Below are 57,256 nucleotides of genomic sequence, written 5' to 3' on the forward strand. Positions count from 1 at the left end.
CAGCGACACACCCGATACCAAGTCCAGCACCGTCTGCCCCGACCCCCGAAACCCCACCACCCCAGGGGACTCACCCGGCTGGGGCGCTGTCAGGTCTTCGGGCCGACGAACTCGTCGAGTCGCGCGGTTGCCGCTTTGCGGTAGACGGCGATCTCATACGTGCTGTTCTGCGTCCACGGAATTCCCAGGCGATCCAGCGCCGCGCAGTACAGGCCGCGGATGTCGTAGGCGCGGTTGGAGAAGTGGTAGCGCACACTGCGCACGCCGCGGTCGTTGGCCACCACCCGGCAACCGTCGCTGTCGATCAGACCACGGATGAACTCCTCGGTCGCCTGGTTGACGAGTTCCTGCTGCCAGGGTTCGAGGCGGATCGGCCGGTGGTGCTTCTTGCCGGGGCCGTGCTGGGGGAAGAGGCAGGGCCAGTGCTTTGAGCAGAGGTAGACCTCAACGCAGTGATCCGAACGCTTGAGCACCCCGGCGTGCTGTCCCGGCATCACCGCATCGATTACCGCGCGACAGCGCGCGATGATCATGGGGTATTTGGCGTCGAGGGTGACCCTAAGTACCCAGCACCGGGGCTGCCGGGAAATGCAGCCATCGCCGAGGTACATCGCCGAGCAGGTAGCAGTACGCCGTTGGAGGCAAGCCAGAAAAGTCATGGGACCGGCAGTCTTCGCCCGGTTGCCGGACCCGTGGATCGCGACGCCAGCCTCGCACCGTGGTCCGGGGAATGCCAGTCCGCCGGGAAATCGCGCAACCGTTCATGCCGTAGCGACAAGGCGTTGCACCGAGTCGAATTCTGGTGGGTCGCATGATCCCGCCTTTCCGCACGTTGTATTCCAACGTAGTTCGGTACACCGACAGAATTTTCCGCCGATGCGACCGGTAGGATTTCAACGCCGGCGGGCGTGGTGGAACTGGCATACACGATGGTTTTAGGTGCCATTGCTCGAAAGAGCGTGAGGGTTCGAGTCCCTCCGCCCGCACAAATGTGATGAGTCACGTCATCGGTGACACCTTTTGACTCGCGTCATCGGACTGCAGCGCGGTCCCACGCTGGCGGGCTTCTCGGTCGGCCAAGTTCGGGCGCCGTGGTCGCGCCCCGGGGCTGTTGGTCGTCGATTTCCGCCATGTGGTGTTTGCCCGCCTCTCCGCGACAATCGCTGCGGCGAGCCGGAATTGACCGGAGTTGTCGCGGAAAGGCGGGCAAACATCCTGCCGTCCCGTCGCGGGATCGTCCAGTGGCGGACGGTTCGTAACAGGCGAACCGACGTCAGCGGAAGGGCATGCCCGGTCCCCTACAGTCCCAAGCCGTCGAAGATGCTCGACAGCGAGTTCCAGAAATCGGTGAGGTCATTAGACAGGGTCCCGGTGGGGTCGACGACGCCGAGCAGGTCGGGCCAGATCTGCATCGGATTCCATCCGCCCAACTCGCTTGGCACCGGGGGAATGTCGACGCCGCTATCCGGGCCGCCGGTGCCGGCCCAGGGGCCCAGGTAAGCCGGGTCGGTCATCAGCCCCGCGTTGACCAGGAGCTTTGCCAAGTTCGGGTTGATGCTGTTGAGCTCATCGACGATCTGAGCTTCGGTGTCCGGGTTCAACGTGAACAATCCAGTCTGCAGACCTGCCACGGTGGCATTGATCTGTTCTGCTGTCGGTGCGTTCGCCAGCCCTGAGCTGTTGAGGGCCAGCCACTCGCTGATCAGCGGATTGGGCGGCCCGATGTTCTGGATCGACTGAACCACATCCGCGATGGTGACGCCGAAGGGCGGGGCGAACGGTGATTGGTCGCAGAGCGCCGGGCACAGCGGACTGCCCGGCGTGAACGGGTCGAAGTCCACGACCATTCCGGCGGCCAGGGCCTTCAGGGCCTGCCCCACCTCCTCCGGGCCGACAAGCTCAAAGCCGTTGAGGTTGACCGGTGCCTCCAGGCTCTGGAACCACTGCTCGAACGGCCCGAGCAGGTTGAGTTGGACATTGACCCCCGCCCACGGCATCAGGTTCTCGCCGTCGGGTCCGGTTGCGGTGCCGGGGAAACCGAAGCCGACCTGAGCCTGGCTGCCCGGCACCGCGTCGAGTGGGGCACCGGGAACCGAACCACCCGGGCCGATCCCCGCAGACGGGTCGGCGATTCCGGCCGCTGTCGGGTTGGTGGTATCGGCCGGGGTGGCAGGAAACTGGTATCCGGTGAGCAACTGCTCCAGTGGCACCTTCAACCAGTGACTGAAGAGCCCTAGTTGGTTGTCGGCGTTGGGAAAGTTCGTGAACACCTTCTCGAAGTCGATCAGCCTGTCGAGCCCGGTAAGACCGGTGATCGGCGCCGTCGGCACCATCGGCGCGCACTGGACTGCGTCGCACGATGCGCTGACCGGCAGTTCGGCCGCGGCCAGCATGGCGAACTGCTGACCCAGGCCCGCGGTCCCGTTGGCCAGCAAGGTCGGATCGATTTCGGGCTGGTCCACGCCGGAGACCTGTGGAGCGAATGGAAACAGGTAGTCGAAGACGGCCATGAAATGCCCTGGGTCGCCGGGGTCTTCGCCCCACAGGTTCGTCGCACTCGGCGTCCACCAGGTTCCGGTCGCGAACAGGGAGTCCGCCAACACGTTGGTCGCGGCGACTTCGTTGGCCGGAATGTTGACGAGGTCTTGGAACAAGTTGAAGGGCACGTTGAGGATGGAATCGCCGGCTATCAGGCGAACGGCTCGGTCGACAACCGACCTTCCCGCCGACCACGGCTTGACCGTTGCGACCTGAGCGACGACCACGGCGCTCACCGCAACCAATATCAAGCCAGCTTGCAGATACCGACGACGGTGTAGCGCAGTTGCCATGTCTTTCCCCCGACTGCCACACCACGCGGGCGTGGTGCACTCTGCGGGCCGGCGTGTCAGTCGCCCCGCTCTCCCCGTACGCCGTCTCAGCCGGGCGTGGCCCCACCGTCGAGGATCCACCGACTGAAAAGCGCGAAATGGACGTTAGACAGGTTTGCTGATAGGACCATGCCACCCACCCAAAAACTTGATATTTGCGGGCCCGTCAAGTCGCGGTACTGGGATCGACCAGGGGGTTTCGTGCGCGAGACGGCGGCAACGGCAGGCGGCGTTCAAGCTTTGCCGGCCACCGAACGGGCGGCTACCCCAAGGCGGACGCCGGTGGCCCTCGGCCGACTACGCCGACTTCGCCCGCCGGCAGGGCCAGCGGTGCCAGAATGGACGTATTGGTCCGCCTCGGATTGGTGCAGCGTGATGAACAAGCAACTCATCGCAACGGCGCTCAGCGCGGTGCTGGCCGGCTTCGTGGTAGCGCCCGCCCCGGCGGCAGTCGCCGACGATCCCAGCAACGAGGACCAGGCGTTCTTCACCGACCTGGAGCAAGAGGGGCTTCACCCCAACTACGACAAACAGGTCTGCGGCACCATCAAGTGCGCCTCGCTGCGGGATCTGCTGGTGCAGGAGGGCCACGCGGTCTGCTCGGCGCTGGGCAGCTCGCCGCGGTTGGTGCCGATCTCGGTGATCGCCAACCTGGAAGTGTCGCCCGATGAGGCGCGCGCCATTATCAACGCGGCTCGACAGGCCTATTGCCCGCAGTTGCCCGACCCGTACACGCCGGCCGTCTGAGCTCGCCGAGCGACTCAGAGAGCCGTGCCTTGCGCGCATTGACCGCCACTCCCATGGCGGCCACCGCCCAGACGACGTACTGGACAGTCCAGGCCAGCCGGAAGGCCGAGAACGAATAACCGCCGGCCATCGCGATCACCAGCCCCATCGCCTGCATGATCAGCAACGTGGCGATGAAACCGCCGGTGTTGACCATGCCCTGCGCGGTGCCCAGCGCGGCCGGCGGGTTGTAGGTGCGGGCGAAGTCGAACGCCAGGATCGACACCGGCTGGCCCGCCGAGATCACCACGATCAGCACCACCAGGAGCCAGTGCGGGGCGGGGGAGGGCAGGGCCAGCAGCACCGCCCAGGTCGCGGCGGTCAGCGCTATCATCGCCAGGACCAGCCCCGCCCGGTGCTGGGGCCGGCGCGCCGAAAGGGTTCCGGTCAGCAGTCCGATCACGACGAAGGTCGCCACCGACACCGTCAACAACGCACCAGCCACGCCACGTGAAAGCCCCTGTGCGGTGGTCAGGTACGGCACGCCCCACATCAGCGCGAAGACGTTCGCCGAGAACGGTGTTCCCATGTGGGTGAAGAAACCCAACTTGGTGCCCGGCCGTGACCACACCGTTTTGACGTCGCCGAATGCCGCACGAAACGTCCGCGGCTGCACGTCAACCGCCGTGCCCGCCGGGGCGTCTCGGCACACAGCGAGCGTCAGCACCGCGGCCAGCACGCCCAGAGCGGCTGCCGACAGGTAGGCCGCGGTCCAGCCGCTGTGCAGCAGAATCGCCAGGAACGGCACCGCCGAGAGCAGCTGCCCGAGCTGGCCGCAGATCCCGGTCAGTTGGGTCAGTAGCGGAACACGTTCCGGCGCAAACCAATTGGGCAGCAACCGGATGACCGAGATGAACACGAACGCGTCGCCTAGGCCGACTGCGCCATACGCGCCGACCGCGATGGGGAGCGAATGGGTCAGCGAAAGCGTCGCCTGGGCGGCGGCGAGCACCGTGACGCCGCTGGCGATCATCGCTTTGGGGCCGAAGCGGTCCAGCAGCACCCCGGCCGGAATCTGCATGGCGGCGTAGACGATGAGCTGCAGGATCACGAATGACGACAGCGTGCCCGGACCGGCGCTGAACCGTTCGGCGGCGTCCAGGCCCGACACCCCGAAGGTAGTGCGGTCCAATACCGCGACGACGTAGGACAACAGCCCGGTGCCCCACACGATCCAGGGACGCAATGAGCGAGCCGAGTTCCGCGCCTGTGTCACCCGCCCATCCTGCACTGTGACGGTCAAGCTTCCGTGAGCGGCGGCGGGTCTGCCGTATCCTTTGGCGCGTGTTAATTTCCCGGCGCGACGTGCTCAAACTCGCCGCGAGCGCCCCGGCTGCGGTCGGTTTCGGCGCCGCGGCGGCGGCACTGCTCGCCGGGAGCGCTGAGGCGGCTCCGCTGGGCATCCTGCTGGACTACGCGGCCGGGGTCCTGCCCGCCGAGCAGATCCGGGCAGCCGGCGCGGTGGGAGCCATCCGCTACGTCTCCGATCGCCGCCCCGGCGCCGACTGGATGCTTGGCAAGCCGATGCAGCCGGACGAGGCGCGTGATCTGCAGCAAAACGGCCTCAAGATCGTCTCCTGCTACCAGTTCGGCAAACAGGCCACCGCCGACTGGCTGGGCGGTCAGGCGGCCGGCGTCGAGCACGCGCAGCGGGGCTTGCAACTGCACACCGCGGCGGGCGGCCCCGATAGCGCCCCGATCTACGCCTCGATCGACGACAACCCGTCATACGAGCAGTACCAGGCGCAGGTGGCCCCGTACCTGCGTGGCTGGGAGTCGGTGATCGGGCATCAACGCACCGGTGTGTACGCCAACGCCAAGACCATCGAGTGGGCGGTGCAAGACGGCTTGGGTTCCTGCTTCTGGCAGCACAACTGGGGTTCGCCGGGCGGGGTCGCCCACCCGGCGGCCAACCTGCACCAGGTCGAGATCGACAAGCGCAAGGTCGGCAATGTCGGCGTGGATATCAACGAGATCCTCACGCCCGCGTTCGGGCAGTGGGCCTGACCCGCACGCCGGGTCCGGACGCGGAAAGTGGCCTCGTCGCGGCCCCCGGGGGGCGCGTGGCGGGGATCACGGCGCACGGTTGACACTGCGACATTGACTGTCTACGGCGACAATCGTTCGCCAGATGCGAACATAACGATTAGATAACAATGCAGCCTTGATCAGCGCTGTTGTGGCTACTCGACCGTAACCCCGCGCACGCAGGACGTTTGGTCCCCGAGGATCGAGGCGCCGTCCGAACGCGTGATATCCGCAGGTGGGTTACCCGGGCGTAGAACTCATCAGTAACCAATTACCTGCAGAAACGGCACAGGTTCTTATGACACTCTTACTGCTGTAGCGCGGCCGCGACGACGCGAGAGCCCGCTGCCCGACCAAGGGCCCAGCCGGTCAAGCCGGCCGGCGATGACCAAAAGACGCGATGTGCCAGAGCAGGGGAGATATATACCGTGACGATCCACGAACATGACCGGGTGTCCGCCGACGGCGCCGGCTCGGGCCCGTTCGCCAACGCCTCGTCCGCCCTGGTGGATCGTCTGACGGCCGGTGAGCCGTACGCGGTCGCCTTCGGCGGTCAAGGCAGCGCCTGGCTGGAGTCGCTCGAAGAGTTGGTCTCCTCGGCCGGGATCGAGACCGAGCTGGCCACCCTGGCCGGTGAGGCCGACCTGCTGCTGGAGCCGGTCGCCAAGGAACTCGTCGTAGTCCGGCCCATCGGCTTCGAACCGCTGCAGTGGGTGCGGGCGCTGGCGGCCGAGGACCCGATCCCGTCGGCCAAGCAGCTGACGTCGGCCGCAGTGTCGGTGCCGGGCGTCTTGTTGACCCAGATCGCCGCGGTGCGGGCGCTGGAACGTCAGGGCCTGAACCTGTCGGCCACCCCGCCGGTCGCCGTCGCGGGGCACTCGCAGGGCGTCCTGGCCGTCGAGTCGCTGAAGGCGGGGGGCACCACCGACGTGCAGCTGCTCGCGATCGCCCAGCTGGTCGGCGCCGCCGGAACTCTGGTGGCCCGCCGCCGCGGCATCTCGATCCTGGGTGACCGCCCGCCCATGGTGTCGGTCTCAGGCGCCGACCCCGAGCGCATCCAGCAACTGCTCGAGGAGTTCGCCACCGACGTGCGCACCGTGCTGCCGCCGGTGCTGTCCATCCGCAACGGCCGGCGCGCGGTCGTCATCACCGGCACCCCCGAGCAGCTGTCGCGCTTCGAGCTGTACTGCGAGCAGATCGCCGACAAGGAGGCCGCCGAGCGCAAGAACAAGCTGCGTGGCGGCGCGGTCTTCTCGCCGGTCTTCGAGCCGGTGCAGGTGGAGGTCGGATTCCACTCGCCGCGGCTGTCCGACGGCATCGAGATCGTCGGCGAGTGGGCGGCCAAGGTCGGCCTCGATGTGGAGCTGGCCCGCGCTATGGCCGACTCGATCCTGGTGCGCCAGGTCGACTGGGTCGACGAGATCACCGCCCTGCACGACGCGGGAGCCCGCTGGATTCTGGACCTGGGGCCCGGCGACATCCTGACCCGCCTGACCGCACCGGTGATCCGCGGTCTGGGCATCGGGATCGTCCCGGTGGCCACCCGCGGTGGACAGCGCAACATGTTCACCATCGGCGCCGTGCCCGAGGTGGCCCGGCCCTGGACTAGCTACGCCCCCTCAGTGGTGCAGCTGCCCGACGGCAGGATCAAACTCGACACCAAGTTCACCCGCCTGACCGGCCGGTCGCCGATCCTGTTGGCCGGCATGACGCCGACCACCGTCGACGCCAAGATCGTCGCCGCGGCGGCCAACGCCGGGCACTGGTCCGAGCTGGCCGGCGGCGGGCAGGTCACCGAGGAGATCTTCAACAACCGCGTCGCCGAGCTGACCACACTGCTGGAGCCGGGCCGCACCGTGCAGTTCAACTCGTTGTTCCTGGACCCTTACCTGTGGAAGCTGCAGGTCGGCGGGAAGCGGCTGGTGCAGAAGGCCCGTGCGTCCGGCGCCCCGTTCGACGGGCTGGTGATCAGCGCCGGCATCCCGGAGCTCGAGGAAGCCGTCGAGCTGATCTCCGAACTCAACGAGGCGGGTATCAGCCACGTGGTGTTCAAGCCGGGCACCGTCGAGCAGATCCGCTCGGTGATCCGCATTGCCGCCGAAGTGCCCACCACTCCGGTGATCGCGCACGTCGAGGGCGGCCGCGCCGGTGGTCACCACTCCTGGGAAGACCTGGACGACCTGCTGCTGGCGACCTACTCGGAGCTGCGTTCGCAGCCCAACATCACGCTGTGTGTCGGCGGTGGCATCGGCACCCCCGAGCGGGCCGCCGAATACCTGTCCGGGCAGTGGTCGCAGCAGCACGGCTTCCCGCTGATGCCCGTGGACGGCATCCTCGTGGGGACCGCGGCGATGGCCACCAAGGAGGCCACCACCTCCCCGGCGGTCAAGCAGATGCTGGTCGACACCAAGGGCACCGACCACTGGATCGGTGCAGGAAAAGCTCACGGCGGCATGGCATCGTCGCGCAGCCAGCTCGGCGCTGACATCCACGAGATCGACAACACCGCGTCGCGCTGCGGCCGGTTGCTCGACGAGGTCGCCGGCGACGGCGAAGCGGTCGCGGCCCGCCGCGACGAGATCATCGCCGCACTGGCCGACACCGCCAAGCCGTACTTCGGTGATGTCACCGAGATGACCTACGCGCAGTGGCTGCGCCGGTACGTCGAGCTGGCGATCGGTGACGGTGATTCGACCGCCGACACCGCCTCGCCGGACAGCCCCTGGCTGGCCGACACCTGGCGGGAGCGGTTCGGCGCGATGCTGCAACGCGCCGAAGCCCGGCTCAACGAGGTCGAGTCCGGGCCGATCGAGACGCTGTTCGCCGATTCCGAAGCGGGACAAGAACTCCTGGAGCGTCCCGACGAGGCGATCGCCGCGCTGCTGGCCCGCTACCCCGACGCCGAGACGGTCCGGCTGCACCCGGCCGACGCGCCGTTCTTCACCCAGTTGTGCAAGACACCGGGCAAGCCGGTCAACTTCGTGCCGGTGATCGACAAGGACGTGCGCCGCTGGTGGCGCAGTGACTCGCTGTGGCAGGCGCACGACGCCCGCTACACCGCCGAACAGGTCTGCATCATTCCGGGCATCACCGCCGTGGCCGGGATCACCCGGGTCGACGAGCCGGTCGGCGAGCTGCTGGACCGCTTCGAGCAGGCGGCAGTCGACCAGCTGCTGGCCTCCGGTGCCAAGCCCACCCCGGTGACGGCGCGCCGGCAGGGCCGCGCCGATGTGACCGGCCCGCTGGCCGTGCTCCTCGACGCCCCCGACGTGCTGTGGGCCGGCCGCACCGCCACCAACCCGGTGCACCGGATCGGTGCCGCCGACGAGTGGCAGGTGCAGGAGAACCGGGCGGCCACCCACCCGACGACGGGCGCGCGCCTGGAGGTAGTCCAAAACGGGGAGGCGCCGAACGTCATATTGAGCGTGCCGCTGTCCGGTGTCTGGATCGACATTCGCTTCACCGTGCCGGCCTCGGTCGTCGATGGCGCTGCCCCCTTGGTGTCCACCGAGGATGCCGCCGCTGCCATGCGCGCGGTGCTGGCCATCGCCGCCGGCGTCGACGGGCCGGGGGCGCTGCCGCCGGTGGTCGACGGCTCGGCCACCGTGACGGTGGCATGGAACCCCGAGCAGGTCGCCGACCACACCGGGGTGACCGCCACGTTCGGCGCGCCGCTGGCGCCCGGACTGTCCACCGTGCCGGACGCCCTGGTTGGTCGGTGCTGGCCCGCGGTGTTCGCCGCCATCGGCTCGGCCACCACCGATGCCGGTTTCCCGGTCATCGAGGGCCTGCTGAGTCTGGTGCATCTGGATCACGCCGCCCGTCTGCTCGCCGCATTGCCGGCCGAGCCGGCCGAGTTGACCGTCACCGCAACGGCTTCGGCAGCCACCGACACCGAGGTTGGGCGGGTGGTCCCGGTTTCGGTCACGGTCTGCGCGGCCGACGGAACAGCGTTGGCCACGTTGGAGGAGCGGTTCGCGATCCGTGGGCGCACCGGTGCTGCGGAACTGACCGACCCGGTTCGGGCGGGCGGCGCGGTCTCCGACAACGCCACCGACACGCCGCGCCGCCGCCGTCGTGACGTCACCGTGACCGCGCCGGTCGACATGCGGCCGTTCGCGGTGGTGTCCGGCGACCACAACCCCATCCACACCGACCGGGCCGCTGCGCTGCTGGCCGGCCTGGAATCGCCTATCGTGCACGGCATGTGGCTCTCGGCCGCGGCCCAGCACGTGGTGACCGCTACCGACGGCCAAGCCCGCCCGCCGGCGCGGCTGATCGGCTGGACGGCCCGTTTCCTGGGCATGGTCAAGCCCGGCGACGAGGTCGACTTCCGGGTCGACCGGGTCGGAATCGACCTGGGCGCCGAGGTTTTGGAAGTCAGCGCACGTATCGGCTCGGACCTGGTGATGTCGGCGACCGCGCGACTGACCGCGCCCAAGACCGTCTACGCGTTCCCCGGCCAGGGCATCCAGCACAAGGGCATGGGCATGGAGGTCCGGGCCCGCTCCAAGGCCGCCCGCAAGGTCTGGGACTCTGCGGACAAGTTCACCCGCGACACCCTGGGCTTCTCGGTGCTGCACGTGGTGCGCGACAACCCGACTTCGCTGATCGCCTCCGGCGTGCACTACCAGCACCCCGAGGGCGTGCTGTACCTCACGCAGTTCACCCAGGTGGCGATGGCCACGGTGGCCGCGGCGCAGGTCGCCGAGATGCGTGAGCAGGGCGCGTTTGTCGAAGGTGCGATCGCCTGCGGTCACTCCGTGGGTGAGTACACCGCCCTGGCCTGCGTCAGCGGTGTCTACGAACTCGAAGCCCTGCTGGAGGTGGTGTTCCACCGCGGCTCGAAGATGCACGACATCGTGCCGCGCGACGCCATGGGGCGTTCCAACTACCGGCTCGCCGCGATCCGGCCGTCGCAGATCGACCTCGACGACGCCGACGTCAAGGCTTTCGTCGCCGAGATCGCCGAGCGCACCGGGGAATTCCTGCAGATCGTGAACTTCAACCTGCGCGGCTCGCAGTATGCGATCGCCGGCACGGTGGCCGGTCTGGAGGCCCTGGAGGAAGAGGTGGAGCGGCGCCGCGAGATCACCGGCGGCAAGCGGTCGTTCATCCTGGTGCCCGGCATCGACGTGCCGTTCCACTCCGAGGTGCTGCGCATCGGCGTGGATGACTTCCGGCGTTCGCTGGAGCGGGTCATGCCGCGCGACAAGGACCCAGAGCTGATCGTCGGCCGCTACATCCCCAACCTGGTGCCCAAGCCGTTCAGCCTGGATCGTGAGTTCATCCAGGAGATCCGCGACCTGGTGCCGGCCGAGCCGCTGGATGAGATCCTCGCCGACTACGACACCTGGCGTAACGAGAAGCCGCGCGAACTGTGCCGCAAGATCGTCATCGAGCTGCTGGCCTGGCAATTCGCCAGCCCGGTGCGCTGGATCGAGACGCAGGACCTGCTGTTCATCGAGGAGGCCGCCGGCGGCCTGGGCGTGGAGCGGTTCGTCGAGATTGGGGTGAAGTCGGCTCCGACGGTCGCCGGGCTGGCCACCAACACGCTCAAGTTGCCCGAATACGCCCACAGCACAGTGGAAGTGCTCAACGCCGAGCGCGACGCTGCGGTGCTGTTCGCCACCGACGAGGACCCGGAGCCGGAACCGGAAGAGGATGTGCCGGCTGAGGTTTCGGCAGACGCCGCGCCGACGGAGGCGGCCGCCCCGGCACCTGCTGCACCGGCCGCTCCGTCAGGGGGCCCGCGTCCCGACGACATCGCGTTCGACGCCGCCGACGCCACGTGCGCGCTGATCGCGTTGAGCGCCAAGATGCGCATCGACCAGATCGAGGCGCTGGACTCCATCGAGTCCATCACCGACGGCGCGTCCTCGCGGCGCAACCAGTTGCTGGTGGACCTGGGTTCGGAGCTGAACCTGGGCGCCATCGACGGGGCCGCCGAGGCCGATCTGTCGGCGCTGAAGTCGCAGGTGACCAAGCTGGCACGCACCTACAAGCCGTACGGGCCGGTGCTGACCGACGCGATCAACGACCAGCTGCGCACGGTCCTTGGGCCGTCCGGCAAGCGGCCCGCTGCCATCGCCGAACGGGTGAAGAAGACCTGGGAACTCGGCGACGGCTGGGCCAAGCACGTCACCGTCGAGGTCGCGCTGGGCACCCGGGAAGGCACCAGTGTCCGGGGCGGCGCGCTGGGCGGGCTGCACGAGGGCGCGCTGGCCGACGCCGCCGCCGTCGACAAGGTCATCGACGCGGCCGTGGGTGCGGTCGCCGCGCGCCGTGGGGTCGCAGTGAGCCTGCCGTCGGCCGGTGGGGGTGGCGGTGCGACGGTGGACGCCGCCGCGCTGGGTGAGTTCACCGAGCAGATCACCGGTCGCGACGGTGTGCTCGCCTCGGCGGCCCGGTTGGTGCTGGGCCAGCTCGGCCTCGACGAGGTGGTGAGCGCGCCGGAGAGCGCCACCGACGCTGATCTGATCGACCTGGTGACCGCAGAACTGGGGTCGGACTGGCCACGGCTGGTGGCGCCCGCGTTCGATGCGCGCAAGGCGGTGCTGTTCGACGACCGCTGGGCCAGCGCCCGTGAGGACCTGGTCAAGCTGTGGCTGACCGACGAGGGCGACATCGACGCCGACTGGCCGCAGCTCTCCGAGCGCTTCGAGGGCGCCGGGCACGTCGTCGCCACCCAGGCCACCTGGTGGCAGGGCCGGGCGCTGGCGGAGGGCCGCCAGATTCACGCGTCGCTGTTCGCCCGGATCGCCGCCGGCGCGGAGAACCCGGGCCGGGGCCGCTACTGCGACGAGGTCGCGGTGGTGACCGGCGCGTCGAAGGGTTCGATCGCCGCTTCGGTGGTCGGCCAGCTGCTCGACGGCGGTGCGACCGTCATCGCGACCACCTCCAAGCTCGACGACGACCGGCTGGCCTTCTACCGCAGCCTCTACCGCGACCACGCCCGGTTCGGCGCGGCGCTGTGGGTGGTGCCGGCCAACATGGCCTCCTACGCCGACATCGACGCGCTCGTCGAATGGGTGGGTAGTGAGCAGTCGGAAAACCTTGGGCCGCAGTCGATTCACCTGAAGGACGCGCAGACACCGACGTTGCTGTTCCCGTTCGCGGCGCCGCGGGTCACCGGTGACCTGTCGGAGGCCGGGGCGCGGGCCGAGATGGAGATGAAGGTGCTGCTGTGGGCGGTGCAGCGCCTCATCGGTGGCCTGTCGAAGATCGGCGCCGAACGCGACATCGCCTCCCGGCTGCACGTGGTGCTGCCCGGCTCGCCCAACCGCGGCATGTTCGGCGGTGACGGTGCCTACGGCGAGGCCAAAGCCGCACTGGACGCGCTGGTGTCGCGCTGGAAGGCCGAGTCGTCCTGGGCGTCTCGGGTCAGCCTCGCGCACGCCCTGATCGGCTGGACGCGCGGTACCGGCTTGATGGGCCACAACGACGTCATCGTCGACGCCGTCGAGGAGGCCGGCGTCACCACCTACTCCACCGAGCAGATGGCGGCCATGCTGCTGGCGCTGTGCGACGTCGAGTCCAAGGTGGCCGCGGCCAACGCGCCGATCGAAGCCGACCTGACCGGTGGGCTGGCCGAGGCGAACCTGGACATGGCCGAACTGGCCGCCCGGGCCCGCGAGGAGATGACGTCCGACGCGGCAGCCGACGAGGATGCCGACGCCGCCGCCAATACCATTGCGGCGCTGCCGAGCCCGCCACGCGGCTACTCCCCGGCACCCCCGCCGGTCTGGGACGACCTCGACGTCGACCCGGCTGACCTGGTGGTCATCGTCGGTGGCGCCGAACTGGGACCGCTGGGCTCGTCGCGCACCCGCTTCGAGATGGAGGTCTCCGGCGAGCTGTCGGCCGCCGGGGTGCTGGAGTTGGCCTGGACGACCGGGCTGGTCAAGTGGGAAGACGACCCGACGCCGGGCTGGTATGACACCGCAACCGGCGAGCTCGTCGACGAGTCCGAACTGGTCGAGCGCTACCACGACACCGTGGTGGAGCGGGTGGGCATCCGACAGTTTGTTGACGATGGCGCGATCGACCCCGACCACGCCTCACCGCTGCTGGTCAGTGTGTTCCTGGACAAGGACTTCTCGTTCGTGGTCTCCAGTGAGGCCGACGCACGGGCGTTCGTCGAGTTCGACCCCGAGCACACCGTGGTGCGCCCGGTGCCGGACTCCTCAGACTGGCAGGTGATCCGCAAGGCGGGCACCGAGATTCGGGTGCCGCGCAAGAGCAAGCTGTCGCGCACCGTGGGCGCTCAGATCCCGACCGGGTTCGACCCGACGGTGTGGGGGATCAGCCAGGACATGGCCACCTCGATCGATCGGGTGGCGCTGTGGAACATCGTCGCGACCGTGGACGCGTTCTTGTCGGCGGGCTTCACCCCGACCGAGCTGATGCGCTGGGTGCACCCGTCGCTGGTGGCCAGCACCCAGGGCACCGGTATGGGCGGCATGACCTCGATGCAGACCATGTACCACGGCAACCTGCTGGGACGGGCCAAGCCCAACGACATCCTGCAGGAGGTTCTGCCGAACGTCGTTGCCGCGCACGTGGTTCAGAGCTACGTCGGGTCCTACGGCGCGATGATCCACCCGGTGGCCGCCTGTGCTACCGCGGCGGTCTCGGTCGAGGAGGGTGTCGACAAGATCCGGTTGGGCAAGGCCGAGCTGGTGGTTACCGGCGGCTACGACGACCTGACCCTGGAGGCCATCATCGGCTTCGGTGACATGGCGGCCACCGCCGACACCGAGATGATGCGCAACAAGGGCATCAGCGACTCGAAGTTCTCCCGCGCCAACGACCGGCGCCGGCTGGGCTTCGTCGAGGCCCAGGGCGGTGGCACCATCCTGCTGGCCCGTGGCGACCTGGCGGCCAAGATGGGTCTGCCGGTGCTCGCGGTGGTGGCCTATGCGCAGAGCTTCGCCGACGGCGTGCACACCTCCATCCCGGCTCCGGGCCTGGGTGCGCTGGGCGCAGGCCGCGGCGGCAAGGACTCCATGCTGGCCCGCTCGCTGGCCAAGCTGGGCGTGGGTGCCGACGACATCGCGGTGGTCTCCAAGCACGACACCTCGACGCTGGCCAATGACCCCAACGAGACCGAGCTGCACGAGCGGCTGGCCGACTCGCTGGGTCGCTCCGATGGCGCGCCGCTGTTCGTGATCAGCCAGAAGAGCCTCACCGGGCACGCCAAGGGCGGCGCGGCGGTCTTCCAGCTGATGGGCCTGTGCCAGGTGCTGCGCGACGGGGTCATCCCGCCCAACCGCAGCCTGGACTGTGTCGACGACGAACTGGCGACCGCCGGGCACTTCGTGTGGGTGCGTGAGCCGTTGCACCTGGGCGAGAAGTTCCCGCTCAAGGCCGGGCTGGTCACCAGCCTCGGGTTCGGCCACGTGTCCGGTCTGGTCGCTCTGGTGCACCCGCAGGCGTTCCTGGCCGCACTGGACCCGGCTCAGCGCGAGGCCTACCTGGAGCAGGCTTCGGCCCGGGTGCTGGCCGGCCAGCGCCGGCTCGCCTCGGCGATCGCCGGCGGTAAGCCGCTGTACGAGCGGCCGGCGGACCGGCGGTTCGACCACGGCACGTCGGAGAAGCGCCAGGAGTCGGCGATGCTGCTCAACCCGGCGGCCCGGCTCGGCGATGGCGACGTCTACATCGGTTAGCGTTAGCAGCCGTGGGAATCGTTGGTGTCGGGATCGACCTTGTCTCGATCCCCGACTTCGCCGAGCAGGTCGACCAGCCGGGAACGGTTTTCGCCGAGACGTTCACCCCGGGTGAGCGCCGGGACGCCTCCGACAAGAGTTCGTCGGCGGCGCGACACCTGGCGGCCCGGTGGGCGGCCAAGGAGGCGGTGATCAAGGCGTGGTCGGGGTCGCGGTTCGCCCAGAAACCGGTGCTGCCGGAGGCGATTCACCGCGACATCGAAGTGGTCACCGACATGTGGGGCCGACCGAAGGTGCGGCTCTCCGGCGAGATCGCCACCCACCTGGCCGACGTGACGATCCACGTGTCGCTCACGCACGAGGGCGACACCGCCGCCGCCGTCGCGATCCTGGAGACGGGTTAACTTTCCCGTGGGCGTGGGTGTTTGCACACGACACGCCGGGAAAAGTTGGCATTCTGCGCACGCTCGCGGCCGAAGGGGTGAGGCATGAGTGATCTGGTCCAGCGGGTGCGCGAGGTGCTGCCGTCGGTGCGGGCTGACCTCGAGGAGCTGGTGCGCATCGAGTCGGTGTGGGCCGACCCGGCACGACGCCCGGAGGTGCAGCGCAGCGCGGAACTGACCGCGCGGCTGCTGGGCCAGGCGGGTTTTCCCGATGTGCAGATTGTCGCCGAGGGCGGGGCGCCGGCGGTCATCGCCCGCTACCCGGCGCCTGAAGGCGCGCCGACCGTGTTGCTCTACGCCCACCACGACGTGCAGCCTGAGGGTGACGCCAACCAGTGGGCGTCGCCGCCGTTTGAGCCCACCGAACGCGACGGGCGGCTCTACGGTCGCGGCAGCGCCGACGACAAGGCGGGCATAGCAACACATTTGGCGGCATTTCGGGCGCACGGCGGTCGTCCACCGGTCGGGGTGACGGTCTTCGTGGAAGGCGAGGAGGAGTCCGGCTCGCCGTCGCTGGGTGCGCTGCTGTCCGCGCACTCCGAAGCGCTGCGCGCAGACGTGATCGTCATCGCCGACTCGGACAACTGGAGCACCGAGATTCCCTCGCTGACGGTGTCGCTGCGCGGGCTGGCCGACTGTGTGGTCGAGGTCGCCACACTCGACCACGGCCTGCACTCCGGACTGTGGGGCGGGGTGGTGCCCGACGCGCTGAGCGTGCTGGTGCGGTTGTTGGCCACCCTGCACGACGACAACGGCAATGTCGCCGTTGCCGGCCTGCACGAAAGCGTCGCCGCGCCAGTCGATTACCCGCCAGGGCGGGTACGCGCCGACACTGGCCTGCTGGAGGGGGTCGCCGAGATCGGTTCCGGTTCGGTGCCGCAGCGGTTGTGGGCCAAACCGGCGATCACCATCATCGGCATCGACACCACGAGCGTTGCGGCGTCCTCGAACACGCTGATCCCGCGAGCGCGGGCCAAGGTGAGCCTGCGGGTGGCTCCCGGCGGTGACGCCGCCGCCCATCTGACGGCCCTGAAAAGCCACTTGGAACAGCATGTTTCGTGGGGTGCGCAGGTGACTGTCACCCCCGGGGACGTCGGCGAGCCCTACGCCATCGACGCCACTGGCCCGGTGTACGACGCGGCCCGGGCCGCTTTCCGCCAGGCGTGGGGGGTCGAACCGGTGGACATGGGCATGGGCGGTTCAATCCCGTTCATCGCGGAGTTCGCCGCCGCCTACCCGCAGGCCACCATCCTGGTCACCGGTGTGGAGGACCCGGGAAGCCAGGCGCATAGCATCAACGAGAGCCTGCATCTCGGCGTGCTGGAACGCGCCGCCGCCGCCGAGGCGCTGCTGCTGGCGAAGCTGGTCGAGCAGCCGGCCGGATGATCGCCGGCCCGCCGCCTTTGCCACTCGCCTTGCCGGATGCGGTACGGCAGTTGGCCGGCGACGGCAACGCACATCCGGTGTGGCAGAACGAGGTCGGTGGCACCACGTTCGAGGTCGCCGGTGCCACCGGCCACCGATTCATCAAATGGTCACCGTCCAGCAGCGGCATCGACCTGGCAGCCGAGGTGGCACGACTGCGGTGGGCGGTCGACTACGCGGCGGTTCCGAGGGTGCTCGGTCACGGTCGCAACAGCGAGGGGCAGTGGCTGGTGACCGCGGCACTGCCCGGAACCAGCGCGGTCGCGCCGCGGTGGATCGCCGACCCACGTGCAGCGGTGACAGCACTCGGTCGGGCGTTACGTTCGCTGCATGACACCCTGCCCGTTGCGTCATGCCCGTTCGACTGGAGCGCCGAGACGCGGATCGAGGATGCCACGCTGCGTGCCGAACAGTTGAATCCCGCCGCCTGGCCGAAGGAGTTCACCGGCCTCAGCGTGGCCCAGGCGTTACGGCGGGTCGCCGATCCGCCGCCGCTCGATCGCCTCGTGGTCTGTCACGGCGACGCCTGCGCGCCCAACACCTTGTTGCACGACGACGGCCGCCTTGCCGGTCACGTCGATCTCGGCACCCTGGGGGTGGCCGACCGCTGGGCCGACCTGGCGGTCATCACCTGGAGCACCGAGTGGAACTACGGCGCCGACTGGACCGACGCGCTGCTCGACGCCTACGGCGTGCAGCGCGATCAGGCGCGTATCGACTACTACCGGCTGTTGTGGAACCTCGGACCCTAGATCGAAAGGTCCCGGCGCAGTTTGGCCACATGCCCGGTGGCCCGCACGTTGTACTGGGCCTCGGCGATCTTGCCCTGCTCGTCGACGACGAAGGTCGAGCGGATGACGCCCTGCACCGTTTTGCCGTACATCTTCTTCTCACCGTAGGCGCCCCAGGCCGCCAGCACGCTGCGGTCCGGGTCGGACAGCAACGGAAACGTCAGCCCTTCGGTGTCGCGGAACTTGGCCAGCTTGGCCGGCTTGTCGGGGGAGATGCCGATGACGTCGAGCCCGGCGTCGTTGAAGTCACGCAGGTTGTCCCGGAAGTCGCAAGCCTGCTTGGTGCAGCCGGGCGTCGAGGCCGCCGGGTAGAAGTAGACGACCACCCGCCGTCCCCGGTAGTCGGCCAGTGACACCGTGTTGCCGTCGGCGTCGGGAAGGCTGAACGCCGGCGCGTCATCGCCGGGCGCCAGGCGTGCGGTGTCGGTCAACAACTGCCCCTTTCTGCTCGCCGGAGCGTGAGACCAAGCCCGGCTGCTCTAGGGTAGTTCGGCAGGGGCAGCATCGGGTGGACAGGGAGGACGAGACGTGGCGGAGCGCGATCCCGAGCGGATCAAGAAGGACATCGACCAGGCGCGCGAGCAGTTGGCGGCCACGGTTGACATTCTCGCGGACCGGGCCAACCCCCGTCACCTCGCTGAGCGGGCAAAGACACGGGCTGTCAGCTTCGTCACCCAACCGGCGGTGATGGTCTCCCTGGCCGGGGTCGGTGGCCTGCTGGTCGTACTGGCGATCCGGCGAATCCGCAACCGCTGAGGCTGGGCGTAAATAGCGCGAATCGTCACGCTGGCCCGTCCAGCCATACTGCGACGCCACCATGGCCGGCGCAGGAACCGCTCCGATGGCTCGAAAATGAATATGTGCCATCTCGGCACTCGGCGGTCGCTCGGCCGGGCAACGTACTGGATGCGGACGGCGACGGAACGCACTCCCCATTTACGTTGCGGTAGCACCTGGAATACGGCTGCAATGTCGTTGGAAGGCTGCTTGTCGGCCACCAATCATCCAGGTTCGGGTTCATGTGGTGGCCCCGCGACCGGATCAGCGCCGTCAATACGACGAGAACGAGAACGACGCCTACCAGGATTAGAAGCCACTTCCACCGCGAACTGCTACTCGCTGTGGCGGTTGTATCCGTTGCCCCGGTGATCTCCCTTCCGGAAGTGGTATCCGATGACTTCGAGGTGGGGTCAGTCTCAGATGGCCGACTCCGGGAGATGGCGAGCCAGCGCTCGGAGATGCTTTTGAACCGTTTCACCTGTTCGAGTGGAAGCCCGTATTCCTCCGCTCCACGCTGGACGCGCTCCCAGACGGACCCGTATTCGCTGGCCACGTCAGCGCTTGGCGCGGTGCCCGTGGCGGGCGGTATCGGCGAGTAGGGGTATGCGTCGGGTGGGGCGGGATAGCCCGGGGCGGGGAAGCCTGCAGCGCGTTGAGCGACCCAGAGCCACGCGACCATGTCGGCATCAGTTTTCCGCTGTTCCTCCGCCACCAGTTCGTCGGGCACCACACTGGCAATGGTTTTGATCGGCGTGCCGTTTGCGTCCCCCTTATTGCCGAATCCAGTGACAATGGCGTAGATCTCGGGGCGGGAACCAGGGACGGTCACCCACTGGCCGGGACCTGGAGGTTCGCGAAAGGGCCAGTAGTAGACGCATCCGCATTCCGGCCTGTTGTCGGGAACTGGCTTGCCGAAGGAGCGGTACGCGATCCGAACTATTGTCGGCGCCGCATCGTTGGCGGTGTTGCCGTCAGCCTCGTTGTGCATCAGCAGGAATTGAGTATTCGGGCCAGGGCGTCGTGCTCTGGCTGGGTTACCCACAGTCCGTATCGGGTTTTCACGTCGACAATCCGTGTCGCGTAGGTGCAGCGGTAGGAGATCCTCGGCGGGAGCCACGAGGCGGCGTCGCTTGAGCCTTTCTGGTCGTTCACTGCCGCAGTTGTCGTTTGAAGGTTGATCGGGTCGTTGGCAAAATTCCTGCGAGTCATGTAGTTCCAGTCCTGGGCGCCTTTCTGCCAGGCGTCGAGGATAGGCACGATGTGGTCGATCTGGATTCTGCTCGACGACCCGGGCCCGCGCTGGTAGAGGATTGTTTCGCCGGTGTAGGGATCGTGGAGTATCCCGGATAGGACGATGCAGGTTTTGCGGCCCGGCTTGAAGCCGGCTCCGGTGAGGTCGCGTCGGAGGATGTCGTTGCGGGTGTCGCAGCCGTTGTGCCCGCCGTCCACGGTGACGTCGTCGCTCCATGGGCTGCCGAATAGGGCGCGGTCGTAATTGGTTTTTGGCGCGCGACCTTTGACGGGGAGAGTGGAGAGTTTCGCTAGTGCTGGGCTGCCCGCCGAAGGTGGGGCATGTGAGGTGGTGGGGTAGTTCGATGTGACTGTTGTTGCAGTGGTCGATGATCCCGAATCGAACGCTAAGACGGTTGCGATATAGATGATCGCGCAGGCGATGGCAGCGAGAAGCGCTACCCGACCAGGTCTACTGAAGGACATCGCTTTACCGAGTGGACGATCCGCTCATGCCGACGAAAAGTGCGGCGAACGGGACTGGGACGCGCTCCATGGGCGTTGAGTTTAGGCGCGGCCCCAATTTCTCTAAGATCGTTCAGATAAATGTCTCGACTTGTGGCGAGGACCCCATGGCTGTGGGTTGCGCTTTTGGCGCGGGCGGAGTGCCCCAGGCAAGGAACGGACCACCGCTGCGATCTACAACGGATGCCCAGCGCTTGGCGGGGTCAAGCGCAATCCTGTTGTGCTCGGGCAGCCAATGTCCACGGCGACCGCGCGGGCCGCAGCTGTGGCCGATGTGTACGTCTCTGGGGGAGCGGAACATCGAAACCCGTTCTGAGCTGTGCGCCGTCAGGGTTTCGAACCCCGGACCCGCTGATTAAGAGTCAGCTGCTCTACCAACTGAGCTAACGGCGCTGGGCGGTCAAGACCGCGAGGAAGACAATAACAGGCGCGGCACCGCGAGACGAAATCCGCTGGTGCCCGGGCGGGCGTTCGCGCCGCTCAGCGGCACCCTTGATTACCCACTAGACTGCCGGCGAGCAGTTTGAGCTGGGTCAGGTGGGAAAAGAGCATGGGGCAGGTTGGTTCGACGCGCCGCTGCCGGGGGAAGAGGTCCCGGCTGGCGGCAGTGCTGATGGTGCCGGTCGCGGTGTGGGGGCTGAGCGCTTGCGGCGGCAATGCCGACGCGGAGGCGGCGAGGATCATCACCGACAAGGGCACCCCGTTCGCCGACCTGCTGGTGCCCAAGCTCACCGCCTCGGTCACCGATAAGGCCGTGGGTGTGGCGGTGGACGTGCCGGTGACGGTGACCGCCGAGGACGGCGTGCTCGACTCGGTCACCATGGTCAACGAATACGGTGCGGTGGTCGACGGCAAGCTCAGCCCCGACGGGCTGACCTGGTCGACGACCGAGCCGCTCGGCTACAACAAGCGCTACACACTCAACGCCAAGTCCCTGGGACTCGGCGGTGTGACCAGCCGGCAGATGACGTTTCAGACCCATTCGCCGCAGAACCTGACCATGCCCTACGTCATGCCCCGCGACGGCGAGGTTGTCGGCGTCGGCCAGCCGGTGGCGATCCGGTTCGACGAGAACATCGCTGACCGCGCGGCGGCCGAGAAGGCGATCAAAATCACCACCGACCCGCCGGTGACGGGCGCGTTCTACTGGCTGAACAATCGCGAAGTGCGTTGGCGCCCACAATCTTTCTGGAAGTCCGGGACCAAGGTCGACGTGGCGGTCAACACCTACGGGGTGGATCTGGGCAACGGGGTGTTCGGCCAGGACGACGCATCCAGCCACTTCGTCATCGGCGACGAGGTCATCGCAACCGTCGATGACGACACCAAGTCGATGGTCGTGCGCATCAACGGTGAGGTGGTCAAGACCATGCCGGTGTCGATGGGCAAGGACAGCACTCCGACGAACAACGGCACCTACATCGTCGGCGAACGGTTCCCGCACATCGTGATGGACTCGTCGACCTACGGGGTGCCGGTCAACTCGCCCAATGGGTATCGCACTGACGTGGACTGGGCCACCCAGATCTCCTACAGCGGAATCTTCGTGCACTCGGCGCCGTGGTCGGTGGGCGCGCAGGGTTACTCCAACACCAGCCACGGCTGCATCAACGTCAGCCCCAGCAATGCGCTGTGGTTCTACGACCATGTCAAGCGCGGCGACGTGGTGCAGATCAACAACACCATCGGACCGCTGCTGCCCGGCACCGAAGGCCTCGGCGACTGGAACGTGCCGTGGCCGGAATGGGAAGCCGGTAACGCCAACGAACCGACGCGCTAGCGCGCGGCTCAGGCGGGCGCCGGCTCGCTGTCTTCTCGCAGGTACTGTTCGCCGCCGTTGGGATAGCCACCGCCGAACGTGGTGATGTGCACGTGGTCGTAGTGGCCGTTGCCGTGGCCGCTGGGCCCCGCGGGCGTGTAATAGGTACCGCGCCAGATCGCGTCCTGCAGGGCGAACCGGCCGGCGTTGCGCAGGGCGTACGCCACGATCTCGTCACCGAGCGCGATGCCCTCGGGGCTGCCGGCGTTGGGGATCATGATGTCGATGGCCAGGCCCGACGGGTGCCAGCGCTGCCCGTCCGGACGCACCCCGATCATGTCGTGCACCTGCGGGAACGCCTCGCTGATGCTGCGCGAGACGAGGATCGTCTTGACCTGCATGCCGTGTTCGTTGGCGATGCCGGGCGGCAGCGCGTGCGGTACCGGCAAGCCCCAGGCGCCCACGGCAAAGGCGTCGGGCGGTGGCGCTTCGGCGACGGCCGCGGGTTCGTCGGTGTTTCCCGGCTCGGCGCCGGCGTTGCCGGTCATGAACACGGCGGCCGGCAACACAGCCGTTGCCGCCAGAACCGAGGATTTCATGCGCAGATCAAGCAGTCCTTGCGTGAGCACGCCCGGCACCGTAACCAAAACGTGACATTCCCGCCAAACCGACGCGCCCTGATTGCGTTACAAAATCAGGCCGCGGTGACACGTTTTGACCACTGGACTCACCGCGCTCCAGGCGCTGTCAGCGGCGGCAAAAAGCACTCCTGACCTGGGCGATTGCATGGTTGGGCGGCTGTAGGTCAACTGCGCGGCTTGGTTCGCGCCCCAGAGCCCGCCGAGTGTGGCGCAGATCTCGTTCCAGGTCGGGGTGGCGAGAGGCCGCGAGCCCACAGTCACCGTGCGTGGACAAGTCAGATGCGGGAACGTCACCGCCTAGGGTTTGGCCACGAAATAGAACGGGTCCCAGTAGCTCATTTCGGCTATGGCTATGACGCCCAGCACCCGAGTTCGGGCCGTCGCGGAGCACTGCTCGTTAACGGTCATGTCGAACCTGCCCCGCGAAAGAAAAAGGTCGGAGGGCGAAAACGCCCTCCGACCTATCGGGGTGGCTGACGGGACTCGAACCCGCGACACCCAGGATCACAACCTGGTGCTCTACCAGCTGAACTACAGCCACCATCGCTGCCGATCGGGCAAGCCAAGCAAGCAGCGTCGTCGATACTAGCCGCTCGGGCGCTCCGCAACCGAATCGATTACCCCCGGCGCGTCCGACGGCGGCCCCAACTCTGCGGCGATCGCGGCAATGTCGCTGGTAGGCGGCCCGGGCGGGGCCACGAACGCGGTGCGCCGGTAGAACTTGAGCTCCCGGATCGACTCGTGGATGTCGGCGAGCGCCCGGTGGGCGAGCCCCTTCTCCGGCTGGCCGAAATAGATCCGCGGGTACCAGCGCCGGCACAGCTCTTTGATCGAGCTGACGTCGATCATCCGGTAGTGCAGGTAGTCGTTGAGCGCGGTCATGTCGCGGGCCAGAAAACCCCGGTCGGTGCCGATCGAGTTGCCCGCCAGCGGCGCCGTCTTGGCCTGCTTGACGTGGGTGCGGATGTAGTCGAGCACCATCGCCTCGGCGGTGGCCAGGTCGATGGTCGATGCCCTGACCTCCTCGATCAGCCCTGATCGGGTGTGCATGTCGGTCACGACGTCGCTCATCGCGTCCAAGGTGGCGTCGTCGGCGTGGATCACCACGTCGACACCCTCCCCGAGGATGTTCAGCTCACCGTCGGTGACCAGGGCGGCGATCTCGATCAGTTTGTCCGAAGCCAGATCGAGGCCGGTCATCTCGCAGTCGATCCAGACGAGTTCGTCTCGTGCAGCGCTCACAATTTGCCCACGTTAGCCGCTCAGCGCGCCCGTAGTCGCATAGCGGTGCTCACCGGACCAAGTAATGTCGTGGCCTGTGAGTCCCGATTCGGCGGCGAACGCCGCACAGCAGATCGCGGCCGGCTACAGCGCTGACGGTCAGGCCCTTGAACTGGGCACGGTCGTCATCGACGGGACCGTCGACCCCTCGGCGCAGGTTCGAATCCCCCTGGCCACGATCAACCGCCACGGACTGGTGGCCGGCGCCACCGGTACCGGCAAGACCAAGACGTTGCAGGTGATCGCCGAACAGCTGTCCGCGGCCGGGGTACCGGTGCTGATGGCCGATTTCAAGGGCGACCTGTCCGGGCTGTCGCGGCCGGGGGAGGCGGGGGCCAAGATCACCGAACGCGCCACCGAGACCGGCGACGACTGGTCGGCCACGGCGTTTCCGACCGAGTTCTTGTCACTGGGCACCGGCGGTATCGGCGTGCCGGTGCGCGCCACCATTTCCAGTTTCGGCCCGATCTTGTTGTCGAAGGTGTTGGGGCTCAACGCGACTCAGGAGTCGACGCTGGGGCTGATCTTCCACTGGGCCGACCAGAACGGCTATCTGCTGCTGGACTTGAAGGATCTGCGTTCGGTGATCACCTTTCTGATCAGCGACGAGGGTAAACCGGCGCTCAAGCAGCTCGGCGCGGTGTCCACGTCGACGGCCGGTGTGATCCTGCGGGCCCTGGTCAACCTGGAGGCCGAGGGCGCCGACACCTTTTTCGGGGAACCGGAATTGGACCCCAAGGACCTGCTGCGGCTCGACGCGCAGGGACGCGGCATCATCTCGCTGCTGGAACTCGGCGATCAGGCGGCGCGCCCGGTGCTGTTCTCCACCTTTTTGATGTGGGTGCTGGCCGACCTGTTCACCTTCCTGCCCGAGGTCGGCGACGTCGACAAACCCAAGCTGGTGTTCTTCTTCGACGAGGCGCACCTGCTGTTCTCCGACGCCTCCAAGGCGTTCCTGGAACAAGTCGAGCAGACCGTGAAGCTGATCCGCTCCAAGGGCGTCGGCGTGTTCTTCTGCACGCAGTTGCCCACCGATGTGCCCAACACGGTGCTGTCCCAGCTGGGCGCGCGTATCCAGCACGCGCTGCGCGCCTTCACTCCGGATGACCAGAAGGCGCTGAGCAAAACGGTGCGCACTTACCCGAAAACCAAGGTCTACGACCTGGAGTCGGCGCTGACCTCGCTGGGCATCGGCGAAGCGATCGTCACCGTGCTCTCCGAGCGTGGCGCCCCGACGCCGGTCGCCTGGACCCGGCTGCGGGCGCCGCGTTCCCTGATGGGAGCCATCGGCAACGACGCGATTACCGCTGCCGCCCAAGCGAGTTCGTTGCAGACCGAATACGGTCAGACCATCGATCGGGAATCGGCGTACGAAAAGCTTTCCGCGACATTGGCGGCCGGGCAGGGCAGCCGGCCCCCGCAAGGCGACGCCGCGGTGCCGCCGCCGGCCAAGCGACTGCACTGGTGGCAGCGGTTCGGGCGCTGGCTGGCCCACTTCCTGTCCACCCGCGAGGGCAAGCGAGTGGTGGCCGCGGTCACCACCGTGGTCGTCGGCCAGATCTCCCGCGGCCAGATGGGCACCGGCCGCCGCCGCCGTTAACCCCCGCCGAGCTTCTTGTAGACGAAGCCCACGATCGGCGTGACGATCGCGCGGGGGGCATACCCGCTGGCTGTGGACATGGCCTTCGACGTGATCCCGGGCACGACGCGCATCTTGTTGCGTTCCAAGCCATCCAGCGACAGCTTGGCGGTGTGCTCGGTCGAGATCCACAAGAAGTCCGGGATCAGCTTGTCGATCAGCGAGGCTTCGGCGGCATCGGGCATCTCGGCGCGCACCGGTCCCGGTGCCAACACCGTCACGTGTACCCCGGACTCGAGCAGCTCACCGCGCAGCGACTCGCTGAAGGTATTGGCGAAGGCCTTGGTCGCGGCGTAGGTGGCGTTGTTGGGGATCGGTGAGTTGCCGGCCGCCGAACCCGAGATCAGGATCCCCCCGGCGCGGCGCTCCAGCATGCCCGGCAGCACCGCCAACACCAGGTCGTGCACCGCAACCACGTTCAGCTGCACCTGCGCGCGCTCGGTGGCCGGATCCAGACCGGAGATCGGCCCGAATGTCGCGGTACCAGCGTTGGCGCACAGCACCGAGATCTCCCGCTCGGCCAATTCGGCGCAGAGCGTCTCGCGGGCCTGCGGATCGGCCAGGTCGACCGCTCGGACTTCCACGGCGACCCGGTACTTGTCGCGCAGCCGCGCCGCCACGTCATTGAGCACCTCCTCGCGGCGCGCGACGAGGATCAGCCCGTGACCGCGCGCGGCCAGCTCGGCGGCCAGCGCTTCGCCGATCCCCTGGGACGCTCCGGTGACGACGGCGCGGGCATCCGGGTTGGGAGCAGGCACTGGCATGGGCCAATCGTAGAGTGCCAGGCATGGATGCCCCGGGGGTGGTCAGAACCGGGCGATCGCGGATCGTGGCGTGGGCGCTGTGGGATACCGGTGCCGCGGCCGTCAGCGCGATCGTGGTGACGTTCGTGTTCTCGGTCTATCTGACCAGCAGTGTTGGCCGGGAGCTGCCCGGTGCGGTGTCGCCGGCCAGCTGGCTGGGCCGCACGCTGGCCCTCTCCGGTCTGACCGTGGCCGCGGTGGCGCCGGTGGTCGGGGTGTGGGTGGCCGCCCCGCACCGCCGCCGGGTGACGCTGGCGGGGCTGACGGGGCTTGCCGTGGTGCTCATCGCGTTGATGAGCACGATTCGCGCCGCACCCGGCTACCTGGCCCCCGGGCTGCTGTTGTTGGCGCTGACCGCCGCCTGCGGTGACCTCGCCAGCGTCCCCTACAACGCCATGCTGCGGCAGGTGTCGACTCCGTCGAATGCCGGGCGGATCTCCGGATTCGGCTGGGCGGCAGGCTATGCCGGCAGTGTGGTGCTGCTGTTAGTGGTGTACCTGGGCTTCATCGCCGGCAGTGGCCCGACCCGCGGTCTGCTGGGGCTGCCGGTCGAGGGCGGGCAGAACGTTCGGGCGGCGATGTGGCTGACCGCCGCCTGGCTGGCGATGTTCGCGTTGCCGTTGCTGCTGAGCGCACACCGCCTGGCGGGTTCCGGCGAGCCACCCCCGCCACGGGTCGGCCTGCTCGGCGGGTACCGCCAGCTGTGGCGCGACATCAGCGCCGAATGGCACCGCGACCGCAACCTGGTCTTCTACCTCGTCGCCAGTGCGATCTTCCGGGACGGGCTGGCCGGGGTGTTCGCCTTCGGGGCGGTGCTCGGCGTCAACGTCTACGGCATCTCGACCGGCGACGTGCTGATCTTCGGGGTGGCCGCCAGCGTGGTGGCCGCGCTCGGCGCGATCGCCGGGGGCCTGCTCGACGACCGCATCGGATCCAAGACCGTGATCGTCGGCTCACTGGTCGCGATGGTCATCGCCGGCACCACGTTGATGGCGCTGTCCGGGGCGGTCGCCTTCTGGGCCTGTGGGCTGCTGCTCTGCCTGTTCATCGGGCCCACCCAATCCTCGGCGCGCACACTGCTGCTGCAGATGGCGCAGGAAGGCAGGGAGGGGTTTGAGGGGGTGGCCTTCGGCCTCTACACGATGACCGGCCGGGCGGTGTCATTTCTGGCGCCCTGGCTGTTCTCGGTCTTCGTCGACGTCTTCCATTCCGACCGGGCCGGTATGGGCGGACTGTGCACGGTGCTGGTGCTCGGTCTGCTGGCGATGCTCGGCGTGCGCGTTCCGCGCCGGGCGCGTTAACCCGCCGCCGCGCAGACCGTCAGGATCGACCCGGTGCGCTGACGCACCTGGCTGCCGTCCACCGACACCGAGCAGGTGATCTGCTCGCCGAAGTTGACCACCGTGACCGCTGCGGCCGTCGATGCCGGCGGCGTCAGCGTGACCTGCTTGGTCCACGGCAGCGCCACGTTGAACTCGGTCTGTAGCACCCCGCCGGTGTCGATGTAGGCGATGCTGAGCGCCCGGCCGGTCCCGGTGACGCTGTAGACGATCGTCTCGGGAACCCCGGCGGTGGTCGACGTGGTCGGTGGCGGTGTGCTCGGTGTGGTGCCGGGCGGCGTTGAGCGCGCCGGCGGCGGCGTAGTGGCCGGGGTGCGCTTGGGAACCGGTGTGCTCGGCGCCGTCGGCAGGGGCGAAACCGGCGTAACGGTAGCCGAATTCCGGTTCGAGCCGTTGGCGATCACCAGCGCGATCACCATGCCGACCACCAGCAGCACCGCGGCACCGGCCACCAGCCACAGCCAGTTCGGGAACCGCGGCGGTTCCGGGGGGCCGGGGGGACCACCCTCGCCGCCGCCCGACGGCCCGCCGGGCGGCGGCGGTTCCCAGTGCTGCCGCGGCAGTTGGGCGGTCGGGTTGGCCGCCTGCGGCGGATAGCCCGCCGGGTACGACGGAAGCTGCCCGGCGTAGGCCGGATCGACGTGTGGCGGAAAGCCGAAGGTCGACGGTTCACTACCCCCGCTGCGTTGCCAGGGCTGATCGGAACCCTCCGGTCGATACGGATCGGTCATACCCACCTCATGGGTTGCAGGGTACCTGCGCCGGGCTGCCCGCGACCGTGACGTCGGCCGGCCCGGTCAGATTCCGGCGGCGCCCAGCGCGCTGATCGTCATCGCACGCAACACCGCTCGGGAGCGTTCCGGGGCCGCCGACTTGGTCGCCGTCGGCTTGATGGCGTACGGCGTCGAGTTCAACAGGCCGAACACCGCGTGGGCCATCAACCGGGCGTCGGCCTCGGCCAAGCCGGGGTACCGGGCGCACAGCACGCCCACCCAGACCTCGACGTACTGACGCTGGGCGCTGCGCACCTGACGCTGCGCTCCGGCCGGCAGATGCGCCAGGTCGCGGTCCTGGATCCGAATCAGGTCCGGCTCGCCGAGCGCGAAATCGAGATGGAACTCGACCAGGCCGTCCAGCACTTCGTCCGGGCTGCGTCCGCCCGCTTCGACGGCGCGCGCCCCGGCGAGCAGCCGGGTACTGATGCCGACGAGCAATTCGACCAGCAGCGCTTCTTTGTTCGGGAAGTGCCGATAGATCGCCGGACCGCTGACCCCGGCGGCCGCGCCGATGTCCTCCAACCGCACCGCCAGAAAGCCGCGCTGGGCGAAGAGACGTTCGGCGGCCGCGAGCAACTGCGTACGCCGGTCCGACTTCAGCCGGCTGCGCCGGTTGGCCGGTTCGTCGCCTCCCGCCGCGCCGGGCGGGGCGGATGCTGCCATCACGCCTCCGCTCATCGTGGACAGCTGAGTTAACGGTCACTAACGTAGCACCCATCGCCGCGGGGCCGACCCGGCTTCGGGCGGCACCGGTGGAGGCCTGATGGCAACTACGGGACCCGCAGCCCGTGGCGATTTGTCCTACGCGCGCGGCGAGACCCAACCCCCCTTGTTGGCGACGACGATCGGTGCGGCGCTCGCGGCCACCGCGAGTGCGTACCCGGATCGTGATGCGCTGATTGATGTTCCGTCGGGCCGCCGCTGGAGCTATGCCGAGCTGTTGGTCGATGTGCGCCGGCTGGCGAGCGGATTACTGCGGGCCGGGATCAGCGCCGGGGATCGCGTGGGCATCTGGGCGCCCAACTGCGCGGAATGGGTGCTGACGCAGTACGCCACCGCCGAGATCGGGGCGGTACTGGTCAGCCTGAATCCTGCCTACCGCTCCCACGAACTGGCCTACGCGCTCAAGCAGTCTGGGGCCGCGATGGTCATTTCGGCAGCGCGGTTCAAGACCTCCGATTACGTTGCGCTGCTGCATGAGGCGGCGCCTGAGTGCCCGGAGCTGCGTGAGGTGGTGTTCATCGACAGTGCGGGATGGCATCAGCTGGCCGGCACGCCGGCCGACGCCGCAGCCCTGATGGCGGCGGCCGCCGCACTGCACGCCGGCGACCCGATCAATATCCAATACACCTCGGGCACAACCGGTTACCCCAAGGGCGCGACGCTGAGCCACCACAATATCCTCAACAACGGCTACCTGGTCGGGGAACTGCTGGGCTACACCCCCGAAGACCGGATCTGCCTGCCGGTGCCGCTCTACCATTGCTTCGGCCTTGTGATGGGGAGCCTGGCGGCCACCAGTCGCGGTGCGGCCGTCGTCTTGCCGGGGCCCGGCTTCGAGCCGGCGGCCACGTTGCGCGCCGTGCAGGACGAATCGTGCACCAGCCTCTACGGAGTGCCCACCATGTTCATCGCCGAGCTCGGTCTGCCCGACTTCGCGGAGTACGACCTGACCAGTCTGCGCACCGGGATCATGGCGGGCTCGCCGTGCCCAGTGGAGGTGATGCGGCGGGTCATCGACGACATGCACATGACCGAGGTCGCGATCTGCTACGGGATGACCGAGACGTCCCCGGTGTCGACCCAGACCCGCGCGCAGGATTCGCTGATACAGCGCGTGGAGACGGTCGGGCGGGTGGGCCCGCACCTGGAGATCAAGGTGGTCGACCCGGGCACCGGCCAGACGGTGCCCCGCGGCGAGGTCGGCGAGTTCTGCACCCGCGGCTATTCGGTGATGACCGGTTACTGGAACGACCCGGCCAAAACGGCGGCGGCCATCGACGCCGACGGCTGGATGCACAGCGGCGATCTGGCCGTCATGGACGGCGACGGATACGTCCGGATCACCGGGCGGATCAAGGACATGGTGATCCGTGGCGGGGAGAACATTTACCCGCGCGAGATCGAGGAGTTTCTGCACACCCATCCCGACATCCTCGACGCCCAAGTCGTCGGAGTGCCCGACGAAACCTACGGCGAGGAACTGATGGCGGTGGTGATGATGCGCGACGGGGCGGCGCCCCTGACCGTCGAGGCGCTGCGGCAGTTCTGCACCGGCCGGCTGGCGCACTTCAAGGTGCCGCGGTATGTGCGGGTGGTCAACGAGTTTCCGATGACGGTCACCGGGAAGGTCCGCAAGGACGAGATGCGCCGGCAGGCAATCGAGCATTTGAGTGGTGGCTGACATGGCCGCGGGAGAATGGTATTCTCTGTCGTCAGTTAATCAACATTAACTGAAATGAGGAGGCGCTGGTGGCGATGGACAAGGTCGTGGCGACGGCGGCAGAAGCCGTGGCCGACGTGACCGACGGTGCGTCACTGGCAGTCGGCGGGTTCGGGCTGTGCGGCATACCGGAGGCGTTGATCGAGGCCGTGCTGGCCCTCGGTGTCACCGATCTGGAGACGGTGTCGAACAATTGCGGCGTGGATGGCGTCGGGCTGGGAGTGCTGTTGGAGCACAAGCGGATCCGCCGCACCGTCAGCTCCTATGTCGGGGAGAACAAGGAGTTCGCCCGCCAGTTCCTCTCCGGCGAGCTCGAGGTGGAGCTGACCCCGCAGGGCACCCTCGCCGAGCGGTTGCGCGCGGGCGGCGCGGGGATTCCGGCGTTCTACACGCCGACCGGCGTGGGCACCCAGGTGGCTGAGGGTGGTCTGCCGTGGCGCTATGACGGAGCGGGCGGGGTGGCGGTGGCCTCACCGCGCAAGGAGACCCGCGACTTCGACGGGCGCACCTACGTCCTGGAGCGGGCGATCCGCACCGACTTCGCACTGGTGCACGCCTGGAAGGGCGATCGGCACGGCAACCTCGTCTACCGCGAGGCCGCCGCGAACTTCAACCCGGACTGCGCCGCTGCCGGACGCATCACGATCGCCGAGGTCGAGCACCTCGTCGAACCCGGCGAAATCCGCCCGGCGGAGGTGCACACGCCGGGGGTCCACGTGCACCGGGTGGTGCACGTACCGAATCCGACCAAGCGAATCGAGCGGGAGACGGTGCGGCAGTCATGACACTCACCAGAGATCAGTTGGCCGCACGGGTGGCCGCGGAGCTGGAAGACGGACAATACGTCAACCTCGGCATCGGGCTGCCCACCCTGATTCCCAACCACATTCCCGACGGGGTCAGCGTGGTGCTGCATTCGGAGAACGGGATCCTCGGCGTCGGGCCGTACCCGCGCCGCGAGGATATCGACGCCGACCTGATCAACGCGGGCAAAGAAACGGTGACGGTCCTGCCGGGGGCGTCGTTCTTCTCGTCGTCCACCTCGTTCGGGGTGATCCGCGGCGGCCACCTCGATGTCGCGGTCCTTGGCGCTATGCAGGTTTCCGCGGCCGGCGACCTGGCCAACTGGATGATCCCCGGCAAGATGATCAAGGGCATGGGCGGGGCGATGGACCTGGTACACGGGGCGCGCCGCGTCCTGGTGATGATGGAACACGCCGCCAAGGACGGCAGCGCCAAGATCGTCGAACACTGCACGCTGCCGCTGACCGGCGCCCGCTGCGTCGACCGCATCATCACCGACCTGGCCGTCATCGACGTCACCGAGGCGGGCCTGCAGTTGATCGAGACCGCTCCGGGCGTCGCCGTCGACGAGGTCGTCGCGAAAACCGATGCGCCGCTAGATCTGTCGAGGCTGTCATGACAACACCCGCCTTCGCCGACGAGCACCGGCGCCTGGTCGCCGAGCTCAACACCAAACTGACGACCGCAGCCCTCGGCGGCAGTGAGCACTCCCGGCAGCGGCACGTGGCCCGGGGCAAACTACTGCCGCGCGACCGGGTCGACCGGCTGCTGGATCCGGGCAGTCCGTTTCTGGAGCTGTCCCCGCTGGCCGCCGACGGCATGTACGACGACGAGTGCCCCGGGGCCGGCATCATCACCGGGATCGGGCGGGTCTCCGGGCGGGAGTGCGTGATCGTCGCCAACGACGCCACCGTCAAGGGCGGCACCTACTACCCGGTCACCGTTAAAAAGCATCTCCGCGCCCAGGAAGTCGCGCTGGGCAACCAGTTGCCCTGCATTTACCTGGTGGACTCCGGTGGCGCGTTCCTGCCCCGCCAGGACGAGGTGTTTCCCGACCGCGAGCACTTCGGCCGCATCTTCTACAACCAGGCGACCATGAGTGCGGCGGGCATCCCGCAGATCGCCGCCGTGCTGGGCTCGTGCACCGCGGGCGGCGCCTACGTCCCCGCCATGAGCGACGAGGCCGTCATCGTGCGCGAGCAGGGCACCATCTTCCTCGGCGGGCCGCCACTGGTGAAGGCGGCCACCGGGGAGGTGGTGACCGCCGAAGAACTCGGCGGCGGCGAGTTGCACTCCAAGGTCTCCGGGGTCACCGACTACCTGGCCGACGACGACGAACACGCGCTGCGCATCGTCCGCCAGATCGCGGAGACTTTTGGGCCGCGTCACGAAAGCCCGTGGGAGGTCACCAGTTCCGTGGACCCGAGGCACGACCCGGCCGAGCTCTACGATGTGGTCCCCCCGGATCCGCGGGTGCCTTATGACGTGCGGCAGGTGATCGTCCGGCTGGTCGACGGCAGCGCGTTCAGCGAGTTCAAGGCCGAGTACGGCAAGACGCTGGTGACGGCGTTCGCGCGCATTCACGGCCATCCGGTGGGAATCATCGCCAACAACGGGGTGCTCTTCGGCGAGTCGGCGCTCAAGGGGGCGCATTTCATCGAATTGTGCGATAAGCGTTCCATCCCACTGGTATTCCTGCAGAACATCGCCGGCTTCATGGTGGGCCGCGACTACGAGGCCGGCGGTATCGCCAAGCACGGTGCCAAGATGGTCACCGCGGTGGCTTGCGCGCGGGTGCCCAAGCTGACGGTGGTGATCGGCGGATCCTACGGAGCGGGCAACTACTCCATGTGCGGCCGGGCCTATTCGCCGCGATTCCTGTGGATGTGGCCCAATGCCCGGATCTCGGTGATGGGCGGCGAACAAGCGGCATCGGTGCTGGCCACGGTCCGCGGCGAACAACTCGATGCCGCTGGCAAGCCGTGGTCGGCCGCCGACGAGGAAGCGTTCAAGGCTCCGATCCGCGAGCAATACGAGGCTCAGGGCAACCCGTACTACTCGACCGCGCGGTTGTGGGACGACGGGATAATCGACCCGGCCGACACCAGAACAGTGCTGGGACTGGCGCTTTCGGTCTGTGCGAACGCGCCGCTGGACCCGGTTTCCTACGGCGTTTTCCGGATGTGAGTAACCATGTTTGAAACCGTTCTGGTGGCCAATCGTGGTGAGATCGCAGTGCGGGTGATCCGCACCCTGCGCCGCATGGGGATTCGGTCGGTAGCCGTCTACAGCGACGCCGACGCCGGGGCGCGGCATGTGCGCGAAGCCGATACCGCGGTGCGGCTGGGGCCGGCACCTGTGGCGGACAGCTATCTGTCGATTCCCAAAGTGCTCGAGGCCGCCGCGGCCACCGAAGCGCAGGCGATCCATCCCGGCTACGGATTCCTTTCGGAGAACGCAGCTTTCGCGACGGCCTGCGATCGCGCCGGCGTGGTGTTCATCGGCCCACCGGCGCGGGCGATCGAGGTGATGGGCGACAAGATCTCCGCCAAGAACACCGTCACGGCCTTCGAGGTTCCCGTGGTCCCGGGGTTGGCCAAGCCCGGTCTCTCCGACGACGACCTGGTGGAAGCCGCCGCCGACATCGGTTACCCGGTGCTGATCAAGCCGTCGGCCGGTGGCGGCGGCAAAGGCATGCACCTGGTCGAGGAGCCGGCCGCGTTGCGCGCGGCACTGGTGACCGCGCGGCGTGAGGCGGCGTCGGCCTTCGGTGACGACACCTTGTTCCTGGAGCGATTCGTGTTGCGGCCCCGCCACATCGAGGTTCAGGTGCTGGCCGACGCCCAGGGCAATGTGGTGCACCTCGGCGAACGGGAATGCAGCCTGCAGCGCCGTCACCAGAAGGTGATCGAGGAGGCGCCGTCGCCGCTGCTGGACGCCGCCACCCGGGCCCGGATCGGGGCGGCGGCCTGCAACACCGCCCGCAGCGTCGATTACGTCGGCGCCGGAACCGTGGAGTTCATCGTCTCCGCGGATCGCCCGGACGAGTTCTTCTTCATGGAGATGAACACCCGGCTGCAGGTGGAGCACCCGGTCACCGAAGCGGTCACCGGCGTGGACCTCGTCGAGTGGCAGCTGCGGGTGGCCGCCGGGGAGAAGCTGCCGTTCGCCCAGGACGAGATCACGCTGACCGGGCATGCGATCGAGGCTCGGGTATACGCCGAGGACCCGGCCCGCGGCTTCCTGCCCACCGGAGGACAGGTGTTGGCGGTGCACGAGCCCGCCGGCGGTTCAGCGAGGCTCGACGGAGGAGAGGCGACGCTGGGACCGCCGCATGGACCCGGCGGTTCAGCGAGGCTCGACGGAGGAGAGGCGACGCTGGGACCGCCGCATGGACCCGGTCCCGCGGTACGGGTGGACTCGTCGCTGCAAGCGGGCACCGTGGTCGGCAGCGACTACGACCCGATGCTGTCCAAGGTGATCGCCCACGGCGTGGACCGGGCGCAGGCGCTGGCGCGCCTCGATGCGGCGCTGGCCGGTACCGCGGTGCTCGGAGTGCAGACCAACGTCGAGTTCCTGCGATTCCTGCTTGTCGATCCCCGGGTGGTGGCCGGCGACCTGGATACCGAACTTCTGGACGCCAGGTCGGCCGACTTCACACCGGCCCCCGCACCCGACGATGTACTGGCCGCGGGCGGCCTCTACCGCCAATGGACACTGTCCGGTCAGACATCGCTGTGGGGGTCCCCGAGCGGCTGGCGCATCGGCGCGCCGGCGCCGGTGCGCACCGAGATGCGCACCCCGTTGCGCTCGGAGACGGTGTCGGTGTGGGGACTGCCGACCGACGCGCGCGTGCAGATCGGCGACGGCGAGATCCACAATGCAAGCATCGACGTCGCAGCTGACCGGATGATGGTGACGCTGGCGGGCCGGCGGCGCTGCTATGCGTTCGCCGAGGACGGCGGTCAGCTGTGGATCGCCGACGAGCGCGGCACCTGGCAGCTGCGCGAAGCCGAAGTGGTCCGGGTGCATCGCGGTGGGGGCCCGCGCAGCGCCGAGATCCTCAGCCCGATGCCCGGCAGCGTGATCGCCGTCAACGTGGATTCGGGTTCGCCTGTCGCCGAAGGTGATCCGGTCGTCGTGGTGGAGGCGATGAAGATGGAGCACAGTCTGGCCGCGCCGATCAGCGGGCGGGTGGAGATATTGGTATCGGTGGGCGATCAGGTGACGGTGGACCAGGTCCTGGCCCGGCTGATTCCCGAATCGAGTGAGGAAGAGACGCAATGACGACGATCACGGCAGGAGAGCTGCCGAAGGAATACCAGGACCTGCGCGACACGGTGGCCGAATTCGCTCGCACCGTGGTGGCTCCGGTGTCCGCCAAACACGACGAAGAGCACAGCTTCCCCTACGAAGTGATCGCCAAAATGGGGGAGATGGGGCTGTTCGGCCTGCCGTTCCCCGAAGAGTACGGCGGTATGGGCGGCGATTATTTCGCACTGGCGCTCGCCCTGGAAGAACTCGGCAAGGTCGACCAGTCCGTCGCCATGACCCTGGAGGCCGGGGTGGGCCTCGGCGCGATGCCGATCTACCGGTTCGGCACCGACGAACAGAAGCAGACCTGGCTGCCGGATCTGATCACCGGCCGTGCACTGGCCGGCTTCGGTCTGACCGAGCCAGGTGCGGGCTCGGATGCCGGCGGCACACGCACCACCGCCCGCCGAGACGGCGACGAGTGGGTGATCAACGGCGCCAAGCAGTTCATCACCAACTCCGGCACCGACATCACCTCGCTGGTGACCGTCACCGCCGTCACCGGAACCCGCCCGGACGGCAAGAAGGAGATCTCCACCATCATCGTCCCGTCCGGTACAGCCGGTTTCACCGTGGAACCGGCCTACAACAAGGTGGGCTGGAACGCCTCGGACACCCACCCGTTGACCTTCGCCGACGCCCGCGTTCCGCATGCCAATCTGCTCGGTGAAGAAGGCCGAGGCTACGCGAACTTCCTGTCCATCCTCGACGAGGGCCGCATCGCGATCGCCGCGGTGGCCACCGGGGTGGCGCAAGGCTGCGTCGACGAGAGCGTCAAGTACGCCGGCGAGCGTGAGGCGTTCGGCCAGACGATCGGCTCCTACCAGTCGATCAGCTTCAAGATCGCCCGGATGGAGGCGCGTGCCCACGTCGCGCGTACCGCCTACTACGACGCCGCCGCGAAGATGTTGGCGGGCAAGCCGTTCAAGAAGGAGGCCGCGATCGCCAAGATGATCTCCTCGGAGGCGGCGATGGACAACGCCCGCGACGCCACCCAGATCCACGGCGGCTACGGCTTCATCAACGAATACCCGGTGGCCCGGCACTACCGCGACAGCAAGATCCTGGAGATCGGTGAGGGCACCACCGAGGTGCAGCTGATGCTGATCGCACGGTCGTTGGGGCTGTGAGGATGATCGGCGACCGCGAGTGGGAATCTCGCGACGCCACACCGGCGTGTCGCGTCGTGAGATTGCGATTCGGCGAGGGAAAACGGGGCAGGGAGAGGGAAACGGCGTGAGCAGAACCGTCGAGCAGCGCGGCCTGTGGTTCGAGGAGTACGAGATCGGCACCACGTACGCCCACCGGCCCGGACGCACCGTCACCGAGGCCGATAACGTGCTGTTCACCACGTTGACCATGAACACCCAGTCGCTGCACCTGGACGCGGCCTGGGCGGCCGCGCAGCCCGGCTTTCGCGGTGAGCGCCTGGTGAATTCGATGTTCACCCTCTCCACGATCGTTGGCCTGTCGGTGGCGCAACTGACACTCGGCACCATCGTGGCCAACCTCGGGTTTTCGGAGGTGTCGTTTCCCAAGCCGGTGTTTCACGGCGACACGCTCTACGCCGAGACGGTCTGCACCGACAAGCGCGAATCCAAGAGCCGTCCCGGGGAAGGGATCGTGACCCTGGAGCACCTCGGCCGCAACCAGCACGGTGAGGTGGTGGCCCGAGCGGTGCGCACCACGCTGGTGCGCAAACGGCCGGCAGGGGAGTCGGCATGAACCTGCAATCCGCCGGGCCGGCGTGGCTGTTCTGTCCGGCGGATCGGCCGGAGCGGTTCGCCAAAGCCGCCGCGGTGGCCGACGTGGTGATCCTCGACCTGGAGGACGGCGTGGCCGCCGCTGACCGGCCTGCGGCGCGGGAGGCGTTGCGGGGCAACCCCCTCGACCCGGCGCGAACGGTGGTACGGGTCAACCCGACCGGCACCGAGGATCAGGCTCGCGACCTGGAGGCGCTGGCGCACACCGCCTACACGACGGTGATGCTGGCGAAGACCGAGTCAGCCGCCCAGGTGAGTGCGCTGGCGCCGCGGCAGGTTGTCGCTTTGCTGGAAACCCCGCGCGGTGTGGTGTTCTCCACCGAGATCGCCGCCGCCGAGGGCTGTGTGGCGATGATGTGGGGCGCCGAGGATCTGGTCGCCGCCATGGGCGGTGGCTCCAGCCGGCACCCGGACGGGACCTATCGGGACTTCGCCCGGCACGCGCGCTCGACGGTGCTGCTGGCCGCATCGGCGTTCGGCCGTGCGGCGCTGGACGCCGTCTATTTGAACATCGGTGACCTCGACGGGCTGCGGGCCGAAGCGGTCGACGGGGCCGCGGTCGGGTTCGCCGCCACGGTGTGCATCCACCCCACCCAGGTGGCGGTGGTCCGCGACGCCTACCGCCCGCCGGCCGATAAGGTCGATTGGGCGCGACGGGTGCTCGCCGCGGCTCAGACCGAGCGCGGTGTGTTCGCGTTTGAAGGGCAGATGGTCGACTCCCCGGTGCTGCGGCACGCCGAAGCTATCCTGCGGCGAGCGGATTAACGCCAAGCAGGAGGGCCCGACGCATGCGCATCACCCGGATCGTCGAGACGTCGGTGCCGCTTCGTGGTGAGATCGCCAACGCGCTGGTGGACTTCTCCCGGCACACGGTGTCGCTGGTCGCCGTCGTCACCGACCGGATCCGGCACGGCGAACCGGTGACCGGTGTCGCCTTCAACTCGATCGGCCGGTTCGCCCAGGGCGGCATCCTGGCCGACCGGATGATTCCGCGGATCCTGGGCGCGGATCCGGAGTCGCTGCTCGACGAGACCGGCCGCATCGACCCGGCGCGGGTGCTGCGGCGCGCGCTGGCCGACGAAAAGCCCGGCGGTCACGGTGATCGGGCCGGGGCGGCGGCGGCACTGGAACTGGCGTGCTGGGACCTCAACGCCAAACTCGCCGACGAACCCGCCTACCGCACCATCGCGCGACACTTCGGCCGGGACGTGGGCAGCAAAGAGGCCGTCGCCGCGGTCCCGGTATACGCCGCCGGAGGCTACTACTACCCCGGAGACGGGCTGGACCGGCTCCGAGCCGAGATGGCTGGCTATCTCGACTCGGGCTATGAGGCGGTCAAGATGAAGATCGGCGGCGCATCGATGCGCGAGGATCTGGACCGCATCGAAGCGGTGATCGACGTGGTCGGCAGCGGCGCGCGGGTCGCCGTCGACGCCAACGGGCGGTTCGATCCCGCGGCGGCCGGCGACTGGGCGCAGGAACTGAGCCGCTACGGCTTGCGCTGGTACGAGGAACCCGGTGATCCCCTCGACTTCGCGCTGAACGCTCAGGTGATCGCCGGTTATCCGGGGGCGGTCGCCACCGGCGAGAACCTGTTCTCGGTGCGCGATGTAGCCAACCTGGTGCGCTACGGCGGTATGCGCCCGGGCCGCGACATCTTCCAGATGGATGCGGGCTTGAGTTACGGGCTGACCGAATACGCCGGCATGCTCGAGGTGCTCGAGACACACGGCTACCACCGCGGCTGCGCGTTCCCGCACGGCGGCCATCTGATCAACCTGCACATCGCGGCGGGCCTGGGTCTGGGCGGCTGCGAGTCCTACCCCGGGGTGTTCGCGCCCTTCGGCGGCTACTCGCCGGGGTGCGCGCTGGCCGACGGCACCATCACACCCACCGACGCCCCGGGGTTCGGGCTGGAGGAAAAGCCCGACCTGGCCGCGGCCATCGCCGATCTGGTGGGGTGACCAGATGAAGATCGCGGTTATCGGTTGCGGCGCCATGGGTTCGATCTATGCCGGCCGACTGGCGGCGGCCGGCAACGATGTCTTGGCCATCGACCGCTCCGTTGAGCATGTCGAAGCCATCAACGGAGAGGGCCTGAGGATCAGCGGACCGCAGCCCGAGCAGGTGGTGGCCATCCGCGCGGCCACCACCGCACCGGACGAGCCGATGGACCTGGTGGTGCTGGCGGTCAAAGCCGCCGACGTCGCCACCGGGGCCAGCCAAGCGCTGCCGCTGCTGGGCGAGCACACACCGGTGTTGACCATCCAGAACGGACTGGGGTCGGCCGACACCGTCGCCGGCATCGTCGGAGCCGAGCGCGTGGCGGTGGGCATCGCCAGCGGATTCGGCGCGTCGCGTCCCGCCCCGGGGCACGTGCACCACAACGCGATGCGGGCAGTCCGGTTCGGATCTTATGCGGCGCTGCCGTTTTCGGCTGTCGCCCAGATTGCCCGGGTGTGGTCGGAGGCGGGCTTCGACGCGGCCGCGGTCGCCGACATCGCCGCCATGCAGTGGGAGAAGCTGATCTGCAACGTCGCCTACAGCGCCCCGTGCGCGCTGACCGGCATGACGGTGGGGCAGGTCATGGACGACGACACGGCCATGGGACCGGTCAGCCGCGCCGCGGCCACCGAAGCCTGGACGGTGGCGCGCGCCGCGGGGATCGACGTCGCTGTAGCCGACCCGGTCGCGCATGTGCGGGCTTTCGGTGCGCAGATGCCGGATGCCAAACCCTCTGCGCTGCTGGATCATCAGGCCCGCCGTGTCAGCGAGATCGACGTGATCAACGGGGCGGTGTTGCGCCGGGCCGCCCAGGTCGGCGAGCAGGCCCCGGTCAACGCGACGCTGACAGCACTGGTCAAAGCCGTTGAACGGCAGTGGGTAACGGGCGAAGGCTGAACACCACGCCGGGCGGCGTTCAGCTTGACCCGTTTGGTACAGGGCGTCGCTAGCCTGGGTGTTCATGACCTCCGATAAAGCACGGGTGGATCTGCGCGGTGCGCCGCAGACCATGCTCGCGACGCTGTACGCCAAGGCGCTGGATGCCGATCTTCCCGAACCGATCCTGGGGGATCGCTACGCCAAGGACGTGGTCGCACGCATCGACTACGACTGGCGCAAGACCACCATCACCGCGGCGCGCTCACCGGCGGTGACTACCCGTGCGGCGCACTTCGACACTTGGGCCGGCACCTTCTTGGCGGCCCACCCGGACGCAGTGGTGTTGCACGTGGGCTGTGGGCTCGACGCCCGATATTTTCGGCTGGCACCCGGTGACAGGGTCGACTGGTATGACATCGACTACCCGGACGTCGCCGAGCTGCGCCGGCGACTGTTGCCGGCAAGCGAGCACAACCACGTGGTCTCTGCGTCGGTCACCGACCCGGCGTGGTTCGCCGAAATCCCTACCGGCCGTCCGGCATTGATGCTCGGCGAAGGCCTGACCATGTACCTGACCGAGCAAGACGGCGTTGCCTTGCTGCGCCGGGTGCTCGAGCACTGCGCAAGCGGGGAGTTGCAGTTCGATGCCTTCAACTGGCTGGGCATCAAGTCGCAATGGTCCAACGCCGTGGTGCGCCGCTCCGGGGCGACGCTGCACTGGGCGATCAACGGGCCCGGCGACATTCTTGCCGCGGTGCCCGGCACCCAGCTGCTGCAATGGGAGCGCTGGTTCGAGTCGGACACCTTCGGTCAACTGCCTCGCGCCTATCGGGTGTTGGGCAGGGCGATGTCACTGATTCCGGCGGTGGCGAACATGTCGCAGTACCACCGCTACGCCTTCTGAGCTGCGCCGCCCCCACCATTGACGTTTTACGTTACGTAATGTAAATCTCTAGTCCATGAGTCGAATGGACGGGCAATGACGGCCGAGCCGGAATCCGCCCGGGCCGGCCGCGGACGCCCGCGCAATCCCCGCACCGAGCAGGCCATCACCGAGGCCGCCCGCCGGCTGCTGGCCCGCGACGGCTACGACCAGGTCTCCGTCGAGGCGATCGCGCGCGAAGCGGACGTCAGCCGCCCCACCGTCTACCGGCGCTGGCCGTCAAAGACGCATCTGGTGTTCGACGCGGTCTTCGGTAGCGCCGAAGTCGGCGACGTGCTGACCAGCTCCGGTGATTTCGAGGCCGACTTGCGCCGATTCGTCGCCGGGGTGTTCGAGTTCTGGCGCTCACCGGAGGTGGCGGCCGCGGCACTGGGCATTCTGGCCGATCGCCACCGTGACCCCGAATTGTTCATCCGCACCCAACAGCTGCTCGACGAGACGACCCGCACCGCGTTCTCCGGCCTGGTCCGCGCCGGCATCGACCAAGGCGTGCTGGACGCCGACATCGATATCGAGATCGCCTATGACGCCTTGGTGGGCACCAGCTTCTACATCGCCCAAGTCCTGGCCACCGAAACCGTCGACGCCGCCGCCGACCGGTTGTGCTCCCTATTGCTGCAGGGAATGAAAAAGAAGGAGAACCAGCATGAGTGACGAGCTGACGGAGCTTTCTCAAGCGTTTGGATCCTTGCTCGACGAGGTCCGTGCCGTCGAGCAGCGCCTGCTGAATGCCGATCCGCCGCTGGAGGAAGCTGATGTCCTCGACGGCTACCGGTGGGCGTTGAGCCTGCTGCGCGTCGCCTCCGAGGCCTACATCTGGGGCGATGCGGACAAGCCGATCCTGGTCGACGTGATCGGCCCCTATCTCAAGTGGGGCGGCGACAATTCGGATGCCTTCTATCAGCTCGCGCCCGTCGACCCGAGCCGCAGCTATCGGGTCACCGGCAACCGTGGCGACGCGGTGTATCTGTCCATGACCGTCTACGGCGGCCCGGACGACGGCCGCTACAGCGACCGCATCATCGACACCATCAACGACCGCGATCTGGCCCCGGACGCTGACGGCAACTTCGAGTTCATCATCAGTGCGCAAGAGCAGCAGGGTAATTGGCTCAAACTGGAGCCCGACGCCGTGTTCATCCTGACCCGCGACTACCTCACCGACCCCGGCACCGACCGGCGTGTGCAGTGGCGGATCGAGGCGCTCGACGACACCCCGCGGCGCCTCGACAGCCGGGCCGATCTGAGCCGGCGGATGCGCGCGGCGCGGACCTGGATTCGCGAGCAGGCCGCCATGGCGCCCGTGCGGCTGCCGGCCAACGAACTGCAGGTGCCCTATCCGGTGCCGAGTCGCACCGTGGGCTGGGCCGCCGGAGATGCCGCCTACGCGATGGGCGCCTACGAACTGCAGCCCGGCCAGGCGCTGATCATCGAAGGCACGTCACCGGAGTGCGTGTTCTGGAACCTGTGCCTGTGGAATCCGTTCCTGCACACCTACGACTACACCCGTGAGCGGGTCACCATCAACGGCGCGCACGTCACCTATGAACCCGACGGGTCCTGGCGGATCGTGGTCAGCGACACCGATCCCGGGCATCCGAACTGGGTGTCCACCGCGGGACGGTCCAAAGGGCTGATCTGGTTGCGTTGGTTCCTGCCGGAAGTCACACCAGACCCGCTGCGTTGCCGGGTCGTCGACATCGCAGAGCTGGCCTCATGACTGCCTCCGCGGCGCGCCCGGCCCCGATCCGGCTCGACGACCTTGCCAATCCGGTCTATCCCGAGGCCGCCGGCCCGCTGCGCGACGGCCTGGCCGGCTACGGCGCGGCACTGCAACTCACGCCGGAGGCCCTGCTGCAGGCCGCAACTGAACGAACAGGGTTGGACAACTGGGGCGACAACGGATTTCGGGAACGCCTCGACGTACTGTGCGCATCGTTCGTCGACGAAGCCGACCTGTCCGGTGTCGGGCGGGCGATGGCGTTCGAGCAAGTCACCGGACACCTGGTCAACCGGCTGCGGCTGGAAGACCTGATCGCGGCGAACCCCGAGATCGAGAGCGTCGCGATCGAGCGCCCGATCATCATCTGCGGGTTACCGCGCACCGGGACCACCCACCTGCACAACCTGATCGCCGCCGACCCGGCGCTGCGCTACCTGCCGTACTGGGAGAGTCTGGAGCCGGTCGCCACTCCGGGAGAGCCCGATCCGCAGGCCAGGCGTGACCGCTGCGCCGTCGGCCTGGATCTGATCAACACCTCGATGCCCGAGTTCAAGCGCATGCACGACATGACCGTCGACCACGCGCACGAAGAGATCCAGTTGCTGGCCAACGACATCTCCGGAATGCTCTTCGAATGTAGCTACTACTTACCGACATTTGCGGCGCACTACAAAACGCACGACCAAACAGCGTCGTACGCCTATCTGAAACGGACCCTGCAGGCGCTGCAATGGTTGCGCGGCGGTACCCGCTGGGTGCTCAAATCGCCACAGCACCTCGAACAGTTCCCCGCGCTGTACGCCACCTTCCCGGATGCCACCTTCGTTGTCACCCACCGGGATCCGGTCGAGGTGACGCGATCGATGGCGACCATGATCAGTTACGCGGCGCGCATGGGCTGCGATCATCCCGACCCGGTGAAGATCTCGAAGTACTGGCTGGACCGGGCCGACGACCTGCTCACCGGCTGCCTGCGTGACCGCGACGTGCTGCCCGCGGCGCAGTCGATCGACGTGCGGTTCGAGGACTTTATGGCCGATGAGGACGGGACCGTCGCTGCCATCTACGAGCTCGCGGGCCAGCCGCTGGACACCCGGGCGAAAGAGGCGATGACCCAGTTCTGCATTGATCACCCCCGCGGGCGCTACGGCGCGGTCGACTACCAGCCGGCCGATCTGGGGCTGGATGCCGACGAGGTGGCAAACCGCCTGCGCGACTACCGGAACCGCTTCGTCGCCGACTAATGGGAGAAAACATGAACCAACCGATCTCCGCCGAAGCCTGGGTCGCCACCGAACTGGGTGACCCGGCCAAAGTGCTGGCCCGTCAGACCGTCGAGGTGCGCGCGCCCGGACCCGGCGAGATCCGGGTCGCCGTCAGCGCGTTCTGCCTCAATTTCAACGACATCGACATCATCCGGGGCCGCTACACGACCCTGCCGCTACAGCCGCCGTTCGTGCCCGGCATGGAGACCGTCGGAGTCGTGGAAAGTGCCGGTCAGGGCGCTGAACATCTCATCGGCCGGCGCATCGTCGGGATCCCGGTGATGGCCTTCGGCGGGTACGCCTCCTACGCGATCGTCGACGCGGCGACCGCGCTGGACTTGCCGGACTGGGTCAGCGACGTCGACGGCGCTGCGCTGCACTACCCGTTCCACCTGGGCTGGTTCGCGCTGCGGGAACGCGGCCGCCTGAAACCGGGGGAGACCCTGCTGGTGCACGCCGCCGCCGGTGGAACCGGTTCGGGTGCCCTGGTGCTCGGCAAGGCGCTGGGCGCGCGGGTGATCGCCACCGCCGGCAGCGAGGAGAAGGCCGAGTTCTGCAAGGAACTCGGCGCCGACCATGCGATCAACTACCGCAACGGCGACTGGGTGGAGCAGGTCGTGGAACTGACCTACGGCCGCGGTGTCGACGTTGCATTCGACGCGGTCGGCGGCGACGTGGCGGTGCAGACGTTCCGCTGCATGGGCTTGAACGGGCGGTACCTGATGGCAGGGTTCGCCCAGGACATCGCGCTGGAGGACGGCGACTACCTCTCGCCGCGGCCCATCGCTTACAGCAACTTCGACGTCTGCGGGGTATGCCTGGTCTACGTCAACGATCCGGTGGCGATCCGGCGCACCCTGGGCTTCAACTGGCCGGCCCGCTCGGAGGGACTGGACGCCCACGCGAAGATCCTGGAAATGCTGCGCACCGGCAAGATCCGCACCGTCGTCGGCGCCGAGGTCGGCTGGGCGGGCCTGCCGGATGCGTTGGAGCGCATGGCGGCCCGGCAGACCACCGGCCGTCTGGTCGTGAGCACCGGTCATCACGGGTGATCCCCAGGGCGAACGGATGCCAAAGGTCACTTCCTCCTAGGAAGGCGGCCCCCGTAGCCTGGCGACCATGATTCAGTTGGGGTCGCCGCCGCCCCCGGCGCCGATCGTCAAGCCCCGCCGGCGCGGCGGACCGCGCGGGCCGGTGTTCCTCGGCGCCAACATCGTGGTGCTGTGCTGGCTGGCCGTCGCGGTCGCGCTGCTGATCGCGCACGACGCCATCACGCATCCGATCTGGCTGCCGGTGCACGCCCTGCTGCTCGGCGCCGCCACGAACGCGATCGTGATCTGGTCCGGGCACTTCACCACCACGCTGTGCCGGGTGCCCGATCCGCCGCAGTGGCATCTGGTGGTCAAGCTTGCCCTGCTCAACGCCGGCGTGATCGCGGCCCTGGCCGGTGTCGCCTGGAGTGCTGAAGTGCTGACCGGCATCGGGGGCGCCGTGGTGGCCGTGGTCGCCGTCGCCCACGGCTCCGGGTTGATCGCGATGAAGAAGGCCGCGTTATCGGCGCGCTTCGACTATCTGGTGGGCTTCTACCTGGCCGCCCTGCTGGCTCTGCTGGTCGGGTCGGCAACCGGTGCCGCCATGGCCCTGGGCATCGCCAGTTGGTACGCGCGACTGTGGACGACCCATGTGCACGTGATGCTCTACGGCTGGATCGGGCTCACCGTGCTGGGGACGCTATTCACGCTGTGGCCCACCACGATCCGGGAGAAGATCACCCCCCGTAGCTTCGCGATGGCCCGGCGGGCGCTGCCGACGCTCTCGGCGGGCTTGACCGTGGCCATCGCGGGTTTACTCGCCGGCAGCTGGTGGCTGGCGGCAGCGGGCCTGCTGGGCTTCGCGGTGGGTGTCGCGCTTGCCATCGTCGGGTTGTGGCCGGGGCGCAGCTTCACCGGCCCCGCGGCCTGGATGCTGGTCGGGGCGACGTGCTGGCTCGCGGTCGCCGTCGTCATCGAGGTGATCGGCCTGCTCGGGGCCCGGTCCGTCGACATGTTGCCCGCGTTCGTGGAGCACACCCTGCTGCCGCTGCTGGCGGTCGGCTTCGTCGCCCAGATCCTGCTCGGTGCGCTGAGTCAACTGCTGCCGATCCTGGTGGCCAACGGCCCTCCGGTGCGCAAGGCCGTGATCGCCTACCTGGACCAGGGCTGGCAGGTGCGGGTAGGCGCGCTCAATGCCGCCGTGCCGCTGGTGGCCGGGCCCTGGCACGGTCCGGTACCGGTGGTCGGCTGGGTGTTGGCCGCCGTCGCGGTCGCCAGTTTCGTACTGCTGGGCCTGCGGCTGGCGATACCGGTGGCGCTGCGCGGCCCCATCGACGTCGATGCGATCCAGCCGCGGTCCGGTGTGGTGACGGCCGCGGTTGCGCTGGCGTCGCTGGTGGCGGTGGGATCGGCGTTGGCGCTGGGGATGGGTACTCCGGCACCCTCGGGTGCCACCGGGGCGGTCCACACCGTCGACGTCACATCCAAGAACATGCGCTTTTCCCCGGACGTCATCGACGTGCCGGCCGGAACCCGGCTGGTGCTGCGGGTGACCAACATCGACGGACTACCGCACGACCTGCGTGTCGACACCGGCGAGCACACCCCGCGGCTGAGCCGAGGGCAGACCGCGGTGCTCGATCTCGGCGTGGTGCACCAGGACCGGGAGGCGTGGTGCGATATCGCAGGCCATCGGGCCGCCGGGATGACACTGACGATCCACGCCGTCGGCGGCGCCCCGCGGCACCAGCATCCCGGCGGCGGCCGGGACGGGGGCGGGGCGGCACCGACCACACTGAACCTGGCCACTGACCCGTCGCCGGGCTGGACGCCCCACGATGCGGTGCTGGCCCCGGCGACCCCGGGCCTGCACCGGGTGGAATTGCGCGCGGTGGACCGGGAATTGGAGGTCGCGCCCGGGCGCCGCGAGATCCGCTGGACCTTCGGCGGTGTCGAGCCGTCGCCGACGCTGCACGGCAAGGTCGGTGACACCTTCGAGATCACCCTGATCAACGACGCGGCCATGGGCCACGGCATCGACTTTCACGCCGGGGCGCTGGCGCCCGACCAGCCGATGCGCACGCTGGCGCCGGGGGAGCGGCTGGTCTACCGGTTCACCGCGCGACGGGCCGGCGCCTGGCTCTATCACTGCAGCACCCCGCCGATGGCCCTGCACATCGCCAACGGCATGTACGGCGCGGTGATCATCGACCCGCCCGGCCTGCCGCCGGTGGACCGGGAGTACGCGCTAGTCGGCGCCCAGCTGTATGCCGGCGCACCCGACACCGACGCCAAGACCACCGCGATCCGCGCCGGGCAGCCCGACGGCTGGATGTTCAACGGCACCGCCGCCCAGTACATGCACGCCCCGCTGCCGGCACGCACCGGCGAGCGAGTGCGGATCTGGGTGGTCAATGCCGGACCGGGCGACTCGATCGCCTTCCACGTCGTCGGAACGCAGTTCGACACCGTCTACAAGGAGGGCGCCTGGCTGCTGCGGCCCGGCGGTTCAGGGGGATCCCAAGCCCTCGACCTGGCCCCGGCCCAAGGCGGGTTCGTCGAGCTGACCTTCCCCGAAGCAGGCCACTACCCGTTCATGGACCACGACATGCGGCACGCCGAGAACGGCGCGCATGGCATCTTCGTCGTCTCCGGATAGCGCCCGACACGGCGTGGCCACCGGCCGCGCAAACCCGGGTCCCCCGTGGTCGCTGGCATAATGAGATCAGCGTCACAAGGAGGCTCGCATGGGCCAGCTGTCAGGCATTACCGGTTCCGAGGTCGCCCTGGAACCTGTGCAGCTCGTCGGGCCGGACGGCGCGCCGACCGCCGAGGATCGCTACAGCCGGGACCTGCCCGACGAAACCCTGTGCTGGCTTTACGAGTTGATGGTGCTCACCCGCGAGTTCGACACCGAGCTGGTCAACCTGCAGCGCCAGGGGGAGCTCGCGTTGTACGCGTCCTGTCGCGGGCAGGAGGCGGCCCAGGTCGGTGCCGCCGGATGCCTGCGCAAAACCGACTGGTTGTTCCCGCAGTACCGCGAACTGGGGGTGTTCATCGCCCGGGGCATCCCGGCGTGGAACTTGGCAGCCTCCTGGCGCGGAACGTGGAACGGCGGGCTGGACTTCACCGCGAAATGCTGTGCGCCGATCTCGGTCCCGATCGGTACCCAGGCGCTGCACGCGGTCGGCGCGGCGATGGGCGCGCAACGCCTCGGTGAGGACTCGGTCACCGTCGCGTTCGTCGGTGACGGCGCCACCAGCGAGGGCGACGTCCACGAAGCGCTGAACTTCGCCGCGGTGTTCGCCGCGCCGTGCGTGTTCTACGTGCAGAACAACCAGTGGGCGATCTCGGTGCCGCTACAGAAGCAGACCGCGGCGCCGTCGTTGGCGCACAAAGCGACCGGCTACGGGATGCCGGGAATCCGAGTGGACGGCAACGATGTGCTGGCCTGCTACGCGGTGATGGCTGAAGCGGCCGAGCGGGCCCGGGCCGGCGGCGGGCCGAGCCTGATCGAGGCCGTCACCTATCGGCTCGGCCCGCACACCACCTCCGACGATCCAACCCGCTACCGCAGCAACGCCGAACTCGAGCGGTGGGCCGCGCTCGACCCGATACCGCGGTACCGCGGCTACCTGCACCACGTCGGCGTCTGGTCGCAGCGCCTGCAGGACCGGGTCACCGCCCGGGCGCAGCGGTTGCGCACCGAGTTGCGCGACGCCACCGTTGGTGCAGCCGATTTCGACGTCGACGAGGTGTTCACCTCCGTGTACACCGAAATCACCCCGGAATTGCAGCAGCAGCGCCACGCGCTGCGCGCCGAGCTGGCCAGGGAGCGCTGATGACCCAGATCCTCGAACCGCCGACCCGCGCACCGGCCCCGGCCACGGCAGCGGGGGCGAACGCGGCCACCGAGCAGCTGACGATGGTGGCCGCGCTCAACCGGGCGCTGCGTGATGCGATGGACACCGACCCCAAGGTGCTGGTGTTCGGCACCGACGTCGGTGTGCAGGGCGGCGTGTTCCGGGTCACCGACGGGCTGGCCCAATCCTTCGGTGAGCAGCGCTGTTTCGATACACCGCTGGCCGAGTCCGCGGTGATCGGCATCGCCATCGGCCTGGCGGTGCGCGGTTTCGTCCCGGTCCCGGAGATCCAGTTCGACGGGTTCAGCTACCCGGCGCTCGACCAGATGGTCAGCCACCTGGCGAAGTACCGGACCCGGACCCGCGGCGAGATTGCGATGCCGGTCACCGTGCGGATACCGTCGTTCGGCGGAATCGGTGCAGCCGAACATCATTCGGAATCCACCGAAACCTACTGGGCGCACACCGCCGGGCTCAAGGTGGTCGTCCCCGCTGATCCGTCGGATGCCTACTGGTTACTGCGGCACGCCATCGCTGCGCCCGACCCGGTGATCTTCCTAGAGCCCAAGCGGCGGTACTGGGCCCGCGGGGCGGTGGACACCAGCTGCGCACAGCCGGGCATCGGATGCGCCGCGGTACGCCGGTCGGGCACCGACGTGACGGTACTGACCTACGGCGGCGGCGTGGCCACCGCGCTGTCGGCAGCCGAAATCGCTGCCCGACAACACGGCTGGAGCCTGGAGGTGGTCGACCTGCGCTCCCTGGTCCCGCTCGACTTCGATACCGTCGCCGACTCCGTGCGCCGCACCGGGCGGTGCGTGGTGCTGCACGAGGGCCCGCGCAACCTGGGCTACGGCGCCGAGCTGGCCGCACGCATCCAGGAGGAGCTGTTCTACGAGCTGGAGGCGCCGGTGTTGCGTGTCACCGGATTCGACACCCCCTATCCGCCGGCCCGGCTCGAACGGCTCTGGCTGCCCGGCCCGGACCGGTTGCTGGACAGCGTCCAGCGAGTCCTGGAGCTGCCGTGAGCGAGCCGATGACCTTCGCGGTGCCCGATCTCGGTGAGGGCCTCGAAGAGGTGACGGTGACCAGCTGGAACGTCGCCGTCGGCGATGAGGTGGAGCTCAACCAGGTGCTGTGCACGGTGGAGACGGCCAAAGCCGAAGTGGAGATCCCCAGCCCCTATGCCGGCCGGGTCGTCGAACTGGGCGGGGAGCCGGGCGCCGTGCTCGCCGTCGGGGCGCCGCTGGTGCGCATCGACACTGGCCCGGCAGCCGAGCCCACGACCGGGCGTACTCCGGTGCTGGTGGGCTACGGCGCCGACGACGCCTTCGACACCAGCCGCCGCGCCTGCGCCGCCACCGGGCGGCCCAAAGCCAAGCCGGGTGCCCGCAAGCTCGCCGCCGAGCTCGGCGTCGACCTGCGCGCGGTCGCACCGGGACCCAGCGGGGTGATCACCACCGACGGGGTGCTCGCGGCCGCTGGTGACCGGTCCCACGACGAGCTGCGCCCACCGAGTCCGGTGCAGGCGGCCATGGCCGAACGGATGACGTTGTCGCGCAGCAGGATTCCCGACGCCCACGGCAGCATACAGGTGGACTGCGCCAACCTGGTGCAGCTGCGGGACCGGCTGAGTGCGTCGGGTGCGGCGATCACACCGTTCGTGCTGACGCTGCGGCTGCTGGTCATCGCGTTGATGCGGCACCCGGCGCTCAACGCGACCTGGGTCGAGGCGCCGGAGGGCCCCCGGATCCGCACCCATCGTGGCGTGCACCTCGGGTTCGGGGTGGCCGCGCCCCGCGGCCTGCTGGTGCCGGTGGTGTTCGACGCGCAGCGCAAGACCACCCGTGAGCTCGCCGACTGCGTATCCCGGCTGATCGCCGAGGCCCGGGCCGGCAGCCTCAAACCCGCCGACCTGCAGGGCTCGACGTTCACCGTCTCCAACTTCGGCGCTCTGGGCCTCGACGACGGGGTGCCGGTGATCAACTACCCGGAGGCGGCGATCCTGGGGATGGGTTCGCTGAAGCCGCGGCCGGTGGCCGTCGGTGACGCCGTCGTGGTGCGCCCGCAGATGACCCTGACGTGCGCGTTCGACCACCGCGTCGCCGATGGCGCGCGGGTCGCCGAATTCCTCTGTACGCTAAGGGATCTGATCGAGCATCCCGATACCGCGCTGCTGGATCTGTAGCCCGGCGGGTTAGCGGCGCTGCGCGGCGGCCAGCCGGGCGGCGAACGCCGGTGACTCGACCGTCGCGGCCTGCGGGCCCAGCTCGGTGCGCTTGGCGAACTCGTGCAGTTCGCCTTCGACTGCGCCCGGGCTCGCGGTGGTGCGCATCGTCGCCTTGGTGGCCACGACGACGTCTCGCGGTGCGGACGCGGGCCCGGCGGCCAGCGTCATCGCCGCGGCGACCGGGTCGGCGGCGATCTGCAGCGCCAACCCGTGGCGCACCGCGGCCTCGGCATCGAAACGCATGCCGAACAACAGCGCGGCCCGGGCCACCTGGGGGCCCACCGCCCGATGCAGCATCCAAGTGGCGCCCCCGCCGGGGTGCAGCCCGAGCTGCTGGAATCTTGTGTCGAACAGTGCTGCCGGGCCGGCGATCCGTACGTCGGCCGCCAACGCCAGGTTCAGCCCGGCGCCCACCGCGGCGCCGTTGACCGCGGCGATGGTGGGCAGCGTGCACTGGGCGACCGCCATGAAACCGTCGTAGAGCGCCAACAACCCGTCCTCGGTGGCGGCACCGAGCGCCGACAGGTCGGCGCCGGCGCAGAACGCCCGGCCCGCGCCGGTGACGATCACCGCGTGCACGCCGACGTCGGCTTCGGCCCGCTGCACAGCGGCGCGCAGTTGCGCCGACATCGTGGCGGTCACCGCGTTGCGGCGGTCGGGATCATTGACGGTGATCAGCGCCACCCGATCGGTGACGCTGAACAAGACGAGGTCAGAAGGTGTCATCGGTGATGACGGCCCGTCGAATCGGTCAGGCGACCCACGCGATGATCACCGCGGACGCCACCACCAGCGCGATCATGAAGGCGGTGTAGAGGATGATCGTGCGTTCGTGGCTCATGGGCCTACCTTTCCCGGTTTCTCCGGCATCTTTGCCGTTCTTCGACACCATGTCATGCGACACAGTGCGCTTGCGCTTCGCATCGGTTGCGGCGCCCCCGGCAGGACTCGAACCTGCGACCACAAGATTAGAAGTCATGCGCTCTATCCACCTGAGCTACGGAGGCAATGCAGCTCAGTTTATCGGCTGGTGGCGACGGATCGACGTCGGCTAAGCGATGGCGCAGCCGCCCGTATTCAATGCAACCGGGCCACCGATGGCGATCGCGGCGTCTGGCACGTTGACACGTCGCTGCCCCAACGCTCGCCGTCTCGATCGTTGACCCCAACGCGGCGACCACACCGCACCAGTGGCATGAGCCAAGGAACGCCCGAGAAGGGCGGTGTCGAACAACCACCACAGTTGTTCGACATGCTTTAGCGTTGAATGGTGCTCGTGAAGAGTGTGACTCAGGAGGGGAACGTGGTGGTCGCAGCGTCGGTTCACCCGGCAGGCCCGGGCCCCGAGCCCGCGGGAGCGGCACGTGGGTGACCTGGTCGACGCCGCGGGGCTGCCCACCGAACTCGGTGCCGTCGATTACCTGTTGCACCGCGGCGAGGCCAATCCGCGCACCCGTTCGGGGATCATGGGCTTGGAACTGCTCGACACCACTCCCGACTGGGATCGCTTCCGGAGCCTGTTCGAGAACGTCTCCCGGCGGGTGCTGCGGCTGCGCCAGAAGGTGGTGGTCCCCACGCTGCCGACGGCGGCACCGCGCTGGGTGGTCGACCCTGACTTCAATCTGGATTTCCACGTGCGGCGGCTTCGGGTGCCCGAACCCGGGGGGCTGCGCGAGGTGCTCGACCTGGCCGAGGTGAGTCTGCAATCGCCGCTGGACATTCAACGCCCGCTGTGGGCGGCGACCCTGGTCGAGGGGCTGGCCGGGGGACGGGCCGCCACCCTGCTGCATCTGAGCCATGCGGTCACCGACGGCGTCGGCGGCGCCGCGATGTTCGGCCAGATCTACGACCTCGAACGTGACCCGCCCGCTCGAGCCATGCCGCCGCAACCGGTGCCGCAGGACCTGTCGGCGAACGATCTGATGCGCGACGGCATCAACCACCTGCCGGCCGCCGTGCTCGGCGGCACCCGCGACGCGCTGGTCGGGATGCTGTCGATGGCCACCCGCACGGTGCGTGACCCGTTGTCGGCGGTGGCCGGGGTCATCGGTTACGCCCGCTCGGGTGCGCGGGTGATGAGCCAGGCGGCCGAACCCTCGCCGCTGCTGCGGCGGCGCAGCCTGGCCAGCCGCACCCAGGCGCTCGACATCCGCTTGTCGGATCTGCACCGGGCCGCCAAGGCCGGCGGCGGGTCGATCAACGACGCCTACCTGGCGGCGCTGTCCGGGGCGCTGGGCCGTTATCACCGGGCGTTGGGAGTGCCGATCGCGACCCTGCCGATGGCGATCCCGGTGAATCTGCGCGCCGAGGCTGATCCCGCCGGCGGTAACCGGTTCACCGGCGTCAATCTGGCCGCTCCCGTCGGCCTCGCCGACCCGGTGCAGCGGATGAAGCGGATCCGGGCCCAGATGACGCAGCGGCGCGAAGAGCCGGCGATGGACATGATCGGCTCCGTGGCGCCGCTGTTGAGCGTTGTCCCGACGCCGGTCCTGCAGAAGGTGACCGAGTCGGTCGTAGCCGCCGACGTGCAGGCCAGCAATGTGGCGTTCTACCCCGGAGACACCTACATCGCGGGTGCGAAAGTGTTGCGGCACTACGGGATCGGGCCGCTTCCCGGTGTGGCCATGATGGTGGTGTTGATCTCGCGCGGCGGTGAGTGCACCGTCACGGTCCGCTACGACCGGGCCGCGGTGCGCGACGAGAAGCTGTTCGGCGCATGTCTGGTGCAGGGTTTCGATGAGGTGTTGGCGCTGGCCGGTGAGCCGGCGCCGCGCTGCGTGCCGGCATCATTCGATCCCGGGGCGCAGTCATGAGCGACGACGCGATGTCGCCGCCACCACGCGACATCCGGTTGCCCGGTTCGGTGGCCGAGATCGCGGCCAGCCCCCCCGGGCCCAAGATCGGCGCATTCTTCGACCTGGACGGCACGTTGGTGGCCGGCTTCACCGCCGTCATCCTGACCCGGGAGCGCGTACGCAGCCGCGACATGGGGCTGGGGGAGTTGCTCGGCATGATCCAGGCCGGGCTCAACCACCAGCTCGGGCGCATCGAGTTCGAGCAGCTCATCACCAAGGCGTCATCGGCGTTGCGCGGGCGTTCGCTCACCGATCTCGATGAGATCGGCGAGCGGTTGTTCGTCCAGAAGATCGCCGGACGCATCTACCCGGAGATGCGCGAACTGGTGCGGGCGCACCAGGCGCGCGGGCACACCGTGGTGTTGAGCTCGTCGGCACTGACCATTCAGGTCGAGCCGGTCGCCCGTTTCCTGGGCATCACCAACACGCTCACCAACGCGTTCGTGACCGACGAGAACGGCGTGCTCACCGGAGAGGTGGTGGAACCGATCCTGTGGGGGCCGGGTAAGGCCGCCGCCGTGCAGAAGTTCGCCGCCGAGCACGACATCGACCTGCAGGACAGTTACTTCTACGCCGACGGCGACGAGGACGTCGCGCTGATGTATCTGGTCGGCAACCCCAGGCCGACCAACCCCGAGGGCAAGATGGCGGCGGTCGCCCGCAAGCGGGGTTGGCCGATCCTGCGGTTCAGCAGCCGTGGCAGCAGTGTCGTCGGCCAGCTGCGGAACCTGGCGGGGCTGGGGTCGATGCTTCCGGTAGGTGCCGGGGCGATCGGCCTGGGCCTGTTGACCGGGAGCCGGCGCCGCGGCGTGAACTTCTTCACGACGTTCTTCCCGCAGCTGCTGTTGGGCCTCAACGGCGTGCGGCTCAACGTGATCGGCAAGGAGAACCTCACCGCAACCCGGCCCGCGGTGTTCATCTTCAATCACCGCAACCAGGTCGACCCGGTCATCACCGCGTCGCTGGTGCGCGACAACTGGATCAGTGTCGGCAAGCGGGAGCTGGAGCGCGACCCGATCGCCGGGCCGCTGGGAAAGCTGACCGAGATGGTTTTCATCGACCGGGACGACGCAGCGGCCGCGGTGGAGTCGCTGCATGAGGTCGAGGAACGTGCCAAGCGGGGACTGTCGGTGGTGATCGCCCCGGAGGGCACCCGAGTCGACACCACCGGGGTGGGACCGTTCAAAAAGGGGCCGTTTCGGATCGCGATGGCCGCCGGGATTCCGATCGTGCCGATCGTGATCCGCAACGCCGAAGTGGTCGCGGCCCGCGACTCCATGAGCGCCAACCCCGGCACCGTCGATGTCGCGGTGTTCCCGGCGATTCCGGTCGACGATTGGACGGTCGACAACCTCGCCGATCGGATCGCGCAGGTCCGCCAGCTCTACCTGGACACGCTGGCTGACTGGCCGGTCGACGAGTTGCCGCAGTGGTCGCCCAAGCCGGCCGCGAAGCCGCCCGCCAAGAAGACGGCGAAGAAGACCCCGGCCAAAAAGGCCGCCAAGAAGGCGCCGTCCAAGCCCGCCCCGGCCGCCCGGCGTACCGCCGGCCCGAAAGGGGGGCAGTGACGACATCACCGGCCACCGACTCCGCTGACTCGTCTGGGTCCAACGACACCGGCGACACGCTGGTGTTGGCGTTCGTGTCGACGCCGGTGGAGGCTGATCTGGTTCGGGAGTGGTTGGAGCGGTATCGCGAGGCGCAACCCGACGCCCGCACCGAACTGCTGCGAATCGACCCGGAGCGGCCGCCGTCGGTAATGGCCCGGCTGGTGGGGCAGCTCGAACGCGACGAACAGCGGTCGATCCTGCCGGTTCGGGTGTTCTGGATGCCGCGTGCCGAGGCGTCGGCGCTGTCCCGGGTCATCGCGCTGCTGCCCGGCCGGAACCCCTACCGGCCCAATGAGCGTCAGCAGCGGCGCATCGTACGCACCGAATCGTCACTGGCCCGCGTGGTGGCCGGGGAACCGGCCACCGTCGCCGAACTGCGCCAGCAGTGGAGTCAGAACACCGTCGGCGAAAACCCGCGGGACTTCGCGCATTTCGTCACCCGCCGCGCGGTGCTGGCGCTGGAGCGCGCCGAATACCGGATCCTGGGCCCGCAGTACAAGTCGCCGCGGCTGGTGAAGCCGGAGATCTTGGCCTCCACCCGTTTCCGGGAGGGCCTCGAGAACATCCCGGGGGCCACGGTCGACGAGGCGGGCAAGATGCTCGACGAACTGTCCACCGGGTGGAGCCGGGTCTCGGTCGATCTGGTCGGCGTACTGACCAGATTGCTCAGCCGCGGCTTCGATCCCGAGATCGACTACGACGAATACCAGGTCGCCGCGCTGCGCACCGCGCTGGAGAACCATC

At 68.5% G+C, this 57,256-nt stretch carries 43 protein-coding genes, 4 tRNA genes and 1 pseudogene; 33 read left to right on the forward strand and 15 right to left on the reverse strand.

All coding sequences use genetic code 11. The annotated features are described in order from the left end of the window. Positions 1-89: 89 nt before the first annotated feature. Entirely contained in the window at positions 90-494 is a 405-nt protein-coding gene (locus tag A5694_RS24630) for an LAGLIDADG family homing endonuclease (protein ID WP_234786569.1), read from the reverse strand. Between the two features lie 408 nt (positions 495-902). On the opposite strand from A5694_RS24630, the gene A5694_RS12270 reads away from it, so the two are divergent. Continuing rightward, positions 903-986 (forward strand) — tRNA-Leu (locus tag A5694_RS12270). 312 nt (positions 987-1,298) lie between these two features. Here the strand turns inward: A5694_RS12270 and A5694_RS12275 are convergent. Continuing rightward, the gene (locus A5694_RS12275) at positions 1,299-2,774 is read right to left on the reverse strand and encodes a hypothetical protein (RefSeq protein ID WP_064922118.1); all 1,476 of its coding nucleotides are present in this window, start codon (positions 2,772-2,774) and stop codon (positions 1,299-1,301) included. A 471-nt stretch (positions 2,775-3,245) separates the two neighbouring features. Here A5694_RS12275 and A5694_RS12280 point away from each other — a divergent pair, with 471 nt between their 5' ends. Then, entirely contained in the window at positions 3,246-3,617 is a 372-nt protein-coding gene (locus A5694_RS12280; RefSeq protein WP_064922119.1) for a DUF732 domain-containing protein, read from the forward strand. Here A5694_RS12280 and A5694_RS12285 read toward each other — a convergent pair. Beyond that, on the reverse strand, positions 3,556-4,842 hold the full coding sequence (locus A5694_RS12285) for an MFS transporter (protein ID WP_234786571.1): 1,287 nt from the start codon (positions 4,840-4,842) through the stop codon (positions 3,556-3,558). The two genes, A5694_RS12280 and A5694_RS12285, sit on opposite strands and share 62 nt — an antisense overlap. Positions 4,843-4,940: 98 nt before the next feature. On the opposite strand from A5694_RS12285, the gene A5694_RS12290 reads away from it, so the two are divergent. The 5 genes from A5694_RS12290 to A5694_RS12310 all read left to right on the forward strand — a co-directional run bounded on the left by A5694_RS12290 (position 4,941) and on the right by A5694_RS12310 (position 17,972). Continuing rightward, positions 4,941-5,663, forward strand: a complete 723-nt coding sequence (locus tag A5694_RS12290) for a DUF1906 domain-containing protein (protein WP_064922121.1) — start codon at positions 4,941-4,943, stop codon at positions 5,661-5,663. Between the two features lie 449 nt (positions 5,664-6,112). Next, positions 6,113-15,352: a type I polyketide synthase gene (locus A5694_RS12295; protein WP_064922122.1), complete on the forward strand. Its 9,240-nt coding sequence runs from the start codon at positions 6,113-6,115 to the stop codon at positions 15,350-15,352. Between the two features lie 11 nt (positions 15,353-15,363). Beyond that, entirely contained in the window at positions 15,364-15,756 is a 393-nt protein-coding gene (gene acpS, locus A5694_RS12300) for a holo-ACP synthase AcpS (RefSeq protein WP_064922123.1), read from the forward strand. 84 nt (positions 15,757-15,840) lie between these two features. Further along, positions 15,841-17,181 (forward strand): dipeptidase, encoded by a 1,341-nt coding sequence (locus A5694_RS12305; RefSeq protein ID WP_064922124.1) that lies wholly within the window; start codon positions 15,841-15,843, stop codon positions 17,179-17,181. Then, a complete protein-coding gene (locus A5694_RS12310; RefSeq protein ID WP_064922125.1) occupies positions 17,178-17,972 on the forward strand; it encodes an aminoglycoside 3'-phosphotransferase in 795 nt (264 codons plus the stop codon). Before A5694_RS12305 ends, A5694_RS12310 begins: the two co-directional genes overlap by 4 nt. On the opposite strand, the gene bcp is transcribed toward A5694_RS12310, so the two are convergent. Continuing rightward, positions 17,969-18,442 carry a thioredoxin-dependent thiol peroxidase gene (gene bcp / locus A5694_RS12315; RefSeq protein WP_064922154.1) on the reverse strand — a complete coding sequence of 158 codons (474 nt, stop codon included), beginning with the start codon at positions 18,440-18,442 and terminating at the stop codon, positions 17,969-17,971. The genes A5694_RS12310 and bcp overlap by 4 nt on opposite strands. Before the next feature lie 97 nt (positions 18,443-18,539). On the opposite strand from bcp, the gene A5694_RS12320 reads away from it, so the two are divergent. Further along, complete coding sequence (locus tag A5694_RS12320) at positions 18,540-18,767, forward strand: DUF3618 domain-containing protein (RefSeq protein WP_064922126.1); 228 nt, start codon at positions 18,540-18,542, stop codon at positions 18,765-18,767. Between the two features lie 25 nt (positions 18,768-18,792). Here the strand turns inward: A5694_RS12320 and A5694_RS25165 are convergent, their stop codons facing one another. From A5694_RS25165 to A5694_RS12330, 3 genes are all read right to left on the reverse strand, one after another. After that, entirely contained in the window at positions 18,793-19,779 is a 987-nt protein-coding gene (locus A5694_RS25165) for a DUF3761 domain-containing protein (protein ID WP_342710494.1), read from the reverse strand. Next, positions 19,779-20,507, reverse strand: coding sequence for an HNH endonuclease family protein (locus A5694_RS12325; protein ID WP_064922127.1), 729 nt, complete (start codon positions 20,505-20,507; stop codon positions 19,779-19,781). Before A5694_RS12325 ends, A5694_RS25165 begins: the two co-directional genes overlap by 1 nt. A gap of 359 nt (positions 20,508-20,866) precedes the next feature. Continuing rightward, positions 20,867-20,939, reverse strand: a tRNA-Lys gene (locus tag A5694_RS12330). 157 nt (positions 20,940-21,096) lie between these two features. Here A5694_RS12330 and A5694_RS12335 point away from each other — a divergent pair. Continuing rightward, positions 21,097-22,326, forward strand: a complete 1,230-nt coding sequence (locus A5694_RS12335) for a L,D-transpeptidase (RefSeq protein ID WP_064922128.1) — start codon at positions 21,097-21,099, stop codon at positions 22,324-22,326. 8 nt (positions 22,327-22,334) lie between these two features. On the opposite strand, the gene A5694_RS12340 is transcribed toward A5694_RS12335, so the two are convergent. From A5694_RS12340 to orn, 3 genes are all read right to left on the reverse strand, one after another. Beyond that, a complete protein-coding gene (locus tag A5694_RS12340) occupies positions 22,335-22,904 on the reverse strand; it encodes a glycoside hydrolase (protein WP_082952641.1) in 570 nt (189 codons plus the stop codon). 510 nt (positions 22,905-23,414) lie between these two features. Continuing rightward, a tRNA-His gene (locus A5694_RS12345) sits at positions 23,415-23,487 on the reverse strand. A gap of 44 nt (positions 23,488-23,531) precedes the next feature. Continuing rightward, positions 23,532-24,188, reverse strand: a complete 657-nt coding sequence (gene orn / locus A5694_RS12350; protein ID WP_082952638.1) for an oligoribonuclease — start codon at positions 24,186-24,188, stop codon at positions 23,532-23,534. Between the two features lie 64 nt (positions 24,189-24,252). Between orn and A5694_RS12355 the strand changes: the two genes are divergently transcribed. After that, entirely contained in the window at positions 24,253-25,827 is a 1,575-nt protein-coding gene (locus A5694_RS12355) for a helicase HerA-like domain-containing protein (protein WP_419179702.1), read from the forward strand. Here the strand turns inward: A5694_RS12355 and cmrA are convergent. Next, on the reverse strand, positions 25,824-26,630 hold the full coding sequence (gene cmrA / locus A5694_RS12360; protein WP_064922131.1) for a mycolate reductase: 807 nt from the start codon (positions 26,628-26,630) through the stop codon (positions 25,824-25,826). The genes A5694_RS12355 and cmrA overlap by 4 nt on opposite strands. A 23-nt stretch (positions 26,631-26,653) precedes the next feature. On the opposite strand from cmrA, the gene A5694_RS12365 reads away from it, so the two are divergent. Further along, entirely contained in the window at positions 26,654-27,970 is a 1,317-nt protein-coding gene (locus tag A5694_RS12365; protein ID WP_064922132.1) for an MFS transporter, read from the forward strand. Here A5694_RS12365 and A5694_RS12370 read toward each other — a convergent pair. Continuing rightward, positions 27,967-28,740 (reverse strand): MmpS family transport accessory protein, encoded by a 774-nt coding sequence (locus A5694_RS12370; RefSeq protein ID WP_064922133.1) that lies wholly within the window; start codon positions 28,738-28,740, stop codon positions 27,967-27,969. The genes A5694_RS12365 and A5694_RS12370 overlap by 4 nt on opposite strands. 66 nt (positions 28,741-28,806) lie before the next feature. Continuing rightward, positions 28,807-29,448, reverse strand: a complete 642-nt coding sequence (locus tag A5694_RS12375; RefSeq protein ID WP_064922134.1) for an SACE_7040 family transcriptional regulator — start codon at positions 29,446-29,448, stop codon at positions 28,807-28,809. A gap of 100 nt (positions 29,449-29,548) precedes the next feature. Here A5694_RS12375 and A5694_RS12380 point away from each other — a divergent pair, with 100 nt between their 5' ends. The 19 genes from A5694_RS12380 to A5694_RS12470 all read left to right on the forward strand — a co-directional run bounded on the left by A5694_RS12380 (position 29,549) and on the right by A5694_RS12470 (position 52,005). Further along, positions 29,549-31,189, forward strand: a complete 1,641-nt coding sequence (locus A5694_RS12380) for an AMP-binding protein (protein WP_064922135.1) — start codon at positions 29,549-29,551, stop codon at positions 31,187-31,189. Positions 31,190-31,263: 74 nt separating this feature from the next. Then, complete coding sequence (locus A5694_RS12385) at positions 31,264-32,013, forward strand: CoA transferase subunit A (protein ID WP_064922136.1); 750 nt, start codon at positions 31,264-31,266, stop codon at positions 32,011-32,013. Continuing rightward, positions 32,010-32,651, forward strand: coding sequence for a 3-oxoacid CoA-transferase subunit B (locus tag A5694_RS12390; protein ID WP_064922137.1), 642 nt, complete (start codon positions 32,010-32,012; stop codon positions 32,649-32,651). The genes A5694_RS12385 and A5694_RS12390 overlap by 4 nt, the downstream gene beginning before the upstream one ends. Next, the gene (locus A5694_RS12395; RefSeq protein WP_064922138.1) at positions 32,648-34,219 is read left to right on the forward strand and encodes a carboxyl transferase domain-containing protein; all 1,572 of its coding nucleotides are present in this window, start codon (positions 32,648-32,650) and stop codon (positions 34,217-34,219) included. Before A5694_RS12390 ends, A5694_RS12395 begins: the two co-directional genes overlap by 4 nt. Before the next feature lie 6 nt (positions 34,220-34,225). Further along, on the forward strand, positions 34,226-36,319 hold the full coding sequence (locus A5694_RS12400) for an acetyl/propionyl/methylcrotonyl-CoA carboxylase subunit alpha (protein WP_064922139.1): 2,094 nt from the start codon (positions 34,226-34,228) through the stop codon (positions 36,317-36,319). Beyond that, positions 36,316-37,476: an acyl-CoA dehydrogenase family protein gene (locus tag A5694_RS12405; protein ID WP_064922140.1), complete on the forward strand. Its 1,161-nt coding sequence runs from the start codon at positions 36,316-36,318 to the stop codon at positions 37,474-37,476. The genes A5694_RS12400 and A5694_RS12405 overlap by 4 nt, the downstream gene beginning before the upstream one ends. A 61-nt stretch (positions 37,477-37,537) precedes the next feature. Then, positions 37,538-38,071, forward strand: coding sequence for a MaoC family dehydratase (locus A5694_RS12410; protein ID WP_428844274.1), 534 nt, complete (start codon positions 37,538-37,540; stop codon positions 38,069-38,071). Further along, positions 38,068-38,874, forward strand: a complete 807-nt coding sequence (locus A5694_RS12415) for an HpcH/HpaI aldolase/citrate lyase family protein (protein ID WP_064922142.1) — start codon at positions 38,068-38,070, stop codon at positions 38,872-38,874. Before A5694_RS12410 ends, A5694_RS12415 begins: the two co-directional genes overlap by 4 nt. Positions 38,875-38,897: 23 nt before the next feature. Further along, positions 38,898-40,073 (forward strand): enolase C-terminal domain-like protein, encoded by a 1,176-nt coding sequence (locus A5694_RS12420; RefSeq protein WP_064922143.1) that lies wholly within the window; start codon positions 38,898-38,900, stop codon positions 40,071-40,073. Between the two features lie 4 nt (positions 40,074-40,077). Beyond that, on the forward strand, positions 40,078-41,010 hold the full coding sequence (locus A5694_RS12425) for a ketopantoate reductase family protein (RefSeq protein ID WP_064922144.1): 933 nt from the start codon (positions 40,078-40,080) through the stop codon (positions 41,008-41,010). Between the two features lie 64 nt (positions 41,011-41,074). Continuing rightward, complete coding sequence (locus A5694_RS12430; protein ID WP_064922155.1) at positions 41,075-41,896, forward strand: class I SAM-dependent methyltransferase; 822 nt, start codon at positions 41,075-41,077, stop codon at positions 41,894-41,896. 75 nt (positions 41,897-41,971) lie between these two features. Then, a complete protein-coding gene (locus tag A5694_RS12435; RefSeq protein ID WP_064922145.1) occupies positions 41,972-42,589 on the forward strand; it encodes a TetR/AcrR family transcriptional regulator in 618 nt (205 codons plus the stop codon). Beyond that, complete coding sequence (locus tag A5694_RS12440) at positions 42,582-43,655, forward strand: DUF1214 domain-containing protein (RefSeq protein ID WP_064922146.1); 1,074 nt, start codon at positions 42,582-42,584, stop codon at positions 43,653-43,655. Before A5694_RS12435 ends, A5694_RS12440 begins: the two co-directional genes overlap by 8 nt. Continuing rightward, entirely contained in the window at positions 43,652-44,902 is a 1,251-nt protein-coding gene (locus tag A5694_RS12445; RefSeq protein WP_064922147.1) for a sulfotransferase family protein, read from the forward strand. The genes A5694_RS12440 and A5694_RS12445 overlap by 4 nt, the downstream gene beginning before the upstream one ends. Before the next feature lie 11 nt (positions 44,903-44,913). Continuing rightward, positions 44,914-45,975, forward strand: coding sequence for a zinc-binding dehydrogenase (locus tag A5694_RS12450; RefSeq protein ID WP_064922156.1), 1,062 nt, complete (start codon positions 44,914-44,916; stop codon positions 45,973-45,975). 67 nt (positions 45,976-46,042) lie between these two features. Further along, positions 46,043-48,613, forward strand: a complete 2,571-nt coding sequence (locus tag A5694_RS24955) for a multicopper oxidase domain-containing protein (RefSeq protein ID WP_064922148.1) — start codon at positions 46,043-46,045, stop codon at positions 48,611-48,613. A gap of 88 nt (positions 48,614-48,701) precedes the next feature. Further along, entirely contained in the window at positions 48,702-49,796 is a 1,095-nt protein-coding gene (gene pdhA, locus A5694_RS12460; RefSeq protein ID WP_064922149.1) for a pyruvate dehydrogenase (acetyl-transferring) E1 component subunit alpha, read from the forward strand. Continuing rightward, positions 49,796-50,845 carry an alpha-ketoacid dehydrogenase subunit beta gene (locus A5694_RS12465; RefSeq protein ID WP_064922150.1) on the forward strand — a complete coding sequence of 350 codons (1,050 nt, stop codon included), beginning with the start codon at positions 49,796-49,798 and terminating at the stop codon, positions 50,843-50,845. Before pdhA ends, A5694_RS12465 begins: the two co-directional genes overlap by 1 nt. Positions 50,846-50,853: 8 nt before the next feature. Next, a complete protein-coding gene (locus tag A5694_RS12470) occupies positions 50,854-52,005 on the forward strand; it encodes a dihydrolipoamide acetyltransferase family protein (RefSeq protein WP_064922157.1) in 1,152 nt (383 codons plus the stop codon). 9 nt (positions 52,006-52,014) lie between these two features. On the opposite strand, the gene A5694_RS12475 is transcribed toward A5694_RS12470, so the two are convergent. Together A5694_RS12475 and A5694_RS12480 are read right to left on the reverse strand one after the other, a co-directional pair. Continuing rightward, positions 52,015-52,773, reverse strand: coding sequence for an enoyl-CoA hydratase (locus A5694_RS12475; protein ID WP_064922151.1), 759 nt, complete (start codon positions 52,771-52,773; stop codon positions 52,015-52,017). 207 nt (positions 52,774-52,980) lie between these two features. Continuing rightward, positions 52,981-53,054 (reverse strand) — tRNA-Arg (locus tag A5694_RS12480). 357 nt (positions 53,055-53,411) lie between these two features. Between A5694_RS12480 and A5694_RS12485 the strand changes: the two genes are divergently transcribed. The 3 genes and pseudogenes from A5694_RS12485 to A5694_RS12495 form a co-directional block, all read left to right on the forward strand. Then, positions 53,412-54,860, forward strand: coding sequence for a wax ester/triacylglycerol synthase family O-acyltransferase (locus A5694_RS12485; protein WP_064922152.1), 1,449 nt, complete (start codon positions 53,412-53,414; stop codon positions 54,858-54,860). Next, the gene (locus tag A5694_RS12490) at positions 54,857-56,470 is read left to right on the forward strand and encodes an HAD-IB family hydrolase/lysophospholipid acyltransferase family protein (protein WP_064922153.1); all 1,614 of its coding nucleotides are present in this window, start codon (positions 54,857-54,859) and stop codon (positions 56,468-56,470) included. Before A5694_RS12485 ends, A5694_RS12490 begins: the two co-directional genes overlap by 4 nt. After that, a pseudogene (locus A5694_RS12495) lies at positions 56,467-57,256 on the forward strand (glycerol-3-phosphate 1-O-acyltransferase); the annotation flags it as partial. The gene A5694_RS12490 and the pseudogene A5694_RS12495, both read left to right, overlap by 4 nt.

It is taken from the genome of Mycolicibacter sinensis (genome assembly GCF_001667945.1).
In the GTDB taxonomy this organism is placed as follows: domain Bacteria; phylum Actinomycetota; class Actinomycetes; order Mycobacteriales; family Mycobacteriaceae; genus Mycobacterium; species Mycobacterium sinense_B.

Coding starts and splice junctions, on each gene's coding strand:
- A5694_RS24630 (WP_234786569.1), bottom strand. CDS start 494: ATGCCGGGACAGCACGCCGGGGTGCTCAAGCGTTCGGATCACTGCGTT.
- A5694_RS12280 (WP_064922119.1), top strand. CDS start 3,246: ATGAACAAGCAACTCATCGCAACGGCGCTCAGCGCGGTGCTGGCCGGC.
- A5694_RS12305 (WP_064922124.1), top strand. CDS start 15,841: ATGAGTGATCTGGTCCAGCGGGTGCGCGAGGTGCTGCCGTCGGTGCGG.
- A5694_RS12310 (WP_064922125.1), top strand. CDS start 17,178: ATGATCGCCGGCCCGCCGCCTTTGCCACTCGCCTTGCCGGATGCGGTA.
- A5694_RS25165 (WP_342710494.1), bottom strand. CDS start 19,779: ATGCACAACGAGGCTGACGGCAACACCGCCAACGATGCGGCGCCGACA.
- A5694_RS12325 (WP_064922127.1), bottom strand. CDS start 20,507: ATGTCCTTCAGTAGACCTGGTCGGGTAGCGCTTCTCGCTGCCATCGCC.
- A5694_RS12335 (WP_064922128.1), top strand. CDS start 21,097: ATGGGGCAGGTTGGTTCGACGCGCCGCTGCCGGGGGAAGAGGTCCCGG.
- A5694_RS12340 (WP_082952641.1), bottom strand. CDS start 22,904: ATGAAATCCTCGGTTCTGGCGGCAACGGCTGTGTTGCCGGCCGCCGTG.
- A5694_RS12355 (WP_419179702.1), top strand. CDS start 24,253: ATGTCGTGGCCTGTGAGTCCCGATTCGGCGGCGAACGCCGCACAGCAG.
- cmrA (WP_064922131.1), bottom strand. CDS start 26,630: ATGCCAGTGCCTGCTCCCAACCCGGATGCCCGCGCCGTCGTCACCGGA.
- A5694_RS12365 (WP_064922132.1), top strand. CDS start 26,654: ATGGATGCCCCGGGGGTGGTCAGAACCGGGCGATCGCGGATCGTGGCG.
- A5694_RS12370 (WP_064922133.1), bottom strand. CDS start 28,740: ATGACCGATCCGTATCGACCGGAGGGTTCCGATCAGCCCTGGCAACGC.
- A5694_RS12375 (WP_064922134.1), bottom strand. CDS start 29,448: ATGGCAGCATCCGCCCCGCCCGGCGCGGCGGGAGGCGACGAACCGGCC.
- A5694_RS12380 (WP_064922135.1), top strand. CDS start 29,549: ATGGCAACTACGGGACCCGCAGCCCGTGGCGATTTGTCCTACGCGCGC.
- A5694_RS12385 (WP_064922136.1), top strand. CDS start 31,264: ATGGACAAGGTCGTGGCGACGGCGGCAGAAGCCGTGGCCGACGTGACC.
- A5694_RS12390 (WP_064922137.1), top strand. CDS start 32,010: ATGACACTCACCAGAGATCAGTTGGCCGCACGGGTGGCCGCGGAGCTG.
- A5694_RS12395 (WP_064922138.1), top strand. CDS start 32,648: ATGACAACACCCGCCTTCGCCGACGAGCACCGGCGCCTGGTCGCCGAG.
- A5694_RS12400 (WP_064922139.1), top strand. CDS start 34,226: ATGTTTGAAACCGTTCTGGTGGCCAATCGTGGTGAGATCGCAGTGCGG.
- A5694_RS12405 (WP_064922140.1), top strand. CDS start 36,316: ATGACGACGATCACGGCAGGAGAGCTGCCGAAGGAATACCAGGACCTG.
- A5694_RS12415 (WP_064922142.1), top strand. CDS start 38,068: ATGAACCTGCAATCCGCCGGGCCGGCGTGGCTGTTCTGTCCGGCGGAT.
- A5694_RS12420 (WP_064922143.1), top strand. CDS start 38,898: ATGCGCATCACCCGGATCGTCGAGACGTCGGTGCCGCTTCGTGGTGAG.
- A5694_RS12425 (WP_064922144.1), top strand. CDS start 40,078: ATGAAGATCGCGGTTATCGGTTGCGGCGCCATGGGTTCGATCTATGCC.
- A5694_RS12430 (WP_064922155.1), top strand. CDS start 41,075: ATGACCTCCGATAAAGCACGGGTGGATCTGCGCGGTGCGCCGCAGACC.
- A5694_RS12435 (WP_064922145.1), top strand. CDS start 41,972: ATGACGGCCGAGCCGGAATCCGCCCGGGCCGGCCGCGGACGCCCGCGC.
- A5694_RS12440 (WP_064922146.1), top strand. CDS start 42,582: ATGAGTGACGAGCTGACGGAGCTTTCTCAAGCGTTTGGATCCTTGCTC.
- A5694_RS12445 (WP_064922147.1), top strand. CDS start 43,652: ATGACTGCCTCCGCGGCGCGCCCGGCCCCGATCCGGCTCGACGACCTT.
- A5694_RS12450 (WP_064922156.1), top strand. CDS start 44,914: ATGAACCAACCGATCTCCGCCGAAGCCTGGGTCGCCACCGAACTGGGT.
- A5694_RS24955 (WP_064922148.1), top strand. CDS start 46,043: ATGATTCAGTTGGGGTCGCCGCCGCCCCCGGCGCCGATCGTCAAGCCC.
- pdhA (WP_064922149.1), top strand. CDS start 48,702: ATGGGCCAGCTGTCAGGCATTACCGGTTCCGAGGTCGCCCTGGAACCT.
- A5694_RS12465 (WP_064922150.1), top strand. CDS start 49,796: ATGACCCAGATCCTCGAACCGCCGACCCGCGCACCGGCCCCGGCCACG.
- A5694_RS12470 (WP_064922157.1), top strand. CDS start 50,854: ATGACCTTCGCGGTGCCCGATCTCGGTGAGGGCCTCGAAGAGGTGACG.
- A5694_RS12475 (WP_064922151.1), bottom strand. CDS start 52,773: ATGACACCTTCTGACCTCGTCTTGTTCAGCGTCACCGATCGGGTGGCG.
- A5694_RS12490 (WP_064922153.1), top strand. CDS start 54,857: ATGAGCGACGACGCGATGTCGCCGCCACCACGCGACATCCGGTTGCCC.